Annotated in this window: 51 protein-coding genes (2 of these 51 cut by a window edge); 22 read left to right on the plus strand and 29 right to left on the minus strand. The window is 71.6% G+C overall.

Going from position 1 to position 57147, the window contains the following annotated elements; all coding sequences use genetic code 11:
* The 7 genes in view from ACFUPX_RS09635 to ACFUPX_RS09665 are tightly spaced (at most 56 nt apart) and all read right to left on the minus strand, a layout consistent with a single transcriptional unit that may run on beyond the window.
* Positions 1 to 241 carry the 5' end (the start) of an NUDIX hydrolase family protein gene (locus tag ACFUPX_RS09635; RefSeq protein ID WP_383318752.1) on the minus strand. The gene continues 296 nt to the left of window position 1, outside the view, so 241 of the gene's 537 nt are visible here — the first part of the coding sequence; the start codon lies at positions 239 to 241; its stop codon lies beyond the left edge, outside the window.
* 15 nt (positions 242 to 256) lie between these two features.
* Positions 257 to 1321 (minus strand): iron-siderophore ABC transporter substrate-binding protein, encoded by a 1065-nt coding sequence (locus ACFUPX_RS09640; RefSeq protein ID WP_383318755.1) that lies wholly within the window; start codon positions 1319 to 1321, stop codon positions 257 to 259.
* Complete coding sequence (locus ACFUPX_RS09645; RefSeq protein WP_383318758.1) at positions 1321 to 3189, minus strand: ABC transporter ATP-binding protein; 1869 nt, start codon at positions 3187 to 3189, stop codon at positions 1321 to 1323. Before ACFUPX_RS09645 ends, ACFUPX_RS09640 begins: the two co-directional genes overlap by 1 nt.
* A complete protein-coding gene (locus tag ACFUPX_RS09650) occupies positions 3186 to 4880 on the minus strand; it encodes an ABC transporter ATP-binding protein (RefSeq protein ID WP_383318761.1) in 1695 nt (564 codons plus the stop codon). Before ACFUPX_RS09650 ends, ACFUPX_RS09645 begins: the two co-directional genes overlap by 4 nt.
* A 56-nt stretch (positions 4881 to 4936) precedes the next feature.
* Complete coding sequence (locus ACFUPX_RS09655; RefSeq protein ID WP_383318764.1) at positions 4937 to 5803, minus strand: ABC transporter ATP-binding protein; 867 nt, start codon at positions 5801 to 5803, stop codon at positions 4937 to 4939.
* 4 nt (positions 5804 to 5807) lie between these two features.
* On the minus strand, positions 5808 to 6884 hold the full coding sequence (locus ACFUPX_RS09660) for a FecCD family ABC transporter permease (RefSeq protein ID WP_383318767.1): 1077 nt from the start codon (positions 6882 to 6884) through the stop codon (positions 5808 to 5810).
* A 2-nt stretch (positions 6885 to 6886) separates the two neighbouring features.
* Positions 6887 to 7912: a FecCD family ABC transporter permease gene (locus ACFUPX_RS09665; protein ID WP_383318770.1), complete on the minus strand. Its 1026-nt coding sequence runs from the start codon at positions 7910 to 7912 to the stop codon at positions 6887 to 6889.
* A 217-nt stretch (positions 7913 to 8129) separates the two neighbouring features.
* On the opposite strand from ACFUPX_RS09665, the gene ACFUPX_RS09670 reads away from it, so the two are divergent.
* The 4 genes from ACFUPX_RS09670 to ACFUPX_RS09685 all read left to right on the plus strand — a co-directional run bounded on the left by ACFUPX_RS09670 (position 8130) and on the right by ACFUPX_RS09685 (position 10987).
* Positions 8130 to 8672 carry an FABP family protein gene (locus tag ACFUPX_RS09670; protein WP_383318773.1) on the plus strand — a complete coding sequence of 181 codons (543 nt, stop codon included), beginning with the start codon at positions 8130 to 8132 and terminating at the stop codon, positions 8670 to 8672.
* A 149-nt stretch (positions 8673 to 8821) separates the two neighbouring features.
* Entirely contained in the window at positions 8822 to 9337 is a 516-nt protein-coding gene (locus ACFUPX_RS09675; RefSeq protein WP_383318776.1) for a lytic polysaccharide monooxygenase auxiliary activity family 9 protein, read from the plus strand.
* An 85-nt stretch (positions 9338 to 9422) separates the two neighbouring features.
* Positions 9423 to 10502, plus strand: coding sequence for a dihydrodipicolinate reductase (locus ACFUPX_RS09680; RefSeq protein ID WP_383318778.1), 1080 nt, complete (start codon positions 9423 to 9425; stop codon positions 10500 to 10502).
* 5 nt (positions 10503 to 10507) lie between these two features.
* Positions 10508 to 10987 (plus strand): carboxymuconolactone decarboxylase family protein, encoded by a 480-nt coding sequence (locus ACFUPX_RS09685; RefSeq protein WP_383319041.1) that lies wholly within the window; start codon positions 10508 to 10510, stop codon positions 10985 to 10987.
* A 31-nt stretch (positions 10988 to 11018) separates the two neighbouring features.
* On the opposite strand, the gene ACFUPX_RS09690 is transcribed toward ACFUPX_RS09685, so the two are convergent.
* Positions 11019 to 12668 (minus strand): GMC oxidoreductase, encoded by a 1650-nt coding sequence (locus ACFUPX_RS09690; protein ID WP_383318781.1) that lies wholly within the window; start codon positions 12666 to 12668, stop codon positions 11019 to 11021.
* A gap of 98 nt (positions 12669 to 12766) precedes the next feature.
* Entirely contained in the window at positions 12767 to 13690 is a 924-nt protein-coding gene (locus ACFUPX_RS09695) for a polyphosphate kinase 2 family protein (RefSeq protein WP_383318784.1), read from the minus strand.
* Between the two features lie 129 nt (positions 13691 to 13819).
* Between ACFUPX_RS09695 and ACFUPX_RS09700 the strand changes: the two genes are divergently transcribed.
* The 9 genes from ACFUPX_RS09700 to ACFUPX_RS09740 all read left to right on the plus strand — a co-directional run bounded on the left by ACFUPX_RS09700 (position 13820) and on the right by ACFUPX_RS09740 (position 25942).
* Positions 13820 to 14512, plus strand: coding sequence for a winged helix-turn-helix domain-containing protein (locus ACFUPX_RS09700; protein ID WP_383318787.1), 693 nt, complete (start codon positions 13820 to 13822; stop codon positions 14510 to 14512).
* Positions 14509 to 15771 (plus strand): MFS transporter, encoded by a 1263-nt coding sequence (locus tag ACFUPX_RS09705; RefSeq protein ID WP_383318790.1) that lies wholly within the window; start codon positions 14509 to 14511, stop codon positions 15769 to 15771. Before ACFUPX_RS09700 ends, ACFUPX_RS09705 begins: the two co-directional genes overlap by 4 nt.
* Positions 15772 to 15900: 129 nt before the next feature.
* Positions 15901 to 17208 (plus strand): ABC transporter substrate-binding protein, encoded by a 1308-nt coding sequence (locus tag ACFUPX_RS09710; protein ID WP_383318793.1) that lies wholly within the window; start codon positions 15901 to 15903, stop codon positions 17206 to 17208.
* A complete protein-coding gene (locus ACFUPX_RS09715) occupies positions 17205 to 18209 on the plus strand; it encodes a carbohydrate ABC transporter permease (protein ID WP_383318796.1) in 1005 nt (334 codons plus the stop codon). Before ACFUPX_RS09710 ends, ACFUPX_RS09715 begins: the two co-directional genes overlap by 4 nt.
* Before the next feature lie 10 nt (positions 18210 to 18219).
* Positions 18220 to 19032 carry a carbohydrate ABC transporter permease gene (locus tag ACFUPX_RS09720; RefSeq protein WP_383318799.1) on the plus strand — a complete coding sequence of 271 codons (813 nt, stop codon included), beginning with the start codon at positions 18220 to 18222 and terminating at the stop codon, positions 19030 to 19032.
* Between the two features lie 37 nt (positions 19033 to 19069).
* The gene (locus ACFUPX_RS09725; RefSeq protein WP_383318803.1) at positions 19070 to 22237 is read left to right on the plus strand and encodes an alpha-mannosidase; all 3168 of its coding nucleotides are present in this window, start codon (positions 19070 to 19072) and stop codon (positions 22235 to 22237) included.
* 49 nt (positions 22238 to 22286) lie between these two features.
* Positions 22287 to 23996, plus strand: coding sequence for a class I mannose-6-phosphate isomerase (locus ACFUPX_RS09730; RefSeq protein ID WP_383318806.1), 1710 nt, complete (start codon positions 22287 to 22289; stop codon positions 23994 to 23996).
* Entirely contained in the window at positions 23993 to 24850 is an 858-nt protein-coding gene (locus ACFUPX_RS09735; RefSeq protein WP_383318809.1) for an ROK family protein, read from the plus strand. The genes ACFUPX_RS09730 and ACFUPX_RS09735 overlap by 4 nt, the downstream gene beginning before the upstream one ends.
* 57 nt (positions 24851 to 24907) lie before the next feature.
* The gene (locus tag ACFUPX_RS09740; protein WP_383318812.1) at positions 24908 to 25942 is read left to right on the plus strand and encodes a LacI family DNA-binding transcriptional regulator; all 1035 of its coding nucleotides are present in this window, start codon (positions 24908 to 24910) and stop codon (positions 25940 to 25942) included.
* A gap of 17 nt (positions 25943 to 25959) precedes the next feature.
* On the opposite strand, the gene ACFUPX_RS09745 is transcribed toward ACFUPX_RS09740, so the two are convergent.
* From ACFUPX_RS09745 to ACFUPX_RS09755, 3 genes are all read right to left on the minus strand, one after another.
* Complete coding sequence (locus tag ACFUPX_RS09745) at positions 25960 to 26790, minus strand: transglutaminase domain-containing protein (RefSeq protein WP_383318815.1); 831 nt, start codon at positions 26788 to 26790, stop codon at positions 25960 to 25962.
* A complete protein-coding gene (locus tag ACFUPX_RS09750) occupies positions 26787 to 27431 on the minus strand; it encodes a CGNR zinc finger domain-containing protein (RefSeq protein WP_383318818.1) in 645 nt (214 codons plus the stop codon). The genes ACFUPX_RS09745 and ACFUPX_RS09750 overlap by 4 nt, the downstream gene beginning before the upstream one ends.
* Before the next feature lie 130 nt (positions 27432 to 27561).
* Positions 27562 to 28686, minus strand: a complete 1125-nt coding sequence (locus ACFUPX_RS09755) for an NADH:flavin oxidoreductase (protein WP_383318821.1) — start codon at positions 28684 to 28686, stop codon at positions 27562 to 27564.
* Between the two features lie 216 nt (positions 28687 to 28902).
* On the opposite strand from ACFUPX_RS09755, the gene ACFUPX_RS09760 reads away from it, so the two are divergent.
* From ACFUPX_RS09760 to ACFUPX_RS09780, 5 genes are all read left to right on the plus strand, one after another.
* Positions 28903 to 30024 (plus strand): diaminopropionate ammonia-lyase, encoded by a 1122-nt coding sequence (locus ACFUPX_RS09760; protein WP_383318824.1) that lies wholly within the window; start codon positions 28903 to 28905, stop codon positions 30022 to 30024.
* A 100-nt stretch (positions 30025 to 30124) separates the two neighbouring features.
* Positions 30125 to 30718, plus strand: coding sequence for a hypothetical protein (locus ACFUPX_RS09765; RefSeq protein WP_383318827.1), 594 nt, complete (start codon positions 30125 to 30127; stop codon positions 30716 to 30718).
* A gap of 54 nt (positions 30719 to 30772) precedes the next feature.
* Positions 30773 to 33376: an ATP-binding protein gene (locus ACFUPX_RS09770; RefSeq protein WP_383318830.1), complete on the plus strand. Its 2604-nt coding sequence runs from the start codon at positions 30773 to 30775 to the stop codon at positions 33374 to 33376.
* Between the two features lie 101 nt (positions 33377 to 33477).
* Positions 33478 to 34881, plus strand: a complete 1404-nt coding sequence (locus tag ACFUPX_RS09775; RefSeq protein ID WP_383318833.1) for an FAD-binding oxidoreductase — start codon at positions 33478 to 33480, stop codon at positions 34879 to 34881.
* A gap of 56 nt (positions 34882 to 34937) precedes the next feature.
* A complete protein-coding gene (locus ACFUPX_RS09780; protein WP_383319043.1) occupies positions 34938 to 35597 on the plus strand; it encodes a DUF6629 family protein in 660 nt (219 codons plus the stop codon).
* Here the strand turns inward: ACFUPX_RS09780 and ACFUPX_RS09785 are convergent.
* From ACFUPX_RS09785 to ACFUPX_RS09865, 17 genes are all read right to left on the minus strand, one after another.
* Complete coding sequence (locus ACFUPX_RS09785) at positions 35539 to 37335, minus strand: acyl-CoA dehydrogenase (protein WP_383318836.1); 1797 nt, start codon at positions 37333 to 37335, stop codon at positions 35539 to 35541. The two genes, ACFUPX_RS09780 and ACFUPX_RS09785, sit on opposite strands and share 59 nt — an antisense overlap.
* 135 nt (positions 37336 to 37470) lie before the next feature.
* The gene (locus ACFUPX_RS09790) at positions 37471 to 37875 is read right to left on the minus strand and encodes a GntR family transcriptional regulator (RefSeq protein ID WP_383319046.1); all 405 of its coding nucleotides are present in this window, start codon (positions 37873 to 37875) and stop codon (positions 37471 to 37473) included.
* Between the two features lie 48 nt (positions 37876 to 37923).
* Complete coding sequence (locus ACFUPX_RS09795) at positions 37924 to 38904, minus strand: ABC transporter permease (protein WP_383318839.1); 981 nt, start codon at positions 38902 to 38904, stop codon at positions 37924 to 37926.
* Positions 38901 to 39851: an ABC transporter ATP-binding protein gene (locus ACFUPX_RS09800; protein ID WP_383319049.1), complete on the minus strand. Its 951-nt coding sequence runs from the start codon at positions 39849 to 39851 to the stop codon at positions 38901 to 38903. The genes ACFUPX_RS09795 and ACFUPX_RS09800 overlap by 4 nt, the downstream gene beginning before the upstream one ends.
* A 127-nt stretch (positions 39852 to 39978) precedes the next feature.
* On the minus strand, positions 39979 to 41070 hold the full coding sequence (locus ACFUPX_RS09805) for a mechanosensitive ion channel family protein (protein ID WP_383318842.1): 1092 nt from the start codon (positions 41068 to 41070) through the stop codon (positions 39979 to 39981).
* 210 nt (positions 41071 to 41280) lie between these two features.
* Positions 41281 to 42093 carry an SAM-dependent methyltransferase gene (locus ACFUPX_RS09810; RefSeq protein ID WP_383318845.1) on the minus strand — a complete coding sequence of 271 codons (813 nt, stop codon included), beginning with the start codon at positions 42091 to 42093 and terminating at the stop codon, positions 41281 to 41283.
* A gap of 81 nt (positions 42094 to 42174) precedes the next feature.
* On the minus strand, positions 42175 to 42912 hold the full coding sequence (locus ACFUPX_RS09815) for an Asp/Glu racemase (protein WP_383319052.1): 738 nt from the start codon (positions 42910 to 42912) through the stop codon (positions 42175 to 42177).
* Positions 42913 to 42992: 80 nt separating this feature from the next.
* Positions 42993 to 43484, minus strand: a complete 492-nt coding sequence (locus ACFUPX_RS09820; RefSeq protein WP_383318848.1) for a MarR family winged helix-turn-helix transcriptional regulator — start codon at positions 43482 to 43484, stop codon at positions 42993 to 42995.
* A 39-nt stretch (positions 43485 to 43523) separates the two neighbouring features.
* The gene (locus ACFUPX_RS09825; protein WP_383318851.1) at positions 43524 to 44372 is read right to left on the minus strand and encodes an alpha/beta fold hydrolase; all 849 of its coding nucleotides are present in this window, start codon (positions 44370 to 44372) and stop codon (positions 43524 to 43526) included.
* The gene (locus tag ACFUPX_RS09830; RefSeq protein ID WP_383318854.1) at positions 44369 to 45022 is read right to left on the minus strand and encodes an isochorismatase family protein; all 654 of its coding nucleotides are present in this window, start codon (positions 45020 to 45022) and stop codon (positions 44369 to 44371) included. The genes ACFUPX_RS09825 and ACFUPX_RS09830 overlap by 4 nt, the downstream gene beginning before the upstream one ends.
* A complete protein-coding gene (locus ACFUPX_RS09835; protein ID WP_383318857.1) occupies positions 45019 to 45702 on the minus strand; it encodes an SRPBCC family protein in 684 nt (227 codons plus the stop codon). The genes ACFUPX_RS09830 and ACFUPX_RS09835 overlap by 4 nt, the downstream gene beginning before the upstream one ends.
* Positions 45702 to 46226: a (2Fe-2S)-binding protein gene (locus tag ACFUPX_RS09840; protein WP_383318860.1), complete on the minus strand. Its 525-nt coding sequence runs from the start codon at positions 46224 to 46226 to the stop codon at positions 45702 to 45704. Before ACFUPX_RS09840 ends, ACFUPX_RS09835 begins: the two co-directional genes overlap by 1 nt.
* Positions 46223 to 48583: a xanthine dehydrogenase family protein molybdopterin-binding subunit gene (locus ACFUPX_RS09845; protein ID WP_383318863.1), complete on the minus strand. Its 2361-nt coding sequence runs from the start codon at positions 48581 to 48583 to the stop codon at positions 46223 to 46225. Before ACFUPX_RS09845 ends, ACFUPX_RS09840 begins: the two co-directional genes overlap by 4 nt.
* Positions 48580 to 49428, minus strand: a complete 849-nt coding sequence (locus ACFUPX_RS09850) for an FAD binding domain-containing protein (RefSeq protein ID WP_383318866.1) — start codon at positions 49426 to 49428, stop codon at positions 48580 to 48582. The genes ACFUPX_RS09845 and ACFUPX_RS09850 overlap by 4 nt, the downstream gene beginning before the upstream one ends.
* A gap of 71 nt (positions 49429 to 49499) precedes the next feature.
* Positions 49500 to 50897: an MFS transporter gene (locus tag ACFUPX_RS09855; RefSeq protein ID WP_383318869.1), complete on the minus strand. Its 1398-nt coding sequence runs from the start codon at positions 50895 to 50897 to the stop codon at positions 49500 to 49502.
* 30 nt (positions 50898 to 50927) lie between these two features.
* Positions 50928 to 52199: an FAD-dependent monooxygenase gene (locus tag ACFUPX_RS09860; RefSeq protein ID WP_383318872.1), complete on the minus strand. Its 1272-nt coding sequence runs from the start codon at positions 52197 to 52199 to the stop codon at positions 50928 to 50930.
* 44 nt (positions 52200 to 52243) lie between these two features.
* Entirely contained in the window at positions 52244 to 53275 is a 1032-nt protein-coding gene (locus ACFUPX_RS09865) for a hypothetical protein (RefSeq protein ID WP_383318875.1), read from the minus strand.
* 375 nt (positions 53276 to 53650) lie between these two features.
* Here ACFUPX_RS09865 and ACFUPX_RS09870 point away from each other — a divergent pair, with 375 nt between their 5' ends.
* The 4 genes in view from ACFUPX_RS09870 to ACFUPX_RS09885 are tightly spaced (at most 22 nt apart) and all read left to right on the plus strand, a layout consistent with a single transcriptional unit that may run on beyond the window.
* Positions 53651 to 54787 (plus strand): ROK family protein, encoded by a 1137-nt coding sequence (locus ACFUPX_RS09870; RefSeq protein WP_383318878.1) that lies wholly within the window; start codon positions 53651 to 53653, stop codon positions 54785 to 54787.
* A gap of 22 nt (positions 54788 to 54809) precedes the next feature.
* Positions 54810 to 56066: an ABC transporter substrate-binding protein gene (locus ACFUPX_RS09875; protein ID WP_383318881.1), complete on the plus strand. Its 1257-nt coding sequence runs from the start codon at positions 54810 to 54812 to the stop codon at positions 56064 to 56066.
* Entirely contained in the window at positions 56063 to 57010 is a 948-nt protein-coding gene (locus ACFUPX_RS09880) for a carbohydrate ABC transporter permease (RefSeq protein ID WP_383318884.1), read from the plus strand. The genes ACFUPX_RS09875 and ACFUPX_RS09880 overlap by 4 nt, the downstream gene beginning before the upstream one ends.
* Positions 57003 to 57147: the 5' end (the start) of a carbohydrate ABC transporter permease gene (locus ACFUPX_RS09885; RefSeq protein WP_383318887.1), read on the plus strand. 698 nt of this gene lie beyond the right edge of the window; only the first 145 of its 843 coding nucleotides appear in the window; the start codon lies at positions 57003 to 57005; the stop codon falls past the right edge of the window. The genes ACFUPX_RS09880 and ACFUPX_RS09885 overlap by 8 nt, the downstream gene beginning before the upstream one ends.

Genomic DNA, 57147 nt, shown 5'->3' on the forward strand with positions numbered 1-57147 from the left:
CCAGGTGGCGCAGCAGGGCGTCCCGGACCCGCTCGTGGTGCAGGACCCGGCCGGAGACCAGGGAGCGGCTGACCGCCCCGTCCCGGCCCATGCCCAACAGGAGTCCGATGCTGGTGACTTCTCCGTTGTCGTCGACGCGCACCGGCACGGCCTCGACGTACAGGATCGGCATGCGTGAACGGGCCTGCTCGAGCTCGTCGGAGGTCAGCCAGCCGGGCGTGGTTTCGGTCGTGTCAGACATCGGCTGATCATACGTTCACTGGCTCCCGGCGTGCTGCTTCACCTTCGTCGCGGTGTCGCCGTCGACGGCCGAGGCCAGCTGCGGCACCAGGCGTTCCAGCATGTACGGCAGGCTCAGGACCGACACGAACGAGACGGAGTTGCCGTAGTCGCTCGCCTCCGCGACATAGACCTCACGGTCCTCCTTGGCCACGTCCAGGTCGCCGTAGAGGGGGTTCTTGTCGAGCTTGGCCTCGTCCTTCGCCGGGTCCGTCGCGATCCACACGATCGCGTCGGTGTCCAGGAGATCGGTGCGCTCCTTGCTGATGTTGGCGCCGAACTCGTCGCCGATGACCTTGTCCAGGTCGCCCGGGAGCGTGAAGCCGAGGCCGGCGAGCACCCGGGAGCGGGGGTCCTGGCTGCCGAAGGCGAAGATTCCCTCGTACGGGGTGGCCATCACGGCGCTGGACCCGGCGAAGTCCGGGTTCTCCTCGGCCGCGGTCTTGAAGTCGGCCTCGACGCCCGTCACCAGCTTCTTCGCCTTGGCCTCCTGGCCGAGCGCCTTGCCGATCGTCTTGGTCTGCTGCTGCCACGGGACCCCGAAGTCGTTGTACTCCTTCGGCTGCGCCACCACCGGCGCGAACTTCGACAGGGTCGTGTACTGCTCCTTGGTCAGGCCTCCGTAGACGGCCAGGATCAAGTCCGGGCGCAGGGCGGCGATCTTCTCCGTCTGCGGTCCCGTGCCGGTGTCCTTCAGGACGGTCGGCGCCTTGGCGCCGCCGAGCTCGTCGGTGGCCCAGGGGCCGATGGCGCCCTTGTAGCCGCCGAGCCACTCGGTCGTGCCGACGGGCACCTTGCCCAGGGCGAGCACGGCGTCCTGGTCGGTGAGGCCGACCGTGACGATCCGCTTGGGTTCCGCCTTGACGGTGGTGCTGCCGTACTTGTGCGCGATGGACACCGGGAAGGCGCCGTTCGCGGACCCGGCGTCGTCCGAGCCCGTGTCGGAACCGTCCCCGGAGCCACAGGCCGTGGCGGTGCCGAGAAGGAGGAGAGCGGCGGCGAACGCCGTGGCGAGGCGGGTGCGTCTGGCAGAGACGGGCATCAGTCGTCGTCCTTCACGGTGGTGGTGTCGGGTCCAGCACGGTGCGTGGGGGTCTTCGGGGCGTCCTTGCCGGTCGCGGTGCGGGTGCCGGACCACGCCTGCCACAGGGAGGCGTAGGGCCCGGAGCCTTCGCGCAGTTCATCGTGGGTGCCGCTCTCCACGATCCGGCCGCCCTCCATGACGACGATCCGGTCCGCCGTCGCGGCCTGGATCAGGCGGTGCGCGACGACGAGCGCGGTGCGTCCCTCGACCGCGCGGCCCGCGGCCTTCTCCAGGAGCCGCGCGCCGGTGCTTCCGGCCTCGGCCGTCGCCTCGTCGAGCACGGCCACCGGCGGATCGGCCAGCATCAGCCGGGCCAGGGCGAGTTGCTGGACCTGGGCGGAGGTGAGGCGGTGGCCTCCGTCGCCCACGACGGTGTCCAGGCCGCCGGGCAGCGCCTCGACCCACTCCAGCGCGTCGACGTCGGTCAGCGCGGTGCGCAGCTCGTCGTCCGTGGCATCGGGGTGGGCCAGGCGCAGATCGTCCGCGAGGGGCCCGGCGAAGACGTGCGTCTCCTGGGTGACGAGGGCCACCGGCAGCCCGCTGCCCCGGCCGGGCGTCCCGGTCAGGTGAATCGAGCCGGAGGTCGGCCGGTGCACCCCCGCGATGAGCTTGGCGAGGGTGGTCTTGCCCGCACCGCTCGGGCCGACGAGGGCCACCCGCTCCCCGGCCCGGAGCGTGAGGTCCACGTTCCGCAGGACGGGACGGCCGGGTACGTACGCGTGGTCGATGCCGGTCACGGTGACGGTGCCGTCGGGCGCCGCGCCGGGCTCCCGCCGCCGCGTCGCCGTGTCCTGGGCGCGCGCGGGCTGCGGGGTCGGCTCGTCGGCGACCCCGACGAGGCGGGCGAGCGAGGCCGTCGCGGACTGGGCGTCGTCCAGGAGTACGAGTGCGGAGTTGACCGGCGTGAACAGGCTGTGGAAGTAGAGCGCGGCGGCGGTCGCGGTGCCGATGGAGACCGAGTCCGAGCGGACCAGGAGGAAACCGGTGACGAGGACCGCGGCGAGGCCGGTGTACTCGGCGACGTGCAGCCGGTTGTAGAAGTCCAGGACCAGCCGGATGCCGCGCATCTTCAGCGCGACCGCGGTCGACGAACGCCGGGTCACCCGCGCGGTGTGCTCCTCCTCGATCCGAAAGCCCCGCACGGTGCCCGCCCCGGCGATGGTGTCGAGCAGCTGCTGCTGCTGGGCCCCGGTGGCGATGCGCTGCTGGGCGTAGAGGGGGACGGCATGGCGGACGTACCAACGGGCGGTGGACGCCTGGACGGGCACCGCGAGGAGGGCCGCGAGAAGGAAACGCCAGTCGAGCGCCGCCATCGCGGCCAGCGTGAGGAAGATGGCGAGCAGCGAACGGGCCAGTTCGGGCAGGGCACTGCGCACCGCCTCGCCCACCACCGAGACGTCCCGGGTCACCCGCGCGGTGAGGTCTCCCGCGCCGGCCTTCTCCACCTGTTCGAGGGGCAGCCGCAGGGCCTTCTCCACGAACCGCTCGCGCAGCTGCGCGAGCACGGTCTCGCCGAGCCGGGAGACGAGCGAGAGGCCGAGCGAAGTGGTCCCGCCGTGTGCGAGGGCGATCAGGACCAGCAGGACGACCGGCAGCGTGAGGTCTCCCGCCGGGCGGTGGTCGGCGACCAGGTCGACGATGCGGCCGAGTACCGGCTGGACGAGCAGTCCCACAGCGGTCGCCGCGATCATCACCGCGAAGCCGCCGAGGGCCAGGCCCCGGTGCGGGCGCACCAGCTCGCGGACCGCGGCGCGGGTGCGGACTGCGGTGGCGGTGGGGAGCAGCTCGCGGGTGTCCGTCTGCTGCTCTGCCGAGGAATCGTTCATGCCAACACCGCCGTGCGATAGGCCTCATGACGCTGGATCAGGTCGGCGTGCGGGGCCGTGTCGGTGACCCGTCCGCCGTCCAGGAGCACCACCCGGTCGGTGACCGAGAGGAGCGCGGGGCTCGTGGTCACCAGGACCGTGGTGCGGCCCTTGCGGATCTCGCGCAGCCCCGCGGCGATGCGGGCCTCGGTCACGGCGTCGACCGCGGTGGTCGGATCGTGGACCACCAGGACGGGCCGTTCGGCCGCGAGGGCACGGGCCAGGGCGACCCGTTGGCGCTGCCCGCCCGAGAGCGAGTGGCCGCGCTCGCCGACCGGCGTGTGCTCGCCGTCCGGCAGTGTCTGGGCGACCTGCGTCACTCCGGCCGCCGCCATCGCCTGTTCCGGGGCCGCGCCGTCGGGCGCCGCCGCCGTGACGTTCTCGCGGACGGTGCCGGCGAAGAGGTCCGCGTCGTGATCGGCGACGAGCATCGCCGTGCGCAGTTCGGCCGGGTCGAGGTCGCGCAGGGGTATGCCGTCCAGTTCCACAGTCCCGGTGTCGGGATCGGACCGCCGGGCCAGGCAGCGCAGCAGGTCGTTGGCGTGCGCGGGGTCGGTGGCGACCACGCCGAGCAGTTCGCCGGGCGCGATGTCCAGATCCACCCCGCGCAGCCCGCCGTGCCGTACGCCGTCGAGCCGGACGGCGCCGCGCACCGGCTGGGGCAGGCTCCGGTCCCCGGCGGTGACGGTGGGCGCGGTGGCGACGACCTCCGCGATCCGGGTGGCCGAGGCCCGGCCCTGGGCGAGCTCGGCGTTGACCCAGGCGAGCGTCTCCAGGGGGCCGATCAGGAAGAGCGCGAGGCCGACCGCCGAGACCAACTCGCCCAGGCTGATGCTGCCCTGGGCGGCGAGCCTGCCGCCGACGAGCGCGACGGCGGCGATCAGGCACCCGGTCAGGGCGAGGACCACACCGCTCTGGAAGGCCTGGGCGCGGGCCGCCTTCAGGGTGGCCCCGAGGGAGTCGCGGCTGGTGGTGCGGTAGCGGGCGATGGCGGCCGACTCGCCGCCGATGCCCTTGAGTATGCGCAGGCCCGTCACGAGGTCGGCGGCGACGGCCGACGCGTGGGCGGCGCGCTCCTGCTCGGCCTCGCTGCGGCTCTCCAGGGGCTTGCTCAGGAGGTGCCCGAGCCAGAGCAGGACCGGCGTGCCGAGCAGGACGACGAGGCCGAGCGTCAGCGACATGCGCAGCAGGACGACGGCGCAGGTGAGGATGCCGGTGAGTGCCGAGATCCCGGACATCAGGGCCATGTTGACGGCGCCGACCCGCTTGGCGTCCTCGGTCGCGATGTTGGCCAGGGCGCCGGGAAGGCGGCCTTCCTCGGCGCCGCCGCCGGGGTCGAGTATGCGGCGTACGAGGGATATGCGAAGAGTGTGCTCGGCGCGGGCGGCGGCACGCTCACCGGCCATGGCGCCGAAGCGGAAGCTCAGCGCGAGCGCCACGTAGCCGACGGCGAGTACGCCGAGGCAGACGAGCAGGGCGCCGGTGTCGGAGTCGGTGACGGCCTGGTCGATCGCGACGCCGATCAGGACGGGGACAAGGGCCTCGCCGATCTGGTGGCCGGAACCCAGCAGGGAGCCGACGGCGACATCGCGCCGCTGCCCCCGTACCGAATCTCTCAGGACGTCCCGGCCCGACGGACTTGAAGTACTCACCCGCCACCTCTCCAGGGCTGGTCAACGACAGTGCGGAAAATCTAGGTGAGGCTACCCTAAGTTGATTCCCCGTGGTGACGGCCCATGGGAATGACCAGTGGCGTACCACTGACCGGGTCCGGCGTGATGCGGCACTTCAGGTCGAAGACGTCCCGCACGAGGTCTGCGGTGACGACCTCGGCCGGGGTGCCCTCGGCGGCGATCCGCCCCGCCTTCATGGCGACGACGTGATCGGCGTAGCGGCAGGCCTGATTGAGGTCGTGCAGCACCATCACGACGGTGCGGTTCTCGCGGCGGTTGAGGTCGGTGATCAGGTCGAGTACGTCGATCTGGTGGGCCAGGTCGAGATAGGTGGTCGGCTCGTCGAGGAGCAGTACGGGGGTGCCCTGGGCGACCGCCATGGCGATCCAGGCGCGTTGGCGCTGCCCGCCGGAGAGCTCGTCCACGGGACGGTCCGCGAGATCGGTCATGCCGGTCGCGGCCAGCGCCTCGTGGACGGCGTGCTCGTCGGACTTCGACCACTGGCGCCACCAGGTCTGATGCGGTGAACGGCCGCGGTTGACCAGGTCGATGACGGTGAGGCCCTCAGGCGCGACCGGGCTCTGCGGCAGGATGCCCAGGCGCTGGGCCAGCTCGCGGCTCGGCAGGGAGTGCAGGGCGCGGCCGTCCAGGTGGATGCTGCCGTCGAGGGGCGCGAGCAGCCGGGCCATGGCGCGCAGGAGGGTGGACTTGCCGCACGCGTTGGCGCCCACGATGGCCGTGATGCGGCCCGGCGGGACGGACAGGTCGAGGCCGTCCACCACCAGGCGGTTGCCGTAGGCCAGGCGCAGGCCGCCGGCCCGCAGCCCCACGTCGGCGGCCGGAGCGGGTCCGGCGGGGGCGGGGTCGGTCGACAGCGAGTCAGCCGGAGTGTCAGCCGACATGGGATCAACCTCCTGAGCCCGCGCGGTTGGCGCGGGCGAGCAGCCAGAGCAGGATCGGCGCGCCGAGCACGCCGGTGACGATTCCGACCGGCAGTTCCGTGCCGGAGACGAGGGTGCGGGCGATGAGGTCACTGCCGAGGACCACCACGGCCCCGGTCAGCCCCGACGCGAGGGTGGGGGGCCACGCGGTGCGGGCCAGGCGCTGGATGATCTGCGGCGCGGCGAGCGCCACGAAGGCCACCGGTCCTGCGGAGGCGGTGGCGAAGGCGACGAGCCCGACACCGCAGAGCAGTACGGCCAGGCGCACCGGCTGCACCCGCGTGCCGAGCCCGGTGGCCACGTCGTCGCCCAGCTGGAGGGTGCGGACAAGACGCCCGAGCAGCAGCGCCGACGGCAGCAGCACCGCGAGCGCGAGGGCGAGCGGCCCGACCTGGCCCCACGTACGCCCGTTGAGATTGCCGACCAGCCAGCCCAGTGCGGCCTGCGCCTGGAACCGCCCGCCCTTGGCCACGAGATAGTCGGTCGCGCTGGTGCAGATCCAGGCCACTCCGATGCCGACCAGGATGATCCGGTAGCCGGTGGCGCCGCGGCGCCAGGCCAGGGCGTACACGATGAGCGCCGTCGCGAGGGCGCCGAGCAGCCCGAGCGCCTGGGTGCCCAGGCCGCCGTCCCAGCCGAGGATGATCCCCGCGACGACGGCGGTGCCCGCGCCCTGCGTCAGGCCGATCATGTCGGGGCTGGCCAGCGGATTGCGGGTCATGGTCTGGAACAGCGCGCCGGACATGCCGAAGGCGACCCCGGCGAGCAGCCCGACCAGGGCGCGGGGCAGCCGCAGTTCCTGGACCACGAGTACGGTGCCCGGATCGCCGGAGCCGGCCAGCGCGCGCACGACGTCGGCGAAGGCGATCGGGTAGTCGCCGATCGTCAGGCCCCAGCAGAACAGCAGGAAGCAGCTGACGGCGAGCACCGCTCCCAGCGCCACGAGCCGGGGACGGATGATCCCGGAGACGGGCGGCACGGCCAGCCGATAGGTCCGATAGGTCCGATAGGACTGGTGGGTCCGGTGGGTCGAACCACTCATCGTCACACCTCCGACAGATGGCGCCGGCGGACCATGGCGATGAAGAACGGGCCCCCGATGAAGGCGACGACGACACCCGCCTGGATCTCGGTGGGCCGTGCGACGAGGCGTCCGACGATGTCGGCGGCGAGCAGCAGGCACGGGGCGAGCACCGCCGAGAGCGGAAGCAGCCAGCGGTGGTCCGGGCCGATCCCCGCCGACCGGGCGAGCACCCGGGCGACATGGGGAACGATCAGCCCGATGAAGACCACGGGTCCGATCACCGCGACCGCCGCCCCGGTGAGGAGCGTGACCGCGGTGACCCCCTGGAGCCGGACGAGGCCGAGCCGCCGGCCGAGCGAGGCCGCCACGTCGTCGCCGAGCGCCAGGCTGTTGAGGGCCGGGGCGCAGGCCAGGGCGAGGGCCGTGCCCACGGCGATGAAGGGCAGGATCCGCAGGACCGTGGCGCCGTCCTGGTCGGCCATCGAACCGGCGGAGAAGAAGCGGTAGCGGTCGAGCGCGTCGGGGTCGGTGAGCGCGATCGCGCTGGTGAGGGAGGAGAGCAGCGAGGTCACCGCGACACCGGCGAGCGCCAGTTTGACCGGCGTCAGGCCGGAGCGGCCCAGCCTGCCGAGGAGATAGACCAGGACGCTCGCCACGAGGGCGCCCGCGAAGGCGAACCAGACGTACCCGTGGAACGAGCCGACGCCGAGCACCCCGACGGCCAGGACGATGGCGAAGGAGGCACCGGCGCTGACGCCGAGGATGCCCGGGTCCGCGAGTGGATTGCGGGTCAGGGCCTGCATGAGCGCGCCGGAGAGACCGAGGGCGGCGCCCGCCGCGAGGCCGAGCGTGGTGCGCGGCACGCGGGCCGACCAGACGATGTTCTCCACGAGCCTGCTCGGCGCGTGGCCGAAGAGCGCGCGCACGACCTGGTCCGGCGGAACATTGGCCGCGCCGAGGCCGATCGACAGCACGCAGAGCGCGGCCAGAACGGCGCAGAGCAGCGCCACGAGAAGGGCTGGACGGAGCCTTCCGCTGCGCGTCACCTTGCGGTCTCCAACAGCCAACTCCCTTGGGGGAAACGGAACTTGGGCGTGGTGTGCGGGTGCGCGGACCGCCGAAGCCGGGACGGTCGATTAGGTTACCCTAACTTTTCGGCCACCGCCGGTGCGGGCTCCCGTCGCTGCCGCTGCCCCGCTGCCCATGACTCTGTGGGCCCCTAGGCTGCTTCCGGCACCGACCCCTGACCCTGGAGCGCACACCGTGTTCGACCCCGCACCGGAGCACCCGTACCCCGACGGCCACCGACCGGACGAGGCGCCGACGCCACACGCGCTGCTGGCGCCCGTGCTCGGCCTGCTGGGTACCTGGCACGGCCGGGGCCGCGGCGAGTACCCGACCCTCGACGCGGACTTCACGTACGCCCAGGAGGTCACCTTCAGCCACGACGGCCGCCCCTTCCTGCGCTACGAGGCCAGGGCCTGGCTGCTCGACGCCGACGAGGCGCCGCTGCGGCCGTCCGCCCGGGAGAGCGGCTGGTGGCGGCTCCAGCCCGACGGCCGGGTGGAGGCGCTGATCACCCAGCCCACCGGCATCGCGGAGATCGCGGTGGGCCGGGCGAGCGGCGGCACGATCGACCTCTCCACCAGCGAAGTCGCCGGCACCCCCACCGCCAAGGAGGTCAAGGCCACCCGCCGCCGCTACACGCTCACCGACGACGGCGCACTCACCTTCGTCCACGACCTCGAAGCGGTCGGCCAGCCGCTGCAGCACCACCTGTCGGCACAGCTGCGCCACCGGGCCTAGAACGCCGCCTCCGCTTCCCGCACGTGGCCCAAAAGCAGCCTTGACCGAGGCCCGCCAAAGTCTATGGTCTGGACTAATCGGCCATCGCGAACATCTGGCCCCAGCTCTTCACGCACACCCCCACTCAGCAGCGCCGTGAAGGAGTACGCATGCACAGGAAGCGGAAGTTGGCCGCCATGATCGGTGCGGGTCTCGCACCGGTCCTCGCCCTCACCCTGCCGACCGGTTCGGCCAGCGCGCACGGATACGTCAACGCACCGGCCAGCCGGCAGGCACAGTGCGCCTCGGGCACGGTCTCGTGCGGAGAGATCAAGTGGGAACCCCAGAGCGTCGAGGGCCCCAAGGGCCTGCGCAGTTGCAGCGGCGGCAACGCGAGGTTCGCGGAGCTGAACGACGACAGCAAGGGGTGGAAGGTCAGCAACGTCAGCAGGACGCAGACCTTCACCTGGACGTTCACCGCACGGCACCGCACCGCGAACTACGAGTACTTCGTCGACGGCACGAAGGTCGCGACGATCGACGGCGGCAACCAGCAGCCGCCCGCCACCGTCTCGCACCAGGTCAACCTCGGCAGCGCCACCGGCAGGCACAAGGTGCTCGCCGTCTGGAACATAGGCGACACGTCGAACGCCTTCTACGCGTGCATCGACGTGAACATCCGCTGAGGCCCGCGTCCTCCAGCGTCCCCGGCGGAAATCTCTCCGGTCATGGCCCTATGAACTGATACGCCCTCTGGTTACCCTCCGCCGCATGATTTCCACGGTTGTCTGGGGTACCGGAAATGTCGGCCGCGCGGCCATCCGTGCCGTCGAGGCCCACCCGGCGCTGAAGCTCACGGCCGTGCTCGTCCACAGTCCCGACAAGGTCGGCCGCGACGCGGCCGACCTCGCCGGGCTCGACGGGCAGTTGGGCGTCGCCGCCACCGACGACATCGACGCGGTCCTTGCGGCCTCGCCCCAGGCGGTGGTGTACGCGGCCTCCGGCGACATCCGCCCCGACGAGGCCCTCGACGACGTCGGCCGGGCGATCCGGGCCGGAGCCGTCGTCGTCACCCCCGCGCTCTACGCGCTCTACGACCAGCGCAACGCCCCGCCGGAGCTGCGCGATCCGATCGTCGCCGCCGTCGCGGACGGCGGCGGTTCGCTCTTCGTCTCCGGTGTCGACCCCGGCTGGGGCAACGACGTACTGCCCCTACTGATCAGCGGACTCGGCAGCACCGTCGACGCGATCCGCTGCCAGGAGATCTTCGACTACTCCACGTACGACCAGGAGGACTCCGTACGCCACCTGATCGGCATGGGGCATCCGATGGACTACGAGCCCCTGATGCTCGCCGAGACCGTCCCGACCATGGTGTGGGGCGGCCAGATACGGCTGATGGCCAGGGCGCTGGGCGTCGAACTCGACGACATCCGCGAGACGTTGGAGCGACGCGCGCTCGACACCTCGGTGAGCACCCGGACGATGGGCGACTTCGAGGCGGGCACCCAGGGCGCGGTGCGGTTCGAGGTGCAGGGCATCGTCGGGGGAGAGCCCCGCATCGTCATCGAGCACGTCACCCGCATCCACCCCTCCTGCGCACCGGACTGGCCCGCGCCACCGGACGGCGCGGGCGCGCACCGGGTCATCATCGAGGGCCGCCCGCACATCGAGGTGACGGTCGAGGCCACCGACGAGGGCGAGAACCGCTCGGCGGGCGGCAACGCCACCGCGGTCGGCCGCCTGGTCGGCGCCATCGACTGGCTGGTGGCCGCGGAACCCGGACTCTACGACGCGCTCGACGTCCCGCTGCGCCCCGTGACAGGCAAGCTCGGAAGGAGTCAGAAATGAGCGCGATGAACATAGACATTCCCGAGGGGCAGGAACCTATCGGGTACGTGTGGGGCGAGATGGTCCCCGGGATCGGCATGGCCGCCGCGAACTTCTCCCTGTCGGTGTACGAGCACACGACCCTGGGGCTGCGGGAGTTCGAGGCCGCGCGGCTGCGTGTCGCGCAGATCAACGGGTGCCTGTTCTGCCTCGACTGGCGCACCGAGCGCGAGGGTCGGAAGGTCGAGGAGGAGTTCCCCGAAGCGGTGACCCAGTGGCGTACCACCGACGCCTTCGACGACCGGACCCGCCTTGCCGCCGAGTACGCCGAGCGGTACGCCCTGGATCACCATGGCCTCGACGAGGAGTTCTGGACGCGGATGACCGCGCACTACAGCCAGCACGAGATCGTGGAGCTGAGCATGAGCATCGGCTCCTGGCTGGCGTTCGGCCGACTCAACCATGTGCTCGGCCTCGACGCGGTGTGCGTCCTGCCGGGACACTGACGCGCCGTGCCCCGGCACCGAGGAGTCGTGGCTACAGATCGGAAGCGATGATCTTCTCGATGTTCCGTTCGGCGAGCGCTGTGATGGTGACGAACGGGTTGACGCTCGTGTTGCCGGGGATCAGCGAGCCGTCGATGACGTACAGGCCCGAATAGCCGTGCAGACGGCCGTAGTTGTCGGTGGCCTTGTTCAGGACGGCGCCGCCGAGCGGGTGGTAGGTGAGGTGGTCGCCCCAGATCTTGTACGTGCCGAACAGATCGGTGCGGTAGATCGTCCCCTCCTTCGAGTTGATCTTGTCGAAGATGGTCTTGGCGGCGTCGATGGACGGCTGCTTCCAGGCCGTCTGCCAGTTCAGCTCCGCCTTGCCCGCCGAGGCGTTCCAGGAGAAGGAGGCGCGGTTCGGGTTCTTGGTGATCGAGAGGTAGAACGACGCGTACGTCTCGATCCCGGTGGGCAGCGGCGCGACCTCGGCGAACGCGCCCCCGGCCGCCCAGTTGTCGATGCCGCCCGTGGGGATGGACGACTGGACCTTGCCCGTCGGGTCCCACAGGTGGTTGGCGCGCCCGCACATGACGTTGCCGTTGTCGCCCCAGCCCTTGCCGACCTCCCCGTTCAGCTGGGGCAGTGCGCCGGTGGCTTTCAGTTTGACCAGTAGTTTGCTGGTGCCGACGCTGCCTGCCGCGAAGAACACCCTGGTCGCGTTCACGCTCTTGGTGGCGGTGGTGGCGCCGCTGGTGTTGAGCTGCTCGATGACGACGGTGTAGCCGCCGCCGGACGCGGGGGAGACCGTGGTGACCCTGTGCAGCGGGGAGATGGTGACCTTGCCGGTCGCTTTGGCCTTGGCGATGTAGGTCTTCTGGAGCGACTTCTTCCCGTAGTTGTTGCCGTAGAGGATCTCTCCGGCGACCGCCGACTTGGGGACCGTCCCCGCCGCCTCCTGCTTCATGTAGTCCCAGTCGTAGACGCCGGGCACGAAGACGAACGGGAAGCCGGAACGCTGGGCGTGCTTACGGCCGACGCGCGAGTACTGGTAGCAGTCGACGCTGTCGAACCAGGCCGGGTCGATGGTGCTGACGCCGAGACCGGCGTTGGCGCGCGGGTAGTAGGTGGAGTACATCTCGTCGGCGTTGACCGAGGGGAGGATCGCGCCGAAGTTCTCGCGCTTGGGCGTGACCGCCATGCCGCCGTTGACCAGTGAGCCGCCGCCGACCCCGCGGCCCTGATAGACGATGATCCCGCCCATCTCCTCGGCGTCGAGGATCCCGGTGTAGCGGGGGATGTCCTTGTCGATGGGGAAGCCGAGGAAGTTGCTCAGGGGCTGTTTGGTCCTGGTGCGCAGCCAGTAGGAGCGGCCGTCGGGCGAGGTCGTGTGGGCGAAGATCTTGCCGTCGGAGCCGGGGGTGTCCCAGGCCATGCCCATCTCGATCATGTTGACGTCGACGCCCGCCTGGGCGAGACGCAGGGCGGCGACGGAGCCGCCGTACCCGGTGCCGATCACCAGGACGGGGACGCGGGCTCCGTCGACGATGGGGCCGGCCGCCGCTGTGGCGTCTGTCTGAGCGGCGGCGGGGATGGCCTGAGCGGAGAGGGTTACGGCACCCAGAATAGAACCAGTTCCAGCTATGAATCTTCGCCGTGTGACGCCCTCTGAAGCGGTAATGCGCGTGGTAGTGCCACTCATGTGACGTTCCTCACTCTCGTAGGAATGGGAACGAGTTCTACTGCTACTAGCGTGTTAAGTCACGGCATACCTAGAGGTAACTTCTGTCCGATCTTGTACTAAGATCCACCGTTGCTCAGGAGCTGCTTCCTGGCGAGGCCGACATCGAAGTTCGCCTTCGGGTACTGCGGATCGAGCTCGGTCAGGTGCTCCAGGAGCAGGCTGCTGATCGCCCAGTTGCGGTACCACTTGCGGTCCGCCGGGATGACGTACCAGGGGGCGTGCGCCGTCGAGCAGCGTTCCAGTGCGATCTCGTACGCCTCCTGGTAGGCGGGCCACAGGGCGCGCTCGGCGATGTCGCCGGGGTTGAACTTCCAGTGCTTGTCCGGGTTGTCGAGGCGTTCGAGCAGACGGCGCCGCTGCTGTTCGTAACTGATGTGCAGGAAGCACTTGATGACGGTGACGCCGTCGTCGGCGAGGCTCTGCTCGAAGTTGTTGATCCGGCCGTAGCGGCGGCCGAGGTCGCTGGGCGGGACCAGTTCACGGACCCGCGCGATCAGGACGTCCTCGTACTGCGAGCGGTCGAAGATGCCGATCTCGCCGGGCACGGGAAGCGCCTGCGTGATGCGCCAGAGGAAGGGGTGGCTCAGCTCCTCGGCGGTGGGCGCCTTGAACGCCCTGATGCGGCAGCCGGAGGGGTTGAACTGGCCGATGACGTGCTTGACCGTGCCGCCCTTGCCGCTGGTGTCCATGCCCTGGAGCACGAGCAGGACGCGGCGCCGGTCGCCCGCGGTGCTCGCCGCGTGCAGCCGCTCCTGGAGGTCGGCGAGATGTTCGCCCATCCGTGCGGTGGCCAGGACGCCGGCGGCCTTGTTCGCCGGTCCCGCGGGGGTGGCGTCGGCCGCGTACGAGGTGAGGTCCACGCGCTCGCCCTCGGGGACGCGGAGCAGTTCGCGGAGGGGGGTGCCGCCCTTGGGGGCCTTACTGCCTTTGGGGTCCTTGTCCTGCTTCTTCTTGCCTTGCTTCTTCTTGTCCTTGGCCACCGGGTGAACCCTTCGCTGGATTCCCTCGATGCTCTCCGCGGGGGCCGGGCCCCGCCACTCAGCTCGTGACGGTGGCGAAGCCTGGTGGGCAGCCTTGTAAAGGAACCTTTCTAAAGATAGCTTTACATCATGCCGGAGACTCCTGGACCCGCCTCGCCTCCCTCCCCGGACGGCGCCCCGCCCCGCAGCATCCGCCTCACCGACCCCCGGGCCCTGCGGGCCTACGCCCACCCCACGCGCATGGCCCTGGTCGGCCTGCTGCGGCGGACCGGACCGTTCACGGCCACCCGTGCCGCCGAGCTGACCGGCGAGTCCGTGGCCAGCTGCTCCTATCACCTGCGGATGCTCGCGAAGTACGGGCTCGTCGAGGAGGCGCAGGGCGGCCGGGGGCGCGAGAAGCCGTGGCGGGCGACGGCCCAGTTCACCGACTGGCCCGGATACAGCGAGGACCCGTCCGTCGCCGAGGCGTCCGACGCCCTGGAGGCCGCGGTCGCCGAGCGGTACTTCGAGCGCGTGATGCGGGCCAAGGAGCAGCGCCACCTCCTGCCGCGCGCCTGGCGTGAGGCGGAGCAGTTCGGCGACACCTTCCTCTACCTCACCCCGGAGGAACTGACCGCCGTCGGCGAGCGGATGAGCGACCTGCTGCGTCCGTACGAGGGCCGGGGCGTCGACCCGTCGCGGCGCCCCGAAGGGGCACGGCGTGTCAGCGTGCTGCGGATCGCCTTCCTGGACCAGGAGATTCCCGAAGAGGCCCCCGAAGTCCCTGAAGCCTCCGAAGCCCCCGAAGTCGCGGGCGGCGACGACGCGCAGGCCGAGCGGTGAAGCTCGCGGAGCGCATACCCGCCCTGCTCCGTGAGCGGACCTTCCGGCGCTACTGGACCGGACAGACCGTCTCCCTCATCGGCGGCGAGATCTCGCTGATCGCCATCCCGCTCGCCGCCGTGCTCGTCCTCGGCGCCGACGCCGCCGAGATGGGCTGGCTCAAGGCGGCCGAACTGCTGCCCGCGCTGCTCCTCAACCTCCCGCTGGGCGCCTGGGCCGACCGGCAGGCCCGGCGGCGGCGCGCCATGATCGCCGCCGACCTGGCCCGTGCGGCGCTGCTCGTGACGCTGCCGGTCGCGTATCTGCTCGACGTACTCACCCTCGGGCAGCTCTCCGCGACGGCGTTCGCGATCGGTGCGCTGACCGTGCTCTTCGACGCCTGCAACAACACGCTGTTCGTGGTGCTGGTGCCCGCCGAGCGCTATGTGCAGGCCAACTCCCTGGTCAGCGGCAGCCGTTCGATGTCCTGGCTGGCGGGCCCCGGGGCCGGCGGGCTGCTCGTGCAGTTCCTCACCGCTCCGTTCGCGCTGCTCGCCGACGCCTTCACCTATCTCGTCTCGGCCCGCTTCCTCGCGCGCATCGACCCGGTCGAGCCCGTGCCCGAACCCGTCGGCAAGGGACACTTCACGGCGGGCCTGCGCTGGGTGGTCAAGGAGCCGTCGATGCGGGCGCTGTTCGCCTGGTCGGGGACCATCCAGTTCTTCAACTACATGTTCCACACGCTCTTCGTGCTGTACGTGACGGTCGAACTCGGCTTGGGAGCAGGCGTGTTGGGAGCGATACTGAGCGCCGGAGCCGTCGGCGGTCTCATCGGCGCCGCGTACAGCGGCAGCATCGTGCGCCGCTTCGGCATAGGGCCTTCGATCCTCTGCGGCTCCGTGGGATTCACCCTCCCCCTGCTGCTCGTACCGCTCGCCGACGGCCCCTTGCCGTTGATCGTCGTCATGCTCTTCGCCGCCGAATTCCTCAGCTGCGTCGGCGTGATGGTCATCGACATCGCCGCCGGGTCGCTCCAGATGGTGCTGATCCCGCCGACCATCCGCTCCCGGGTGATGGGCGCCTACCGCACCCTGAACCACGGCTTCCGCCCGCTGGGCGCCCTGCTCGGCGGCTTCCTCGGCACGGCCGTCGGGCTGCGCCCGACGCTCTGGATCGGCACGGCAGGAGCGGTCCTCGCGGTGCTGTGGCTGCTGCCGTCGCCCGTTCCGGGCACGCGCGAACTCCCCGAGCCCGCCGACAAGGACGCCGTGCCCGCCTAGCCCCGAGGGGTTGCCCGCCGCGTCCTGGCCGCTGCGCGAACCATTGACATCCCAACCCGGCGTAGAGAAGCTCCATCACGCCCGTGTTAACGCTAACACCGGGCTGACACACACCTGGGGGAGCCGCCCATGTCAGGTAGTCGTCACCGCCTTCATCCCGCGCCGGTCGCCTCGCTCGACCGCCGCGCCCTCCTCGCCGCGGCCGCCGCGGGAGCGCTCGCCACGGCCTGCGGAACCGCGAGCGGGCAGCCTCCCGGCAAGGTCGCCGTGCTCGGCGACAGTGCCGCATGGGAGAAGCCGATGGCCGCCGCGGGGGCGGCGATGAAGTCCGTGGCGGGCCTGCGGCTCGTTCCCGAGGTCAATCCGTCCCTCGAGTCGTTCGAGCAGGTCGTCAAGTCCTCGCTGCGCACCAGCAAGACGCCGGACATGCTCAAGTACTGGTCGGGCTACCGCCTGCAGGACCTCGCCCGCACCGGCGGCATCGTCGACCTGACCCGGCAGTGGGACAGGGCCGTCGGCAAAGGGTGGGTCGACGCCTCGTTACGGGACGCGTTCACCTACCGGGGGCGGGTCTACGCCCTGCCGATGAACCTCGCGTACTGGGTGTTCTTCTACAACACCGAGGTCTTCGAGGAACACGGCCTCCAAGTCCCCGAGACCTGGGACGACTTCCTCGCCACCTGCGAGCGGCTCAAGAAGAGCGGGATCACCCCGCTGCACGGCTCGGCGGCCGACCGCTGGCCCTCCTTCATCTGGTTCCAGGAGATCCTCAGCCGTCAGGACCCGCAGTTCTACGAGGACTTGATGAACGGCCGCGAGCGGTACAGCGACCCCCGCGCCGAACGCGCCCTGCGCACCCTGGAGTCCTTCTTCGGCAAGGACTGGTTCACCTCCATGGACATGAGCCACGCCGACGCCGCCGCGGCCCTCGTCCACGGCAAGGTCGGCATGGTGCCCTGCGGTACCTGGCTCGGCTCGACCCTGGTGGGGGCGGGCGGAAAACCCGGCAAGAACTTAGGTGCCTTCGTGCTGCCCATGGCCGACCCGAAGGCCCGCCCCTGCGTCGTCTTCGAGTCCAGCGCCCTCGTCTCCACCGTCAAGGGGCCCGACAGAAAAGAGGCGTTGGAGGCGGCAGGCCACTGGCTGGAGCCCGCCGTCATGAAGGCCTTCTCGCACAGCCTCCAGGACGGCTGCCCCAACCCGCAGGTCGAGCCGCCGAACCCGATGATCGCCGGCCTCGCCAGGAAGGTCCGCGGCGACAAGCTCTGGCTGCTCAACCGCTTCTGGGAACAGGGCCCGCCCGAACTGGTCGAGGCGACCGTCGACGACCTCGCCGGGTTCCTCCTGGACCCGTCCTCGGCCCGCACGACCCTGCGGACCATGCAGGACCGCGCGGACGAGGCATGGCAGGTGTGGCGGGAGGCGGAGGAGACATGACCGAGATCGTGACCCCCGCCCAGCAGCCGGCTCCCGCCCGCCGACGTGGCGCGAGGGCCGTGCGCGTACGCCGCCGCGTCCCGACCCGCACCCCGCACCAGGCCGCCCGGGGCAACGGCAGGCTCGGCGGGCCGCTCGCCGCACTGCCCTGGGCACTGCCCGCCTTCGCCTTCGTCGGCGTACTCCTCGTCTATCCGTTCTTCCGCAGCGTCTACGACAGCTTCTTCGAGGACAACGGCTTCACCAGCAGCTTCACCGGCTTCGACAACTACGCGCGACTCGCCGACGACCCGATCTTCGGCCGGTCCCTGCTCAACACCCTGATGTGGGTGGCCGGGACCTTGCTGCTGCCCGTACTCGCCGGACTGCTCATCGCCGTCGCCACGCACCGGATGCGGTTCGGCGGGATCGCGCAGCTCGTCATCGTGCTGCCGTACGCGATCTCGGCCGCCGCCACCGCCGTCCTGTGGAACTTCATGCTGACCTCCGACGGCGCGGTCAACCAGGTGCTTCGCGGGATCGGCCTCGACTCGTGGGCGCAGACCTGGCTCCTGGAGTGGCCGCAGAACACGCTCTCGATGATCGTCGCCAGTACGTGGCAGGCCACCGGTCTCAACGTCGTCCTCTTCGCGATCGGACTTCGCGCCATCCCCCAGGACACCGTCGAGGCAGCCCAGTTGGACGGGGCGAGCGGCTGGCGGATGTTCCGGTACGTCACGCTGCCCCAGCTGCGGGCCGTGACGGTCGTCGTGGTCGGGATGGCCATCGTGAACAGCCTCAAGGCGTTCGACATGATCTGGATCCTCACCAAGGGCGGCCCGTCCCGCTCCTCCGAGACCCTCGCCCTGAGCATGTACCGCGAGGCGTTCCGGCTCTTCCACATCGGCTACGGCTCCGCGATCGCCCTGGTCCTCTCGGTGATCGTCGTCGCCTCCTCCTGGATGTACCTGCGCCGCCAGATGCCCGAGGCCGACACCCGCGCCGCCACCGCCAAGGCCTGAGGAGGCACCCATGGGCCGCACCGCGCGCCAACTCTTCGTCGCCGGATGCGTGCTGCTCTGGCTGATCCCGCTCTACCTCCTCGTGGTCAACGCGATGACGCCCGCCGCCGAGTACACCGGCAAACCCGACTGGACCTTCCAGGGCTTCGACCTCGCCGAGAACCTCAGTACCGCCTGGAACGTGGCGGGCATCGGCGACAGCTTCCAGGCCTCGCTGCTCTACGCCGTCGTGTGCGGCCTGGCCGCGGTGCTCATCGCGGCCATGGCGGCGTTCGCCGTCGTCGTCCTGCCGATCCCCAGGCCAGCCTTCTGGTTCTGGCTGATCTACTCCGGCACGCTCTTCCCGCTCCAGATGTTCCTCGCGCCCCTCTTCGGCCTGTACGCGGACGCCAATCTCTACGACACGAGGCTCGGGCTCATGCTGATCTACTCCGCGTGGGCCGTGCCGTTCGCCTTCTTCCTGATTCGCAATCAGATGACCACCATGCCACCCGAGTTGACGGAGGCGGCGCTCATCGACGGTGCCTCCTTCCGGCGGATCTTCTGGCGCATCCACGTACCGCTGATGAAGGCGGGTCTCGGCGCGGCCTTCATCTTCCAGTTCACCGCCGTCTGGAACGACCTGCTCCTGGGCATCACGCTCAGCCGCAGCCCCGACGTGCAGCCGGTGATGGCAGCCCTGACCACCCTCAACAACGCCTACTCCTCGACGGGACCGCCCGTCATCCTGGCCGGCGCGCTGATCGTCTCCGCGCCCACGCTCCTCCTCTTCCTGGTGTTCCGCGGCCTGTTCCTGCGCGGCGTCACCGCATCCGCCCGCTGAGACCACCGACCGACCGCTCCCACCAGGAGAGAACCGCATGACGACACGGGCCCTCGTCCGCACCACCGACTGGGACAACGACCGCATACGCGACAGCCTGCGCTCCTCCGTCGTCACGGCGGAGGGAAGCCTCGGCGACAGCGCCCTGAGGCTGACGGAGGAGCCGTTGCTGCGCAAAGCCGCCGACGGCGACGGTCTCACGCAGTCGCTGCGGATCGAAGCGGTCAACGGGTCCGTCCTGCCGGTTGAGTTCACCGTCCGCACCGAGTCCGGGACCGCGCTGCCCGTCGAGCGGCTCCCGGGGCCCGGCGGCTCCGTACGCCTGATGGTGCCCGCCGTCGACACCGGGACCCGCCTCACCGTCTGCCTTCCCGACACCGCCGAGGGCATCGACGTCCGGCTCACCCCGCAGCGCCGCTGGACCCTCCACCTGGTCCACCACTCCCACCTCGACATCGGCTACACCGACCCGCAGGGCCTCGTACTCGCCGAGCACCTCTCCTTCCTCGACTCCTGCCTGGAGCTGACACGGGCCACCGACGACTGGCCCGCCGAGTCCCAATTCCGCTGGTGCGTCGAGTCGTTGTGGTCCTTCAGGCAGTGGGCGGACGCCCGGCCCGCAGAGCAGGTAGAGGAGTTCGTACGCCGGGTGCGCGAGGGACGCATCGAGCTGACCGCGCTGCCGTTCAACCTGCACACCGAGACCTGCTCCACGGACGAGCTGCACGAACTGCTCCGCCTCGCCCACGACGTGCGCGAGCGGCACGGCGTCACGTTCACCTCCGCCATGCAGACCGACGTGCCGGGGGCGGTCGTCGGCCTGGTCGACGCCCTGTCGTCCGCCGGTATCAAGTACCTCTCCGTAGCGCACAACTGGGCCGGACGGTCCGTGCCCCACCTGGTCGGCGGCGAGAAACTGCCCCGGCTCTTCCGCTGGCGCGCCCCCAGCGGCAACAGCGTCCTCGTCTGGGTCACCGACACCCCGCACGGCCTCGCCTACATGGAAGGCCCGCTCCTCGGCTTCGACACGGCCTACGCGGACGTCGACGACCTGCTGCCCGCCTATCTGACCTCGCTGGCCACCAACCCCTACCCCTATCGCGGCGGCATCTTCGGCTGGGCCATGGACCAGACCGAGGTCAAGCGCGAGCCCTACCCCTGGGACGTGCTCCACCTGCGCGTCCAGGGCAAGTTCGGCGACAACGCCCCGCCGCGGCGCATCATCGCCGACACCGTCCGCCGCTGGAACGAGACCTGGGCCCACCCCCAGCTGCGGCTCTCCCGCAACGAGGACTTCTTCGCCGACGCCGAGGCCAGGCTCGGCGACACCATCCAGACCTTCGACGGCGACTGGACCGACTGGTGGGTCGACGGAGTCGGCTCCGGAGCGCGGCCGATGGCCCTGGCCCGCACCGCCCAGTCCGTGGTCGCCGACGCCCAGACCATCGGCACGTTCGCAGGCATCCTCGACGCCACGGGGGCCGAGGAGGACAGCGCGGACGCGGCCGGGGTCTACGAGGCGGTGTCGCTCTTCGACGAGCACACCTGGGGCGCCGGCGACCCGTGGACCCACGGCGACGAGGGCGGCCACTCCGGTGAGCACCAGTGGCACTGGAAGTACGGCCAGGCGATGCGCGCGCACGACGACGGGAACGCGCTCCTGGGCAGGGCGAGCGCCCGGCTCGGCCAGCGGCTCGCGGTGTCACCGGGCGCGGCGGCGACCTACCACGTGATCAACACCTGCTCCTGGCCGCGCACGGACGTCGTACGGATCTTCCTGCCGGAGAGCAGCGTGCCGCTGGAGCAGGCGGTGGCCGTGCACGACGGCCGTAGCGGACGCCGGATCGTCCACGAGGAGGAGCCGCAGACCAACGACGACCACCGGGACGCCGGACGGTTCCTGCTGGTGCGCGTGGAGCAGGTGCCGCCCGCGGGATCGGTGCGCCTGGACATCACCGCCGACGCGGCGCGGACCGGTGAGCGGTCGGCTGCCACGGCCGTGAAGGCGGCCACCGGCTGGAACCCCACCGGCGGCACCGAACGGGAGGACCCGGCGCGGACCGCCGCCGCGGCGCTCGCCCGCCCCGGATCCACGCTCCTGGAGAACGAACACCTCGCCGTCCTGGTGGATCTCGCGCACGCCTGCATCGCCTCGGTCGTCGACAAGGCGACAGGGCGTGAACTCGTCCGCCCCGACGCGACCGTCGGCTTCAACGGATACATCCACGACAGCTACACCACCGCCGGGGCCTTCAACCACAACTCCAGCCGCACGACGGCGTCCGACCGCCTCGAACACCTCGGCGACCGCGCCGTCGCCCCGCCCGCCGCGCTCATCGCCCGCACCTCCACCGTGACGGCCGAATCGATCACGTACGAGACCCGCCCGGCCGGGGCCAACCGGCTGCGCACCACGCTCACCCTGCCCGTGGGCGTGCCCCGGCTCGACATCGAGAACCGCCTCGACAAGGACGCCACACCGCGCAAGGAGAGCGCCTACTTCGCGTTCCCCTTCGCCTTCGACGAGCCGGTCGTCCGGATGGAGGCATCCGGCGGGCTCACGGGCAACACCCTTCCCGTGGTGCCGGGTTCGGCGCTGCACATGCGGGCGGTACGCCGCTGGGTGACCCTGGCCGACGACGGATGCGCGGTGGCCTGGTCCACGCAGGACGCGCCGCTGGTGCAGTTCGGCAACATCGCGCTGCCGTACGCGCCCTTCCCGAAGACGATGGGGCACGACGAGCCCGCCACCGTCTTCTCCTGGATCCACAACAACCTGTGGGACACCAACTTCCCCAGTGAGCAGGGCTTCGAGTTCACCTACCGCTACAGCCTGGCCTGCGGCCCCACCGCCGACGAGCTCGGCCCCCGCACGGCCGCGGCCTGGAGCCGCCCGCTGCGGGCCGTGCGGGCCAGGGGAACGGTGGGCGACGGGCAGCCCTCGCTCGTCTTCGCCGACCTCGGGGACGCGAGGGTCCGCCTGGTCGGGGCCACGACGCCCCGGCCGGGCCAGGTCCTGTTGCGCCTCCAGTCCTTCGCGGAGGAGGCGGTGGACTGCCCGGTGCGGGTCCACTTCCCGGCCGTGTCCGCTCGCCGCGCGGACTACCTGGGAACGCCGGGCGGTGAACTACCGCTCGTGGACCGTGCGTTGACCGTCGATGTTCCCGCCCTCGGCACTACCGCGGTGCTGTTCGTACGTCCCTGAGGCCCCGCCCCTGAAACCCAGTGAAGAACCACCGCAAGAAGGAGCACGCGTGTACCGGCTCGACCCGCGTTACCCCCCGGCGCCGGGGACCGTACTGGTCGGCGGCTGGGAGGCCGTCGCCGCCGAACTGCCCGACGAGCCCGCGATCGTGGCCGTCGAAGGGCCACCGGCCGCCGACTGGGAGACCATCGCCGCACGGCTCGCCGCCGGATGCTCCCTCCCCGTACGCACCCTCGACATCCGCACCCGCTACGCACCCCCCGCCGTGGTGCGGCGCCGCACCATGAGCGCGCCGGACGCCGACGACCCCTACTACTGCAAGCTCGCGGACAACCACCTGTCCGACCTGTTCGACGAACTGCCGGGTGACGACGGCGAGCTGGAGGGGCTGTTGATCGTCTACGGCCCCGGCGCCTCCCTGGTCCTGCACGACGTGCTCTGGTACGCCGACCTGCCCAAGCGGTACGCGGAGGCCGCGGTGGTGGCCGGAGAGGGGAGCAACCTCGGACTGCCGGGTGACCGCGCCGAGTTGAAGCGCCTCTTCTACGTGGACTGGCCGATGCTCGACCGCCACCGTGACGCGGTCGTCCGGCAGCTGGACGGCTGGATGGACGTGCAGGATCCCGGGCGGCCGGTGTTCCTCGACGGCGACGGGCTCCGGGCGAGCTACGCCGACCTCGCGCGGGCCCCCGTCCGCACCCGGCCCTTCTTCAACTCCACGCCCTGGGGCGGGCATTGGGGCCAGCGCGCGCTCGGCTTCGACCCGGCGGCGCGCAACACCGCCCTCGGCTACGAACTCATCGCCCCCGAAGCGGGCATCCTGATCGGACACGGCCCCGAGGCCCAGGCGGAGATCCCCTTCCAGCTCCTGTGCGTCCTGCACCCCGACGAGGTGCTCGGAGCGGAGTCGCACGCCCGCTTCGGCACGTCCTTCCCGATCCGCTTCGACTACCTGGACACCGTGGGCGGCGGCAACCTGTCGGTGCACTGCCACCCCAAGGAGCCGTACATGCGCGAGCGGTTCGGCTGGCACTACACCCAGCACGAGACGTACTACATGACGCTCGGCAGCCCGGACACGCGCGTCTACCTCGGTCTGCGCGAGGACGCCGATCCCGCGCTCTTCCGCAAGGAGATCGAGGAGGCGGCGAGCGACGGGGTGCCGATGGAGCCCGGCGACCACGTCATGACGTTCCCGGCCGAACAGGGCAGGCTCTTCATGATCCCGGCGGGCACCCCGCACGCCAGCGGCGCCGGAAACCTCGTACTGGAGATCAGCGCGACCCCGTACCTCTACAGCCTGCGCTTCTACGACTGGCTGCGACCGGACGCCGACGGCAACCCGCGGCCCCTGCCCTTCGAGCACGGCCTCGCCAACCTGGACACCGAGCGGCGCGGTGAGGCGGTGACCCGCGATCTGGTCCAGGAGCCGTACGTCCTGCGGCGCGGCGACGGCTGGTGCGAGGAACTGCTCGGCGCGCTCGACGAGATGTTCTACGAGGTGCGGCGCTACGCGCTCGACGCGGGCGCCGTCGCCGCCGACGACACGGCGGGACGTTTCCACGTGCTGAACGTGGTGGAGGGCGAAGGAGTCACCGTGCTGACCGCGGCCGGGGAGCGGCACACGCTGTCGTACGCGGAGACACTGACGGTGCCCGCGGCGGTCGGCGGCTACCGCCTACAGGCGTGGGGCGGCCCGGCGAAGGTGGTGAAGGCGCTCGTGCGCGACCGCCGCGCGACGGACACGGCCCCCTCGTGAGGGCCGTACTGGAGATCGGGGGCACCCATGTCACCGCGGCCCTGGTGGACCCCCTGCGCACCCGCGTGAGGCGCCGCGTCCGGCGCCCGCTCGACGCGCGGGGCGACGCCGAGCACGTACTCGGCGCGATCGTGCGCTGCGCCGGAGAGCTCCAGGTGCCCGCGGGTCAGGTGTGGGCCGTCGCCGTGCCGGGGCCCTTCGACCACGAGAAGGGCATCGCCCGCTTCGAGGGCGTCGGGAAGTTCGACGACCTGTACGGGATCGACGTGCGCGCGGTGCTCCTGGACGGCGTGTGGCCCAGGCCCGCGGACGTGGTGTTCCTGAACGACGCGCACGCCTTCTCGCTCGGGGAATGGCGCGCGGGGGCCTCGGCGGGCCATCGCCGCTGTGTGGGGATCACCCTGGGCACGGGGGTGGGGTCGGCGTTCCTCGCGGACGGCGTCGCGTGCCGCGACGGCCCCGGGGTGCCGCCCGAGGGCCGCGTCGACCTGCTGCGCCGGTGCGGCGCGCCGCTGGAGCACTCCGTGTCCCGGCGGGCGATCCTCGCGCGCTACGGCGACCGTGACGCGGACGTGCGGGACATCGCCGTGCGGGCGCGGGAGGGCGAGCGGTGGGCCGGGCAGGTCCTTGCCGAGGCCCTTGCCGCCCTTGGTACCGTCCTCGCCCCGTGCGTACGCGACTTCGGTGCCTCGGCGGTCGTCGTCGGCGGCGCCATGGCACTGTCGTGGGACCTGGTCGGCCCGGCCCTGCGCGTGGGCCTCGGGGATACTCCGGTGAGACCGCGGCCCGGCACGCTGGGCGCGACCGCGGCGCTGATCGGGGCGGCGGAGTACGCGATGGCTGCCGGGCGGTGAGAGCAACCTCTGGGACCCCAGAACCTCCGGGCCTCCTGGGAAAGGACACATGTGACGATGCCCGAACCGCGTACCCCCGCGGACGGCCCGCCCACCCTGCGGGACGTCGCCGAGCGGGTGGGAGTCAGCGCGATGACCGCCTCCAGGGCCCTGCGTGACGACGCGCGCGTGCTCCCGGCCACCCGGGAACGCATCCGCGCCGCCGCCGCGGAGCTCGGCTACCGGCCCAACGAAGTGGCCCGCAGCCTCCGCCTCGGCAGAGGCACCGGTCTGGTCGGGCTCGTCGTCACGAACCTGGCCAACCCCTTCTACTCGCGCCTCGCCCTCGGAGTGGACTCCGTCATCGCGGACGACGGCTTCAAGACCGTCATCGGGAACACCGGCCAGGACCTGGACAGCGAGCGCGAACTCGTCGCCGACCTGGTGGCCCGCCGCGTCGACGGCATCATCGCCGTCCCCGCCGCGGCCGATCAGCGCCATCTCGCCGCCGCGGCGGCCGACGGCGCCCCCGTGGTCCTCGCCAGCCGGCCGCCCGAGGGGTTCGACGCCGACTGCGTCCTGGTCGACGACTTCGGCGGGGCCCTTGCCGCCACCACCCGGCTCATCACCCGCGGCCACCGGCGGATCGGCTTCCTCGGCTCACCGCCCGCCGTCTACACGGGCACCGAGCGCCTGCGCGGGTACGCGGCGGCCCTCGCCGCCCATGGCCTGCCCTTCGACGAACGCTACGTACGGCAGGGCCAGACCGAACCGAGCGAAGCCCGCCGCGCCACCGCCGGGCTCCTCGCGCTGCCCGAGCCGCCCACCGCGCTCTTCTGCTCCAACAACCGCAACACGATCGGGGCGTTCCGTGCCCTGCGCGCGTCGGGCACCGACACCGCGCTCGCGGGCTTCGACGACTTCGAACTCGCCGACGCGCTCGGCCTGCCGATCACCCTCGTCGCGTACGACAGCGACGAGCTGGGCCGGGCCGCGGGCAGGCTCCTTGCCGAGCGGATGCGGGGGAGGGGTTCCGACACCGCCGGAAAGCCGGAACCGGGCCCGGCGCGGCGCATCGTGACGCCCACCAGCCTGGTGGAGTACGGAAGGTGAGGTTCGCGGGGCCGTTCTCAGCCGGCCGGCGTGAGGGGCGGGGCCGGGAGCCGGGCGCCAGCCGAGCGGCGGCCGAGCACGGGCTCGGCCACCCAGCGCGCGGGACCGCACAGGGTCTGGCCGTGCCGGGCGAAGAGGTCGTCGCGCGAGTCGAAGTGCCCGAGATCCGCGAGGACATGGGTCGACAGGTCGCAGCCGCAGGAGTCGGCGTCGGTGTCGGCGTCGGCCGCGCAGGCCGTCGCGCCGTCCCAGTCGACCGCGGTACGGGACAGGGCCTCGAAGAGCGTCTCCGCGCCCTCGTTGGTGAAGCCGCCGGTGCGGCGCCCGCTCAACTCGACCAGCGGGCCGAAGAGTTCGGACACCGGAAGCCACGGGCTCGTGCCCGCCCCGCCGTGCGCCGGCTCCTCGAAGCGGAACTCCGGCCACGCGAGCAGGACCTGCTCCGGGACGAGGCGCCGAAGGTGCGGGAAGCGCGGGTGCCAGAACGCGCCGGCCACGCGCAGGCCGCGGACCCGGGTGGGCACGCCGGACGCCCGCGCCACGGCCTCCAGGACCGCCAGCCGCTGACTGCACGAGCCCCGGCCGCGCCGCAGCACCTCCGACACCGGCCGCTCGTCGTGCACCGAGTACACCGGCCGTACGGTCGCGGCGATCCGCCCGTGCGCACGGCGCAGGGCGGCCAACTGGTCGGAGCGACGGGCGAGGCCGGTGGAGTCGGGGGAGCTGGTGGATCCGGGCGGCGGGACGGCTGCGACGCTCCGGATGAGTTCGGCGACGCGAGGGTGGCGCCAGTCGAGTATCCGCGTCGGCGCGGTGCTGCCCGCCGCGTCCGGCACCGGTGGCTTCATTCCTGACCGCCGGGCGCCGGCTCCGCTTCGGCGCCCTCGCGGCGACGGCGGCGCGAGGCCCGCAGGTTCGCGGCGTTCCCGCAGTCGCGGGTGGAGTGCCAGACGCCGCTGTTGTTGCGGGAGCGGTCGTAGAACGCCGTGGCACAGCGTTCGTTGCGGCAGATCTTCAGGCGCCGCCACTCGCCGGTGGTCTGGGCGAGCAGCGCCTCGCACAGCACGGCGGACGTCAGCCAGCGCCAGCCCTCGCCCTCGGGCTCGGTGGTCAGGGCCGCGTCGCCGTGCAGGTTGACCTGGAGGGCGCACGAGGTGAAGCGCGCGGTCCCGCTCTCGTCGTGGGCGGTACCGCTCTCGCCGTCGGCGGTGCCGCATCGCGAGTGCAGGGCCCGGCGCAGCTGCTCGCGCAGCTGGCGCAGCTTGGGCAGATCCTCTTCGGTGAGCGTGAGCCGCACCGCCGTGCGGCCCGTCTTCGCTGCCCAGGTGGGCAGCGCCACGGCGACCCACTCCTGCGCGGCGGCCAGGTCCCCGAGGAGATCGGCATCGGGTGCGACCCTGGAGGGCGCGGTGTTCAGGATGTCCTGCACGAGCCCCAGGCCGCCGGGGACGGCGGTGGGGAAGTAGCGCTCGGTGGCAGGCCAGGTCATGCGCATATCGTACGCGACCGCCGCCGACAGCAGCGTATGGCCTTAGCTGCCGTCGCTGCGCCCGCGCCGCCGGACCACCGCCGCGGGTACGGTCCCGGCGCCGCCGGGACCGTACGCGGCTGGCTGTGCCTCAGGCCAGGCTCCCCAGCTGCGACTTGTCGAAGGGCAGGGCGTCACCGAGGCGGTTCTCCAGGGCCTTGGCAGCCCACTCCGGGTCGGCGATGAGGGCGCGGCCCACGGCCACCAGGTCGAACTCGTCCCGCTCCATGCGGTCCAGGAGCGGCTCGATGCCGGTGGAGGCGGACGGCGCGGCCCAGCCCTTGGGGCCGATGAACTCCTGGTCGAGCCCGACCGAGCCCACGGTGATCACCGGCTTCCCGGACACCTTCTTGACCCAGCCCGCGAGGTTGAGGTCGCTGCCCTCGAACTCGGGCAGCCAGTAGCGGCGGGTGGAGGCGTGCAGTACGTCGACGCCCGCGTCCACCAGCGGCGTGAGCAGGCGCTCCAGCTCCTCGGGGGACTCGGCGAGCTGCGCGTCGTAGCTGCCGGCCTTCCACTGCGAGAGCCGGAAGACGACGGGGAAGTCGGGCGAGACGGCGGCGCGCACGGCCGCGACGATCTCGGCGGCGAAGCGGGTGCGGGACTCGATGTCGCCGCCGTAGCCGTCGGTGCGCTGGTTCGTGCGCTCCCAGAGGAACTGGTCGATCAGGTAGCCGTGCGCGCCGTGCAGCTCGACGCCGTCGAAGCCGATCCGCTCGGCGGCCGCCGCGGCGTCCGCGAACGCCCGGATCACGTCGTCGAGGTCGTCGGAGGTCAGGGCGCTGCCCTTGGGCTGCCCGTCGAGGCCGATCGCGGAGGGACCGGCCGGGGGAGCGGAGGGCACCGGGCCCGCGCCCTCGTCGCGGGTGATGCCGACGTGCCACAGCTGCGGAATGATCTTCCCGCCCGCCGCGTGCACGGCGTCGGCCACCTTGCGCCAGCCTTCGAGGGCGTCGTCACCGTGGAAGCGCGGGACGCGGTCGCTCGTACCGGCCGATGCGTGACCGACGTAGGTCCCCTCGGTGATGATCAGGCCGACCCCGGCGGCGGCCCGCCGGGCGTAGTACTCCGCCACGTCCGCGCCCGGCACGCCGCCCGGCGAGAACTCCCTGGTCATGGGCGCCATCACGATGCGGTTGGGCAGGGTGAGGCTGCCGACGCCAAAGGGGCGGTCGAGGGTCTGGGTGGTGCGCGCGGTCTGCGACGCCGAGGTCATGCGTCCTCCTGGCGGGAACGAGGGGTGCGACAGGTGCGATCATCTTGCGATCGATGACGTAAGCGTACGCGCTTTACTCATGTCGCCTTGCCTGGGGGCCTCGGGCGTGTGATGGATCACGATCAATCGGAATGCATGAAGAATCGGGACGTATCGGCTGGAACTACTGGAACTACTCGCTGGACCGCGAGGTAGAGGTGGCCGCAGGCTGGCCGCATGCCTGAGAACACCGATCAGCCGGGAGCCTGGTTCGCCCGGCCCGCCGCCCGCACCTGGACCTGCCCGCCCGCCCCCGCGCAGGCCCAGGCCTTCCACGCCTCGCTTCCTGGCTACGCCATCACGCCTCTCCATGAACTTCCCTCCCTGGCAGTTGAGTTGGGCGTCGGGCGGGTCTTCGTCAAGGACGAGTCCGCGCGCCTTGGACTGCCCGCGTTCAAAGCGCTCGGCGCGTCCTGGGCGGTGCACCGGGTTCTCGAGGAGCGGGCCGCGAGCGGCGGGGCCGCGGCGGAGCCGGTCACGCTGGTCACCGCCACCGACGGGAACCACGGCCGTGCGGTGGCCAGGACGGCCCGGCTGCTCGGCCGGCGTGCCCACGTCTTCGTGTCCGGGGGAGTGCATCCGGCCGCGTCGGCGGCGATCGCCGCCGAGGGCGCCGAGGTCACCCAGGTCGCCGGGCCCTACGACGAGGCCGTGCGCCGGGCAGCCGCCGCCGCGGCGGTAGGGACCGCCGCCGTGCTCGTCCAGGACTCCGCCTGGCCCGGCTACGAGCGCGTTCCCCGCTGGATCGTCGAGGGGTACTCGACCTTGTTCACCGAGATCGACTCCCAGCTGGCAGCGGCCGGTGCGCGGTTGCCCGACCTGGTGGCCGTGCCCGTGGGCGTGGGCTCGCTCGCCCAGGCCGCCGTCACCCACTACCGCAGCCGCCCCACCGCAGGTGAGCCCGCCCCCGCGCTGCTCTCCGTGGAGCCGGAAGCGGCGGCCTGCGTCATCGAGAGCCTCATCCGCGGGGAGCTGACCAGCGTCGTCACCGGCGACACGGCCATGGCGGGCCTGAACTGCGGCACCCCCTCCAGCCTCGCCTGGCCCTACCTGCGCGACGGCCTCGACGCCGCCGTCGCCGTCACGGACGCCGGCAGCGCACGGGCGGCCCGCGAGCTCGCCGCCCTCGGCGTATCGTCCGGCCCCTGCGGAGCCGCGTCCCTTGCGGGCGTCCGCGCCGCACTGACCGGCGAGGGCGCCGAGGGCCGCCGGGCGGACCTGGGCCTTGGCCCCGCGGCGACCCTCGTACTGCTCAGCACGGAAGGCGCGGAAGCCAACCCGCACCACCAGGAGCCCTGATCCCGACGTGCCCCGCACGGCCCGGCGGGGCGAGAATGCAGGGGGCGCCGGAGCCCGAGGCCGAGACCGCGCCCCCAGACCCCCAGGATCGGAGTCGGCGTTGCTCTTCAAGCGCGACGTGCTCACCGCCATCGCCTCCGGTGAGGTCGACCTGGCCTTCCGGCGCTGGCGCAGACCGGCGGTGCGCCCCGGTACCGAGCTGCGCACCGAGGTCGGTGTGCTGCTGATCGGCGAGGTGCAGGCCGTGCCGGAGGCCGCGGTCACCGACCGCGACGCGCGCCGGGCGGGGTTCGCCGACCGGGACCGCCTCCTCGCCGACCAGCGGCCGGGCGAGGACCGGCGGCTCTACCGGATCGGCGTGCGCGTCACCGGTGACGATCCGCGGATCCGGCTGCGACAGGACACGGATGTGCCCACCGCCGAACTCGACGAGATCGTCGCGGAGCTCGGCCGCATGGACACCCGGAGCCGACGCGGACCGTGGACCGCGCGGACGCTGGAACTGATCGACGGTCAACCGGGCGTTCGCGCGGCCGAGTTGGCCGCTCAGGTCGGCAGGGAGACGCAGCCCTTCAAGGCGGACGTACGCAAGCTCAAGGAGCGCGGCCTCACCGAGTCCCTGGAGACGGGATACCGGCTCTCCCCGCGAGGGCGGCTGGTGCTCGGCCGGCTGAGAGAGCGCGGCCCGCACTGACCGAACTCCTTTGCGGACGACGGAATGACGCGGTCGCGTGGGAGAATCACCGGCGTGGACGGGGGGATCCTCGAGCGGGATCTTGAGCTGGCTCGACTGACCGCCGCCGCGCGGGAAGCGGCCGACGGGGCGGGTTCGGTGGCGCTCGTCTTCGGTGAGGCGGGCATCGGCAAGTCCAGCCTCGTGAACGCCCTGCCGGGAGCGCTGTCCGCGCAGGCCAGGGTGCTTGTCGGGCAGTGCGACGACCTCGCCACGCGGCGTCCGCTCGGCCCCTTCCGTGACCTCGTCGGCAGTGTGCGGGCCGAGCTGGCGAAGGCGGTCACCGAGGGCGGCGACCGGCATCGGGTGTACGACGCGCTGCGGGGCGAGCTGGGCGACCCGCCCCATCCGACGGTCCTCGTCGTAGAGGACGTGCACTGGGCGGACGAGGCCTCACTCGACGCACTGCGGTTCCTGGTACGCCGTGTGGACCGGATGCCCGCGGTGCTCGTGCTGACCTACCGCGACGACGAGCTGGGCCGCGAGCATCCCCTGCGCCACCTCCTGGGCCAGGTGTCGAGGGCGGCGCGCGTGCACCGCGTCCCCCTGCCCCGCCTGTCGCGGAGCGCGGTGCGCACCCTGAGCGCGGCCAGCCGCCTCGACCCGGCGCAGGTGTACGCCGTGACATCGGGCAACCCCTTCTACGTCACGGAGGTCGTCGCGGCGGGCGGCACGGGGGACGTGCCGCCGACCGTGGTCGACGCCGTGCTCGCCCGGCTGCGCGGCCTCGACGACACCGCACGTGACGCCCTCGAACAGCTCGCGGTGCTGCCCGCGGCGGTCGAGCGCTCCCTGGCCGACGCGCTGCTGCCGGACGGCGTATGCCAGTTGACGGCGGCGGAGCGGCGCGGGCTGCTCGTCGTGACCCCCGAGCGGGTGGTGTTCCGGCACGAGATCATCCGGCGGGCCATCGCCGACTCGCTGCCCGCAGCGCGGCGCATCGAGCTCAACCGCAAGGTGCTCGCCGTCCTGGTGGCGCAGCCCGGCGCCGACGCCTCGCGCATCGTCCACCACGCGGCCCAGGCGGGCGACCAGGACGCCATCGCCCGCTTCGGACCCGACGCCGCCAGGGACGCCGCCCGCACCGGCGCGCACCGGGAGGCCGCCGCCCAGCTCCGCCTCGTCCTGCGCCGGCGCGGGCGTTACGGCCCGGCCGAACTCGCCGACCTCCTGGAGCGGTTCGCGGTGGAGAGCTACACCATCGCCGACTCCCCGGCCGCCGTCGGCGCCCAGCGGGAGGCCGTCGCCCTGCGCCGTTCGCTCGGCGACCTGCGGGCGCTCGGCGCCGATCTGCGCTGGCTGTCCCGCATCCACTGGTGGGCGGGCGACGCGGACGCGGCGCAGGAGGCCGCCAGGGAAGCCATCGACGTACTCGAACAGGTCGGTGACGAGCGGCTGCTGGCGCTCGCCCTCAGCAACACCTCTCAGCTGCGCATGCTCTCCGACCGGTACGCCGAGGCCATCGGGTACGGCGAGCGCGCCATCACGCTGGCCCGGCGTACGGGTGACGCGGCGATTCTCTCGCACGCGCTGAACAACGTGGGCACCGCACGCTGGCGCGGCGGAGACCCGCTGGGACGCCCGCAGTTGGAGGAGAGCCTGGCGGTCGCCCTGAAGGCGGACGAGGCCGAGCACGCCTGCCGTGCCTACGCCAACGTCATCTGGACGCTGCTGGAGAACCTCCGGTTCAAGGAGGCGGACCACTTCCTGGCGCCCGCCATGGAGTTCGCGGACCGCACGGAACACCTGGGATTCCTCCGATACCTCCAAGTCGAGCTGGCGCTGCGGCAGTTCGCCGCGGCCAAGTGGGACGAAGCGGAGAAGCACGCCGAGTCCGGCGACGCGCAGGAGTTCCCGCCCGCCCGCTGCCCCGCCCTGACCGTCCTGGCGCGCGTGCGGATCCGGCGCGGCGCCGACGGCGGCGACGAACTCCTCGCGCGGGCCTGGGAGGTCGCCGCGCGGACCCGGGAACTCCAGCGCACGGCCCCGGTGGCCGCGGCACGGGCGGAGGCCGCCTGGCTGCGCGGTGACCACGCGGCCATGATCGACGCCGTCGGCCCCCTGTACGGGCAGGCACGGAGCCTGGCCGCGACGCCGTACCGCGCGGAGCTCGGCCACTGGCTCGCCAAGGCGGGGCATCCCGTCCCCGCCGACGGCTCGGACCACCCGTACGCCTTGCAGGCCGCCGGGCGGTGGCGCCCGGCCGCCGAAGCCTGGCGGGCGGCGGGCTGCCCCTATGAACACGCCGCCGCCCTCGCCGAGAGCCCGGACCCGGCGGACAAGCTCACCGCGCTCGCCTGCCTCGACGCCCTCGGCGCCGAACCCCTGGCCCGCAACGTCCGCGCCGAACTGCGCGCCCTCGGCGTCGCCCGGATCCCGCGCGGTCCGCACGCGGCGACCCGCCGCAACCCCGCGGGACTCACCGGCCGCCAGCTCCAGGTGGTACGGCTCCTCGCGGAGGGTCTCACCAACATCGAGATCGCGGGACGGCTCTTCCTGTCCGTGCGCACGGTCGACAACCACGTCCGAGCGGTCCTGGAGAAGCTCGGCGCACGCAGCCGGCGCGAGGTCGCCGCCCGCGCCGCGCGACTGGGCGTCGAGATCGGCCGCGAAAACTAGGCAATCGCCGGGCCCGAGCTGGGTGGTGGGCACGGATATCGATGCACCGCGGACGGCACTAGAACGGGCTGACCGGACGCACCGATCCATCGGGGGAGTACATGTCCATCACGCCCGCACAGGCAGCACGCAGCGAACTCGCAGGGTTCAAAGGGGAATTGAAGGGACCGGACGACGCAGGGTACGACGAGGCGCGCGCCGTCTACAACGCGATGGCCGACAAGCGCCCCGCGCTCGTCGCCCGCTGCACCGACGCCGACGACGTGTCCCGCGTCATCGGCTTCGCCCGCGCGCACGGCCTGCCGCTAGCCGTCCGCGGCGGCGGCCACCACGGAGCGGGCCTGGGCACCGTCGAGGGCGGCGTGGTCGCCGACCTGTCGCCGCTCAAGGAGATCGAGGTCGACGCCCGGGCCCGCACGGTGCGGGTAGGCGGCGGCTGCGTCTGGGGTGAGGTGGACCGCGCCACGCACGAGCACGGCCTCGCCACGCCGAGCGGCATCATCTCCACGACCGGCGTCGGCGGCCTCACCCTCGGCGGCGGCCTCGGCCATCTCACCCGGCGGTTCGGGCTGAGCGTCGACAACGTCCTGGAGGCCGACCTCGTCCTGTCCGACGGCCGTCAGGTGCGGGCCAGCGCCGACGAGAACGCCGACCTCTACTGGGCGATCCGCGGGGGCGGCGGCAACTTCGGCGTCGTCACCTCCTTCCTCTTCCGGCTCCACGAGCTGAGCACGGTCATCGCGGGCCCCACCTTCTGGCCCGCCGAGCAGGGCGCCGAAGTCCTCGCCGCCTACCGCGACTTCCTGCCGGGGACACCCCGCGAGGTGAACGGCTTCTTCATGTTCGGCACCGTGCCGCCCGCCCCGCCCTTCCCCGAGCACCTCCACCTGCGCAAAATCTGCGGCGTCGTGTGGTGCCACACCACCACGGACGCCGATGCGGCGGCCCACGCCATGGCGCCCCTGCTCGACGCCACGCCCGAACCGCTCCTGCACGCCGTGGGGGAGATGCCGCACCCCGTGCTCCAGTCCATGTTCGACGGGCTCTACCCGCCCGGCGACCAGTGGTACTGGCGCGCGGACTTCGTGGACGCGATCCCGGACGACGCCGTCGCCCTGCACGCCAAGTTCGGCCCCGAGGTGCCGACCATGAAGTCGACGATGCACCTGTACCCCATCGACGGCGCCGCCCACGACCACAGCTCCTCGGACACCCCATGGAGCTACCGCGGCGCCCGCTGGGCCTGCGTCTACGCGGGAGTGGACACAGATCCGGCCAACGCCGACCTCATCAAGCGCTGGACCGTCGACTACTTCGACGCCCTGCACCCGTTCTCGGCGGGCGGCGCCTACGTGAACATGATGATGGACGAGGGGCAGGAGCGGGTCCGGGCGAGCTACCGCGACAATTACGCGCGCCTGGCGCGCGTCAAGGCCGCGTACGACCCCGACAACGTCTTCCGGCTGAACCAGAACATCGAGCCCGACCCGGGCGGCGCCGGATAACCCGGGCGGCCCTTCCCGCCGCGCCCCGGCGCGGCGGGAGCCGTAGCGTGAACGCCATGTGCTGGAGCGCGACGGCTGATCTCGTGGCGGGCGCGGGAGTCGCCGCGGTGGGGGTCGCGTGTGTCGTCCGGGCGGCCACGGGTGGCCGCCCGCGCGACCTTCCGCTCGCGGCGATCCCGCTGCTGCTCGGCGCCCACCAGATCATCGAGTCGCAGGTGTGGCGCGACGACGGCGGCACGGGCCCCGCCACCATGGCCTGGGCCGTGATCGCGCTGCCGCTGCTCGCGCTGTGGCTGCCCGCGGCCGTGCTGTGCGCCGCGCCGCCGAGCGCGCGCCGGCGCCTGCTGATCCCGCTCGCCGCGGGCCTGGCGACGGCGGCCGCGCTCTCCTACCACCTGGTCACCGGCACCGTGACGGCCGAGATCCGCGGCCACACGGTCGGCTACGCGCTCGGGCTGCCCCACGCCGAGCTGGTCATCGCCGGGTACCTCATCGCCACCGTCGGCTCGCTGCTCCTCTCCGGCGACCGGGGCCTGGTCCTCTTCGGCGTCCTGGTCGCCGTCGGGGCGGCGGTGTGCGTGGCGCTGTGGCGGCGGGAGTACATCTCCACGTGGTGCGCGTTCGCCGCGGTGTGCTCGGTGGTCCTGTACTTCTGGGTCAGAAGGCGTTCTCGGCCAGCTCGACCGCCGTCCGGTCCAAGCTCTCCAGGAGCGTGAACTGGGCCTCGGTCTTGGGCAGTTCGTGGCGGAAGAAGTACTGGCAGGCGCCGCGCTTGCCCGCGTGGAAGTCCTCGGTGCCCGCCTCGGCCGCGAGCAGCTGCTCCAGCCACATCCAGGCGACGACCACATGCCCGACCGCTTCGAGATAGACGCTCGCGTTGGCGAGCGCCGTGCGCGGGTCACCGGTCGACCAGAGCCGCTGGGTCACGTCGACCGCACGCGCCATGGACGCGTCGAGCGCACGCCCGTACCCGGCCGCGGAGCCACCCGCCGCGGCAGCGCGGGCGGCCGTCCGCTTGACGCGCTCACCGAGGAGCCGCAGCCCGGCGCCGCCGCCCATGACGACCTTGCGGCCGAGCAGATCGAGGCCGTGGATGCCGTGCGTGCCCTCGTGGATGGGGTTGAGGCGGTTGTCGCGGTAGAACTGCTCGACGTTGTACTCGCGCGTGTAGCCGTAGCCGCCGTGCACCTGGATCGCCAGGTTGTTGGCCTCCAGGCACCACTGCGAGGGCCAGCTCTTGGCGATGGGCGTGAGCACGTCGAGCAGCAGCTTGGCCTCGTCGCGCTCCTGCGGCGAGGCGCCGGTGTTCTGCTCGTCGAGCAGCCGCCCGCAGTACAGATTGAGCGCCAGAGCGCCCTCCACGTACGCCTTCTGGGCGAGGAGCATCCTGCGTACGTCGGCGTGCTCGATGATCGGGACCTGCGCGGACTGCGGGTCCTTCGCGGTGACGGGACGCCCCTGCGGGCGGGTGCGCGCGTAGTCCAGGGCGTGCAGATAGCCGGTGTAGCCGAGCGCGGTCGCGCCGAGGCCCACGCCGATCCTGGCCTCGTTCATCATGTGGAACATGTACGCGAGGCCGTGGTTCGCCTCGCCGACGAGGTGGCCGACCGCGCCGGGCGCACCGCCGGGCAGGTGGGCGCCCTCGCCGAAGTTCAGCAGGGTGTTCGTGGTGCCCCGGTAGCCCATCTTGTGGTTGAGGCCCGCGAGCACGACGTCGTTGCGCTCGCCGAGCGAGCCGTCGTCGCCGACCAGGACCTTGGGCACGATGAACAGCGAGAGGCCCTTCACGCCGGGCGGGCCGCCGGGGACGCGCGCCAGCACCAGATGCACGATGTTCTCCGACAGTTCGTGCTCGCCGCCGGAGATCCACATCTTGTTCCCGAAGAGGCGGTACGTCCCGTCCGCCTGCTCCTCGGCCCGCGTCGTCACGTCGGCGAGCGACGAACCGGCCTGCGGCTCCGACAGACACATCGTCCCCAGGAAGCGGCCCTCCACCATGGGGCGTACGAAGGTCTCGATCTGCTCCTTGGAGGCGTGCGCGAGGAGCAGATTGGCGTTGCCCATGGTCAGGAAGGGATACGCGGCCGTGCCGACGTTGGCCGCCTGGAACCACGCGAAGCAGGCCTGCGCCACCACGGCCGGCAGCTGACCGCCGCCGATCTCGTGGTCCATGGCGCTCGCCAGGAGCCCCGAGTCCCCGAAGACCCGCAGGGCCTCCTTGACCTCGGGGATGATGTGCACCCGCTCACCGTCGAAGGTGGGCTCCTCGGCGTCGTTCTTCTTGTTGTGCGGGGCGAAGTGCCGGGTGGCGATCTGCTCGCTCAGCTCCAGGGCGGCGTCGAAGGTCTCGCGGGAGTGGTCCGCGTACCGTTCCCGGCCGGTGAGCGCGGGCACGTCGAGCCACTCGTACAGCAGGAACTCGAGATCGCGGCGGGACAGGAGCAGGGATGCCATGCGGATTCTCCATGCGGTGACGGCGGGACCGATCCCGGGGCAGGGAGCCCCGCACACCCGATACTAAGCGGTCGCTTATGGGTTTTGTCGAGCATGGCCCCCAGGGGACTCCCGACTGGAGTCCCCACCTGCGGATCAGTCCTGCGCGGCGGCCTCGAACGTCGCCGCGTGGACCGCCTCGAACAGCGCCGTCACGTCCTGCCCGCTGAGCCCCGCCGAGCGCGCCTCGCCCATCCACTCGGTCAGCGCGCTCTGCAGCGGCGAGTCCGGCCCCGCCTGGGGGCGTGCGAGGGAGCGGGTGATGAACGTGCCCGCTCCCTGGCGGACTTCGGCCAGGCCCGCGCGCTCCAGCTCGCGGTAGGCCTTGAGCGTCGTGTTCGGGTTGACCTTGGTGGCCGCCGCGACCTGGGCCGCGGTCGGCAGCCGGTCGCCCTCCACCAGGGCGCCCATGCGCAGGGCCTGTTCCACCTGGCGCACGATCTGGAGGTAGGTGGCCACGCCGCTGCGCCGGTCGATACGGAATTCGACCACTGTCCCCACTCTCTGTTTGTCTGCGGACACCTTACGTACCTGCGGTCTCCGCTCGTCCTAGAGGGGCCGCCGCGACGCCCACCACAGGACGAAGACGGCCACGGCGGCGGTGGCCCCGAGCAGCAGGGCGGCGCCGGTCCACTGCATGCCCGGCATCTGGTCGTAGCCGAAGTACTCGACCACGTTGTTGACGATGCCGTGGTCCTTGATGCAGGCGTTGGTGGCCTTCTCGGTCGGCTCGGCGCAGATGCCCCAGCCGTAGAGCTGCCCGTCCGCGGTGCCGACCCAGCGGTCCGTCTCCACGACGCTGCTGCTGTTGACGATGCCCGGCGTGTCGGCGTTCAGCGGCCAGGTGATCAGGCGGGGGGTGGCGAGGCTCGGCCGGAACTCGGTCCAGGCCACCTGGACGACCAGGGCGAAGACGAACGTGGCGAGCATGGCGGGCAGCACCCTGCGCAGCAGCATGCCGATCGCGATGCCGCTCATGGTGAGGAAGAGGGAGAGCGCCGCCAGCATGGGGCCCGTGTTGTCGAACACCGAGCCCGAGAGCCACTCCGAGAGGAGGAGGTCGCGGTAGGGCTCCCACCACCAGAAGAACAGCGTGGAGAGTACGAGGGTGGCCAACACGACCAGCGAGAGGCACCAGCCCAGCTTGGCCGCGAGCCAGCGGCGGCGCGGCATCGACTGTGTGGTGACCAACTGCGCGGTGCCGTGTTCCTGGTCGCTCGCGATGAGCGGGGCGCCGAGGAAGACGCCGAGGACGACGGGCAGGGCGCCCAGCGCCTCGGTGACGTAGTTGTAGCTCTGCGGGGCCGAGTCCAGGCTGACGTCCTTGTCGGGCCAGCCCATCCCGGCGAGCATGTCGGCCATGTCGTTGCGCGCGTAGACGATCGTGGCCGCGCCGAGCACGACCAAAGCGACGACGAGCCAGGTCGTGGTGCGGTGCTGGCGCAGGACGAGCCAGGTGAGCCCGTGCACCAGGCCCGGCTTCTTGGCGGACTGGCCGGTGCGCGGCTTCTCGGTGAGGGTGGTGCTCATGCGGCGGTCATTCCTTCGGCCTCGACGCGGGCTTCCTGGGTGAACAGCGGCTCCGCGTCCGGTGAGCGGAGGTGGGCGAGGAGTACTTCCTCCAGGCTCGGCTCGGAGACCTCCCAGTCCGGGGCCAGCGGGCCGCCGGGGCGCAGGAGGGCACGGAACTGGCGTCCCTGGACCCGGAATTCGACCACCTGGTGCGGAGTGAGGTCCGCGGGCGGCATCCCGTCGGGGGCGAGCCCGGTCACCAGGGCGTGGGCGCCGACCAGCTCGTCCGTGTCGCCGGCCATCCGGAGCCTGCCGTCCGCGACCACCAGCAGGTAGTCGCACATGTCCTCGAGCTCGGCGAGCATGTGGGAGGACATCACGACGGTCGTGCCGCGCTCGACGGCCTCGGACATCAGCAGGGAGCCCATCTCGTCCCGGGCCAGCGGGTCGAGGTCGGCCATCGGCTCGTCGAGCAGCAGCAGGTCGGGCCGCTTGCCGAAGGCGAGCGCGAAGGCGACGCGGGTGCGCTGACCGCCGGAGAGCGTGCCGACCTTGGCGTGCAGCGGGACGTTGCCGGAGCGCACGATCCGCTCGGCGGCCGCCATGTCCCAGCCCGGGTTGAGTTCGAGGCCCATGCGCAGCGTCTCGGCCACGGTGAACCGCTTGAACAGCGGCTTGTCCTGCGAGAGGAACGCGAAGCGGGGCATCGCCGCCGCGTCGTCCACGGGCACACCGAAGACGCGCAGTTCACCGTCGGTCGGGGTCACCAGGCGGGTCGCGAGCCCCAGCAGGGTGCTCTTTCCGGCTCCGTTGGGGCCGACGAGACCGCAGATCCGTCCGGCGGGCAGCCGGAAGGAGCAGTCACGCAGCGCCCAGCCGCGGCGATAGCGCTTGCCCAGGCCGCGGGCCTCGAGCGCGGTGGCGCTCAGAGGTCCGGCGGCCTCGGTGGGGTCGGCAAGGGTCATGTCCACGCGCGCCTCTCTCGATTCCATTAAACAATTAATGGAATCATGATCTGCACGGCAGGGCCCTGTCAAACGACTGCTGCCCGCCGGTTCTCCGGCGGGCAGCAGATGGTGCGGGCAGGGCTTGCTATGACACCGACTTCGTGGGCGCGGTGGCCTCACGCTGGTGCGGGATCAGAACCGGCGGCAGCTCGCCCTGCTGCACGTTCACCGTCCTGACGGGGGCGGGCACCCGGATGCCCTCGGCGCGGTAGCGCTGGTGGAGCTGCTTGATGAACTCGTGCTTGATGCGGTACTGGTCGCTGAACTCGCCGACGCCCAGGATCACCGTGAAGCTGATCCTGGAGTCGCCGAACGTGTGGAAGCGCACGGCCGGTTCATGCTCGGGCAGGGCGCCCTCGACGTCCTTCATGACGTTCTCCACGACCTCGGTCGTGACGCGCTCGACCTGCTCCAGGTCGCTGTCGTAGCTGACGCCGACCTGGACCATGATCGACAGGTCCTGCTCGGGACGGCTGAAGTTGGTCATGTTCGTGCCCGCGAGCTGGGCGTTGGGGATGATGACGAGGTTGTTCGACAGCTGACGCACCACCGTGTTGCGCCAGTTGATGTCGACGACATAGCCCTCCTCGCCGCTGCTGAGCCGGATGTAGTCGCCCGGCTGCACCGTCTTCGCGGCAAGGATGTGGACGCCGGCGAAGAGGTTGGCCAGGGTGTCCTGCAGCGCGAGGGCCACCGCGAGGCCGCCGACGCCGAGCGCCGTGAGCAGCGGGGCTATCGAGACGCCGAGCGTCTGCAGGACGACGAGGAAGCCCATCGCGAGCACGACGACGCGGGTGATGTTGACGAAGATCGTCGCCGAGCCGGCGACGCCGGACCGGGACTGTGCCAGGGACTTCACCAGGGTGGTGACCACGCGGGCCGCCGTCAGGGTCCCGGCCAGGACGAGCAGGGCGGTCAGCGTCATCGAGACGTTGCGCCCGGTCCTCGCCGTGAGCGGCAGGGCGGCGGCGGCCACGGCCGCGCCCGCCGTTATCGCCGCGCAGGGGACCAGCGTGCGTACGGCGTCGACGATGACGTCATCGCCGCTCCACCGGGTCCTGCTGGCCCGCTCGCCGAGCCACCGCAGGATCATGCGCAGCACCAGACCCGCCGCGATGCCGACGGCCACCGCGATACCGGCGGTGATCAGGTCGTGCCATGTGAGGGCTCGCTCCATCAGTTCATTCTCCAGGTTGTGCGGGCGCGCCGGACGTATGTTCGGGGTCCGGCGCGAGCGTCATCCTGCCCCATGGGTGCGGCGCCGTCGCCGGGGGCCCGCACCAAGCCTGCCGTCAACTCGGCGGGCACAGGGCGATATGAGACATCCCCCGCCGGACCGGCTGACCCCGGGTCAGCTCCCTGGCGTAGCTCTCCCCTCCGTCTCCGGCTACGGCTTGCGCGCCACCCCCGCGTACAGCGGCACGGGCGTCCCGTTCCGCACCTCGTCGACGCCGAGCTCCGGACGCCAGTCGGGCAGCCACGTGATGCCGGGGCCGACCGGCTCAAGGCCCTCGAAGAACCGCTCCATCCCGGCCCGCGCACGCGGTACGAGCGTGACGCCGCCCGCCTTGTACATCTCCACCGCCTGCCGCGTCCGCTCCGGATCGACGTCGGCGGCCATCTGCGAGACGACCAGATGGCTGCCGGGGGCGAGGGCGGCCACGAGCCGCTCCACGACGTCGTACGCACCGTCCTCGTCGCTGATGAAATGCAACAGCGCGATCAGGGAGAGGGCGATCGGCTGCGTGAAGTCCAGTACGCCCTCGGCCTGTTCAAGGATCTTGTCCGGCTCACGGGCATCCACCTGGAGGTACTCCGTCGCCCCCTCGGGCGTCCCCCGCAGCAGCGCCTCCGCGTGCGCGAGGACGATCGGGTCGTTGTCCACGTACACGACCCGTGCCTCCGCGGCGGCCGACTGCGCGATGCGGTGGAGGTTCGGCTCGGTGGGGATCCCGGTGCCGATGTCCAGGAACTGGCGTATCCCCTCCTCGCCCGCAAGGTGACGCGTGGCGCGCTGCATGAACCAACGGTTGTGCTGGGCGCAGTACTTGGTCTGCGGTTCGAGCGACACGATCTGGAGCCCGAGCTCCTCGTCCACCGGGTAGTTGTCCTTGCCGCCGAGGAACCAGTCGTAGACCCGGGCGGGATGCGGCTTGCTGGTGTCGATCGGGTGGGGGACCAGTGGCTCGATCGCAGTCATGCGGCAACTCCCAAGCGAATGGCGGACGTTCAGGCGTACATGGCGTACGTCCGGTCATCGTGCCCGCTCGGCCCGGCCGGCTCAAGCGCCACTTGGATCCCGCAGCAGAGCGCCCGCACCCGGCACGTGCGGAGGAAGCCCCAGCTCGGTCAGGACGCGGTACGCGGTCGCGGTGGCCGCCGACAGGACGGGCAGGCCCGCCGCGTCCTCCACCGCCTGGATCGACGCGAGCGAAGGCATCTGCACGCACGCGGAGAGGACGAGCGCGTCGGCGCGGGAGAGGTCCACCCGGCGCCAGTGCTCGCGCAGGTCGGCGGGGTCGAGCCGGGCGACCGCCAGATTGTCGGGCACCTCCAGGCTGAGCGCGTCCACGACCTCGATCCCGGTGTCCTCGATGTAGTCGGCGACCATCCGCGTGAGGGGCTTCATGTACGGGGTGATGATCGCGACCCGCGCCGCGCCGAGCGCCTTGATGCCGTCGAGCAGGGCGCCCGCGCTGGAGATCACCGGCGCCCGCGCGCCCTCGGAGCGCAGGGCGGCGGTGATCTCGTCCTCCGCCGTGCAGTGGTGTCCTGGCCCCTGCGCCATGATCGCGACCAGGCAGGCCGTGGCGACCACGTCGGGCCGCGCGTCGGCGAGTTCGAGCGCGGCACGCTCGGTCTGCGCGTTCATCGCCTTCAGCTGTTCGGGCGTCACGTGCTTCATGCGCATCCGGCTGCTGTGGAAGACGAACCGATCCTGCGGCGCCACGGCCTCGCGGTCGCGCAGCATGCGCGGCAGCTCCGTCTCCATCGTCAGGTTCGAGCTGGGCACGATCATGCCGATGTGGTGGTCGGTCGCTGTCGTCGCGGTCACTGCCACGGGATCCTCCGGATGTTCTCGTACGGCGGTGCGTACGGCTATGAGTCCTCGGTCAGCCCCTCCCAGTGATCGGCGAGGGACGTGAGGAGATGCATGACTTCTTCGCGCCGCTCGCCGCCGAACGGCTCCAGGAGCCGCTCGTCGAGCTCGCGGGCGCGACGGTTGGAGTCGTGGAGGGTGCGCTCACCCTCCTCGGTCAGATAGAGCAGCTTGCGGCGGCCGTCGTCCGCGGCGGTCCTGCGCAGGAGTAGTCCCCGGTTCTCCAGGCGTCGCGCCACGTCCGCCATCGTCGACGTGTCCAGGGCCACCGCGGACGCCATCGACCGCTGGTCGCGGCCCGGCGACGCGTCCACGGCCTGCAGTACGGCGAACTGCGGTCCGGTGAGCGTCGGGTCCACCGCGCGGATCCAGACCGCGAGGTAGGCCTGGTACAGGCGCCGGACCTGGTAGCCGGGCGCCGCGGTGAGGGCGGCGGGCGGACCGGGCTGCCCGGCCGGCGCAGACGTCGTGGTGGAGGTTTCGTCAGCCATGGAGCCCACTTAAGCACGGGGGTTGATCGGTTCGGGCGCTCAGGTCAGCATCGGGCGCAGGGCCTCGCGCAGCGCGCGCACGGCGGCGTCGGTGCTGTCCCAGAACAGCATGTGACCCGCGTCGGGCACGCTCCTGATGACGGCCGCCGGGTGCAGCCGCGCGGCCTCAGCGGCGCCCGCCGCGGTGACGACCGGGCTGTCCGCGCCGTACAGGAGCGCGGTGGGCCCCGGCACGGACGGCCACCAGGAGAAGAAGTCCTCGGTCTCGAAGCCGCGGTGCGTGGCCGTGATCGCCTCCGCCTCGCAGCTCGCGAGCCAGCGGGCCCGCAGCTCCTGCTCGCGGCGGGGCCAGCGCGGCCAGGACAGGGCCACCTCGTCCGCGTCGGTGCCGCGCAGGGCCTGCGCCAACTGGCCGAGGAAGGCATCCAGGGGAGTCGGATAGGGCGCACGCCCCGGCCCGCTCATCGGCGGGTCCCCGAGCACCGTCCCGCGCGGCGCCACCTTGCCGCGGACCGCGGTGACCGCGGCGATGCGCGCGCCCATGGAGTGCCCGAACAGGATGGGCCGGTCGAGGCCGAGACCGGTGACGACGGCTTCGACGTCCTCGGCGTACTCCTCCAGGGAGTAGGAGCCGCCGCCGTCGGAGAGCCCGCGCCCCCGGACGTCGAGCACCAACGGGCGTACGAGATCGGTCAGTTCACGCGCCACGAAGTCCATCGTGACGGCGGGGCTGGTGATGCCGGGCAGGACGAGGAGCGGGGTGCCGGTCCCCCCGTAGTCGAGGACGTGGAGCCGGGCGGCGCCCGAGCGCACCCAGCGGCCGGTGGCGGGGACGTCGGCCAGATCGGCGAGGGCGGACTGCGGCAGGCAGCGTTCGGGCGGGGTCATGCGTTCCTCCCGGGGAGGGCTCGGAGGTAGTCGGTCGCTTCCTTGAGGCCGATGACGTCGCCGTATTTGGCCTGGATGTCGAAGAGGCTCGCCTCGTGCGGTCCCGCGGCCCGGTCCCCGACGCAGGCACGCGGCACGAGCACCGAGAACCCGCTCTGCACGGCGTCGACCGCCGTCGCCCGCACGCAGCCGCTCGTCGTGGCCCCGCACACCAGGACGGTGTCGCGGCCCAGGCCGGTGAGCAGGGCGGCGAGCGAGGTCCCGAAGAAGGCGGAAGCGCCCTTCTTCACCACCAGCAAGTCCTGCGGTTCGCGGGGGAGTCGGGGGTCGAGTGCGACCTCCTCGCCGCCTTCGACCAGAGACCGCATGCCCTGCGCCTTGTGCAGCCAGGTGACGGCGTCGCCGGTGGCCTCGGCGGGGGTGTAGGAGATCGCGGTGAAGATGACGGGCACGTCGGCAGGGCGCCCACTCTCGATCAACTCACCTACGGCACCGACCACTTCACCGAGGTCCGCACCCGAGGGGAAGCCTTCCTCGGTGAAGCCGCGGGTGAGGTCGACGACCAGGATCGCGGGGCGGCTGCCCCTGCGCACGGGAGCGCCGAATCCCGCCCGCTCGTAGGTACGTTCCGTCTCCTGGCCGTAGTTCACGAGGTCCTCCCCGGCGCGCGCAGGGCCCGCAGCTCCCGCGCCTGCGCGCCGAGCCTGCCGAGCAGCCAGCCCTCGAAGAGGCCGAAGGCGAAGGCGCCGGCGACCACGCCGTACTTGGCGACGGCAGGTCCCAGGAGCATGGAGAGGCCGTCGAGCTCGGCTTCCGCGGGGGCCACGGGGTGGGCGGCGCCGCGCGGAGCCGTGGAGGGAAGGGCGGCCGAAGCCGCCGGTGAGCGGTCCTGGTCGAGCAGGCTCCCCAGATTCTGGGCGAACTGCTGCAGGATCCGGTCGGACACCGTCGCGATGGCACCCTTGCCGAACTGCGCGATCTTGCCCCGTATCACCAGGTCCGTGGAGAGCTGGAGCAGTGCGCCCTCCGGCGCCGCGAGCACTTCGAGCGCCACCTCGGCCTCCGCGTCACCGCTCCCGTGGGTGTCGGCGCCGCGTGCCTGGACCCGCAGCCGCCGCCCCTGCGGATCGACCTCCAGGAAGCGGACCGTACCCGCGTACGCGGCGCTGATCGGGCCGACCTTGATCTTCACGGAGCCCTGCCAGGAGTCCCCGTCACGGCCCTCCAGCGCCGCGCCCGGCATGCACGAGGCGACCCGCTCGACGTCGTTCATCAGGGCGAAGACCTCGTCCGGCGAGGCCTTGACCGGGACCGAGTTGGTGAGCTGCATCAGAACTCCTTGGGGCAGCGCCGGGCGGCGGCGCACCCGTCGATCGCCTCGACGATGGTCTGGTAGCCGGTGCACCGGCAGAGGTTGGAGGCGACGACCTCGCGGATCTCGTCCTTGGTCGCCTCGGGCCGCTCGTCGAGGAAACCCTCGGCGAGCATCAGGAAGCCGGGGGTGCAGAAGCCGCACTGCAGGCCGTGATGGTCGCTGAACGCCCTTTGCAGATCGCTCAGTTCAGACCCGTCCGACAGTGACTCGACGGTCCGGACCCGGACGCCCTCGGCCTGCGCGGCGAACATCAGACACGCGCGGACGGGCCGGTCGTCGACCAGCACCGTGCACGCGCCGCAGATGCCGTGCTCGCAGCCGACGTGGGTGCCGGTCAGGCGCAGATCGTGCCGGAGCACGTCGACGAGGGTGCGCCGCGGTTCGGTGATCACTTCGTGCCGCTCGCCGTTGACGTCGAGGGTGAGCAGCAGGACATCGGTGGTGTGGCCGGTAGGGGTCATGGGGCCGGTGTCGGTCATGAGGAGAGCTCCAGGTTCAGGGCGCGGTGCACCGTCTCCGGGGTGATGGGGGTGTGGTCGAGCTCGACGCCCGTGGGGCGCAGGGCGTCGTTGACGGCGTTGAGCACGGCGGCCGGCGCCCCGATGGTGCCGCCCTCGCCCGCACCCTTCGCGCCGGTCCCGGTGAAAGCGCACGGCGTCTCCAGGTGGTGGATCAGCACGTCGGGGATCTCGTGGGCGGTGGGCACCTTGTAGTCCATGAAGCTGGTCGCCGACGGTTCGCCCTGGGCGTCGTACGTCACCTGCTCGAAGAGCGCGCCCGCGATGCCCTGCGCGATGCCGCCCCGGCACTGGCCCTCCACGACCTGCGGGTTGATCGCCACGCCGCAGTCCTCGACGCAGACGTACCGCAGGATCTCCACCTGCCCGGTGCCTTCGTGGAGTTCGACGACCACACCGTGGGTGGCGTTGGAGAACGTGCCGTCGTTGAGGACGTCGAAGGCGGCGGTGGCACTCAGCCCCGGCTCGATATCTTTGGGCAGCAAGTGGGCCTGGAGATAGGCGATGTCGGCCAGTTCCTCGTAGGTCAGGCTCGCGCCGTCGCGGCGCCGTACGGCCCCCGACGCGAGCTCCACGTCGTCAGGGCCGACCTCCCAGCGCGCCGCCGCGATCCGGCACAGCTTCTCGCCGAGCTTCGCCGCCGCGAGCCGTACCGCGCTGCCGCCCACCGTGATGGAGCGGCTCGCGAAGGTGCCCCAGCCGTAGGTGATGCGCTCGGTGTCGCCCTGGTGGAGCTTCACCTTGCCGATGTCCAGGCCCAGTTGGTCGGCGACGATCTGCGCCATCGTCGTCTCGTGGCTCTGCCCGTGGCTCATCGTGCCGGTGGTGACGGTCACCGCGCCGCTGGTGTCCATCCGGACCTCGGAGATGTCGAAGCCGGGCACGACCCGCATCTTGCGCTGGGCGAAGGCCTTGGAGCCGTAGCCGGTGCGCTCGCTGAAGCAGGAGTAGCCGATGCCGATGTGCCGCCCCTGTGCTGCCGCCGCCGAACGCTTCTCGTACCACCCCTCGTCCTTGACGAGCCGCTCGCACAGGTTCAGCGATTCCAGATAGGAGCCCGGGTCGTACGTGATGTCGTTGACGCCCGTGTACGGGAACTCGGTGATCACGTTGCGGCGGCGGATCTCGACCGCGTCCAGGCCCAGTTCACGTGCGGCCCGCTCGAAGAGCCGCTCCACCACCATCACGTACTGCGGACGGCTCACCCCCCGATAGGGCGCGGTGGGCGCCTTGTTGGTGGTGACCGCCCGGCCGCGTACACGATAGGCGGGCACCTTGTAGACACCGGGCATCTCCGCCGACGCCATCAGCGGCTCGATGCCCGCCGTGAACGGATAGCAGGAGTAGGCGCCCATGTCGCACACCACATCGGCGTCCAGGCCGAGGATCCTGCCTTCCTCGTCGAAGGCCGCGCGCACGTCGTAGTGCTGTTCGCGGGCGAGGAAGGAGGCGGACAGGGCGTCCTTGCGGTCCTCGATCCACTTCACCGGACGGCGCAGGCGCAGCGCGGCGGCCGCCGCGGCGATCTCCTCGCGCCCCACGACGCACTTCTGGCCGAATCCGCCCCCCATGTCGGGCACCACGACCCGCACCGCCCGCTCGTCCAAGCGCAGACAGCGAGAAGCCACCGTCCTCACCTGGTGCGGGACTTGGGTACAGGTCTGAAGAACCAACTGCTCCTCGCGGTCGTCCCAGTGGGCGACCACACCACGCGTCTCCAGCGGGAGGGCGTTCTGCCGTCCGGTCCGCGACGCGACATGGACGACGCAGGCGGCGGCGTCGAAGACGTCGTCGATGCCGTCCGTGGCGAAGAGTGAGACGTCCACGAGGGTGTTGCGCTCGGCCTCCTCATGGAGGAGTGGCGCACCCGGCGCGAGGGCCGCCTCCTCGGAGGTGACCGGCGGCAGCGGCGCGTAGCTGACCTTGGCCGCTTCCAGGCCGTCCTCCACGGCGTACGCGTTCCTCGCGACGACGATCGCGACGGGCTCCCCGACATAGCGGACCCGGTCGCGCGCCAGGACGGGCATCGCGGTCGGCACGAACTCCGAGAGCGGGCGCCCGAGTTGCGCCGTGATGTCGGTCAGTTCGAGGTCGTCGGCGGTGAACGCCGCGACGACGCCCGGCACGTCACGTACCGCCGTCAGGTCGATCGACGTGATCTCGCCGTGCGCGACCGTGCTGCGCACGAACTGGGCGTGCAGCATGCCCGGCAGCGCGATGTCGTCGACGAACCGGCCACGGCCGGTGAGCAGCCGGGGATCCTCGCGCCGGGACACCGACCGGCCGACCAACTGGTCCTTCTTGCGTGCCTCGTTCATCGGGTCATTGCCTCCTCACAGGCACGCAGGACCAGCGTGCGGACGAGCTGCTTGCGGTAGTGCGTGCTGCCCGAGGCGTCGGCCGGAGGATCGACGGCAGCCGCCGCGGCGGTCGCGCACTCGGCGAACGAGCCGCCGCCCGCCAGGACGGCCTCCGCCTCCGGCACCCGCACCACGGCGGCGGCGACCCCGCCCAGCGCGACGCGCCCACCGCGTACCGAGCCGCCCCCGACGTCGAGGTCGACGACGGCGGACACGAGCGCGAAGTCCCCCTGCCGTTCGGCGAATTCGGCCAGGGCGGCGTGCGGCGCCGGACGCGGGAAGACGATCTCGACGAGGATCTCGTCGAAGTCGAGGGCGGTGGTGTAATAGCCCAGGAAGAAGTCCCCGGCCGCGATCCTGCGCTCGCCGCGCGGCCCGCGGGCCACGAACTCGGCGTCCAGCGCCAGGGCGAGCAGGCACCACTCGGCGGTGGCGTCGGCGTGCGCGATGCTGCCGCCGACCGTGCCGCGGGTGCGGATCGGCAGATGCCCGATCCACGGCATGGCCCGGCGCAGCACGGCGAAGTCCGGCCCGAGCCGCCCCGCCGGGTCACGCTCCACGGTGTGATGCGTGGTGAGCGCCCCTATGCGCAGCCCGCCCGCCGGGTCGGTGTGCAGCCGGTCCAGCTCCCGCAGGCCGCCTATGTCGACCAGGTGCCGGGGCCGGGCGAGGCGGAAGCTCATCATCGCGACCAGGCTCTGGCCGCCGGCGACGACCTTGGCGTCGTCACCGAGCTCGGCGAGCAGCCGCGTGGCGCCGTCGAGGTCGCGGGCCCGGTGATAGGCGAAGGGGGCGGGCTTCATGGTCCTCCTGTCGTACGGAGTTGTCGTGCCGTCGTGCCGTCGTGCGTCGAGCCGCTGTCGTACGGGTGTGCTCAGAGCGCGGCCTGTCCTGCGACCGGCAGGGGCGGTGCGGGCGCCGGGGGTTCCTCGTCGCCGTCCAGCGCGCGCCCCTTGGTCTCCGGCGCCGCCACCGCCATCCACGCCACGGCCACCAGGACCGTCGCGCCGAGCACGGCGAACGTCAGCGGGAGACCGAGCACCGGCCACATCACCGAGCCGAAGAGCAGCGGCGCGAATCCGGTGAGCGCCCGGCTGACCGAGGAGGCCCAGCCGAAGCCGCTGGCCCGCAGGGGAGTGGGGTAGAGCTCGGAGACGTACGCGTACAGGGCGGGGATGGCGAGCTGGGCCAGGAAGCCGAAGACGCCGATGGCCACCACCGAGCCGGTGGGCAGGTCCCGCACCAGGGCGAACACCACCAGGGCGAGCGAGGCGACCGGGGCCGAGACGCCGATCAGCCACTTGCGGCCGACGAGGTCGACCAGGGCGGTGGAGACCAGGACGCCGATGATGCCGACGCCGCTCATCAGGGTGGTGCTCATGAACGCGGCCGTGTCGCCCTGGCCCTCCTCCTTGAGGATCGAGGGCATCCAGCTCAGCGCCGCGTAGTAGACGAGCATGATCGTGGAGAAGAGCAGCCAGGCGGCCGATGTGATGCGCGGGCTGAAGGCCCAGATGCGGCGCAGCTGGTCGACGGCGGCGGCCACGCCGCGCGGGCCGTCGTCCACCGGCGGTTCGGGGATGACGTAAGGCTCCACGGGGGCGCCCGTCCGCGCCACCAGATCGTCGATGACCTCGCGCGCCTCGGCCTCGCGGCCCTTCTTCGTCAGATAGATCGGCGACTCGGGGATGCCGCGCCTGGCCCAGAAGAGCAGCAGCGCGGGCAGCACCATCGTCGCCAGCATCCACCGCCAGTTGCCGTCGAGGGTCAGCATCGCCGTCGAGACGAGCCCGCACAGGGTCACGCCCACCGGCCACCACGCGTCCAGCGCCGTCAGGATCCTGCCCCGGTACTTGCGCGGCGAGAACTCACCCACCAGCGCGTAGTCCACGGGGATACAGCCGCCGAGCCCCACACCCGCGAGGAACCGCAGCGCGAGGAAGACCGGATACGTCGGCGCCAGCGCGCCGAGCACCGAGAACATGGCGAAGATCAGCAGGGTGACGCTGAACGCCTTCTTGCGGCCGATCCGGTCGGCGACCGCGCCCCAGGCGACGGCGCCCACGGCCATCCCCACGAGGTTCGCGGTGGCCACGAGCCCGCGCTCGCTGAGCGAGAGGTCGAAGTGTTTGCCGAGGAGCGGCATGAGGAAGCCGTTCAGGGCGATGTCGTACGCGTCGAAGAGGTAGCCGAGGCCGCCGATGATGAAGATCTTGCCCTGGACCGACCACCTCCAGGGGAGTTCCTGAACGATCTGATCGCCTGTTTTCACGTTCGCTCCAAGGGGGATCAGCGAGGGGGATCAGCGGGTGAACCGGTAGGAGAACGCGCCCAGATCGGGGTCGTTGAGAGGGCTGCCGCCCCAGAGCCAGTCGTAGGAGAGGTCGGACTCGCCGTCGAAGTCCCGCCGGAGCTTCTCGTCCCTGGCCCGCTGCTCGGGGCCGTCGGGGAAGTGGTAGAAGGTCTTGTTCTGCAGTGAAGCGTCCTGGACCATCCCGGCGTGCTTGGCGCGCCGGTCGACGTAGCGGCGCAGCGCACTTTCGATGCCGTCCGTCGTGACCGCGCCCAGTTCCTCCGCGAGCACGGCGGCGTCCTCCATGGCCTGCGACGCGCCCTGTGCCTGGTAGGGGAGCATCGCGTGGCAGGCGTCGCCGAGCAGGGCGACCCGTCCGTCCTGCCACACGGGGTCGCGGCGCCGGTGGTAGAGCGCGAAGCAGGAGACGTCCTCCTTCGCCTTGGAGAGCATCGCGGGGACGCGGTCGTCCCAGCCGGGGAAGGCGTCGACGAGGTCCTGCGCGGTGGCGGCGACGGACCACTTCTCGGCGACCTCGTCCGTGCAGGGCACGCAGGCCACGATGTTGAGGTACTCGCCGCCCCGGATCATGTAGTGCACCAGATGGCGGTCGGGGCCGTACCAGATCGTGGACTGGTAGCGGTCCACCAGCCAGCGCGTCGCCGGGTCGGCCGCGATCAGATCGCCCGGTATGAGCGCCCGGTAGGCCATCTCGCCGGAGAACAGCAGGGTGTCGGGGGCGCCCATCAGGTCACGCACCTGGGAGCGGATGCCGTCGGCGCCGATGACGACGTCCGACACGTACCGCCGCCCGTCGTCCGTGACCGCCACCGGGCGCGCCGGGTCCGTGCGGTCCAGTTCGGCGACCTTGCTCGCGGTGTGCAGCGCGACGACGGGGCCGGGGCCCGCCGGGTCGACGCAGGCGTCCATGAGGACGCGGTGCAGATCGGCCCGGTGGTAGTGCCAGTACGGCGCGTTGAACTGCTCCTTGCACCGCCGGCCGAGCGAGGTCAGGCCGACGACGCTGCCGTCCTTCCAGCGCCGCCGCACCTGGTCGAGCGGCTCGGTGTGGATGGCTTCCAGCTGCCTGCGCAGCCCCAGGCCGAGCAGGACGCGGCTGGCGTTCGGCGCCGTCTGGATGCCCGCGCCCACCTCGCCGAGCCGCGGTGCCTGTTCGAGCACGGTGACCCGCAGACCGCGGTGCCGCAGCGCGAGGGCGGCGGTCAGACCACCGAGACCGCCTCCGACGACGGTGACTTCGTACGACTGGCTGGACGCCACGCTTCCTCCATCTTCCTGGTACGTACGGGCAGTTGGCGCGCGGTTCAGCGCTCGGTGAGACGGCCGCCCGTCACGACCTCGGTGTCGTCGACCCTGACGGTGCAGCCGCGCATGGCGATGTCCAGATGCGCGTACGACTCGCGGCCGAGGACGGGGTGCGGTCCGGTGGACCACAGGAAGTTCCCGGCGAAGGCGCGGGCGTCCATGCCCATCAGGTCGTCCTTGCCGTACATCGCGGTGGCGAACCAGTCGGCCGTGCGCATCAGACCCCAGCCCATGTGGGAGAGGCTGCGCGCCCACCGGTCGTCGGCGTCATCGAAGAACGTGTTCAGGAGCTCGGCCTCGGCGCCGCCCGACACCTTCTCGATCTGCCCGCCCGCGATCTGCAGGGTCACCGGATGGCGCACGTACTCCTTGAAGGGCAGCAGGATGTCGCCCTCGGCCAGCACGATCTGCCCGTCGGAGATCTCCGGCCAGGCGAGCACCATCGTGCTGGGCCAGTGGTCCCAGCGGCCCGGGTCGTCGGCGAAGCCGCACTGGAACTCTGGCTTGGAGCCCGCGAGTTGGACGGTGAGATCCGTGCCCGCGTCCGAGGTGACCCGCATGACGGCCGACCGCTTGAGCAGCTGGACGCCTTCGAGCACCTCGTCCTTGTCGGACTCCTTGGGCAGATTGCGGATGAGCACGTCGGGTGCGTCGCAGACGAAGATGATGCGGGTGCCCGCGCGCAGGATCTCCTGCTGCACCGGCGCGTGGATGAAGCCCTCGCGGGTGAGGTCGACGACCAGGTCGGCGGACTTCAGCAGGTCCTGCGCGGTGGAGTCGCCCAGCACCGACACCAGGCCGGGGCCCGCGCCCGTGTGGGTGCTCGGCATCGGCGCGGGGCTGCCGCCGGGGACGGTCGCGGCGATGACGTGGGCGCCGCAGGTCTTCGCGGCGCCGAACGCCGCCGCCACGTAGTCGCCGCGGCTGCCGGGCTCGGAGAGGACGACGACGTGCTCGCCCTCGCGGAGCTTGCACAGCCGCAGTTCTCGGGTGAACGCGTCGAGCAGATCGACGGACGAAAGATCGAACACGGGGGATCCCTTCTTTCGGGCTGCCGCGGACATGCGGGCAGCACGACTCCGGACACATCGTGCGAGGGAAATGGCGGGGAGCCAGGATGCGCTCAGGCAGGCTTGACCGGCCCGCCGTACAGGCTCTGAGCTGCGGATACGAGGCGGTGGGTGACCGCCCGACTGAGATAATCCGAACACGTACTATCTCCCTTGGCAAGGGGTCGCGCACGGAGTTAACCCGGCTGTTTCCTGACGGGCCATCAGCAAGATGGGGCGGTGCGAAGGGGGTTCCCCGTCGGCCATGGATATGCAAGTCTCCTCCTTAAATCTTCGGAAGCAGCCGTCGGCCCACTGGTCAACAGGGCTGCCCTGGCCTCGACATGAGGTGGAGAAGTGTTGCGTAACGGAACACGGGGACACGATCTCGCCTCGCTGCGCCGGCTGAACACCACCGTCGTGCTGCGTGCCCTGCACCACCGCAGCCCGCAGACACTCGCGGAGCTCGCCGCCGGTACGGGACTCTCCCGGCCCACCGTGGAAGCCGCCGTCGAGGAGCTGGCCGCGCACGGCTGGGCGGGCGAGGCCGAGCGCGACGAGGGGGAGCGCACCCCCGGGCGCCCGGCCCGCCGATTCCGGTTCCGCGTGGAGGCGGGCCGGGTCGTGGGCGCCGACATCGGACTGCACAAGATGGTGCTGCTCCTGGCCGACCTCGGCGGTACGGTCCTCGCGGTGCGACGCGACGACATCGACCCTCAGCTGGGCGGCGCCCAGCGGCTCGACCTGCTCCGCAGGGGCCTCGAAGACTTCCTGGACGCGCATTCCGTACGGCGCGACGACATCCTCGCCCGCTGCGTGGGCGTCCCGGGCGTCGTCGACGCGAGCGGCACCATCACCTCCCACGTCGTCCCCGAATGGTCCGGCGTCGACCTCGCCCGGCTCCTGGCCGACGGGGAGCCGGGCCACACCCTCGTCGAGAACGACGTGAACCTCGCCGTGCTCGCCGAGCGCTGGCAGGGCGCGGCCACCCTCGCCGCCGACGTCGTCTGCGTCCTGACCGGACACCGCGTGGCATGCAGCCTCACCATCGGCGGACGGCTGCACCGGGGGCGGCGCGGCGGCGCGGGCGAGCTGGGTCTACTTCCGCTGCTCGGCATGAACACCGCGCAGGACGCCCTCAGTTGGCCGGGCCCCAGACGCACCGGCGAGTCCGAGGTGGCCGCACTCGCGCGCGCCGCGGACAGCGCGGACCCCCGCGCTCTCGCCGCCGTCGCCGACTTCGCCGACCGCATCGCGCCGGGCATCGCCGCCCTCGCGCTGGCCGTCGACCCGGAGCTCGTGGTGCTCACCGGCGGCGCGACCCCACTGGGCGGCCATCTCGTGCCGCTGATCGAGGACAGACTGCGCCCGCTGACCCTGCACGCCCCGCGCATCGCACTGAGCACGCTCGGCGAACAGGGCGTGGCGATCGGTGCCGTACGCAAGGCACTTGACCAGGTCGAATCCGATCTCCTGACGGATTCGGCGCCGTAGGACAACGAAGGCGGAGGCGCTCATGCGCAGGAGAACTCTGCTGTCCGGAGCGATGGCGGCGCCCCTGCTCGCCGCCTGCTCCGGCCGGAGTGACGACGGCAAGGCGAGCGGTGGCAGGACCACCCTCTCGTACGGGGTGTGGGACGTGGCCCATGTGCCGGGGCTGCAGAAGGTGATCGACGCCTTCGAGAAGGAGAACCCCGGCATATCCGTGCGCATAGAACTCACGCCGTGGTCCAGCTACTGGACCACCCTGAAGACCGCGATGCGCGGCGGCACCGCCCCCGACGTGTTCTGGATGAACGCGGTCAACCTCCAGCTGTACGCGTCCAGCGGCGTCCTCGAACCCCTGAGCGGCCACATCAAGAGCGACGCGACCCCCGTGGACCGCCACCCCGGCTCACTCGTCGAGATCTATGCCTACCAGGGCACGCAGTACGGCATTCCCAAGGACTTCGACACCATCGGCCTCTGGTACAACAAGGCGCTCTTCGACAAGGCGGGCATCAAGTACCCCGACAAGACGTGGACGTGGGACGACGTGCGCGACGCCGCCGCCGAGCTGACCGACCCGCGCGCGCGGGTGCACGGCATGGCCGCCGAGATGGACCGCCAGGCGCAGATCTACCCGGCCATCCACGGAGCGGGCGGCTACGTCCTCAAGGACGGGAAGTCGGGCTTCGGGGACGAGCGGTCCATCGAGGGCCTGCGCTACTGGACCGACATGATCGACCGCGGCTGGTCACCGCCGCAGAGCGCCATGGTCGAGTCCAAGGCCCGCAACCGCTTCTGGTCGGAGAAGGCCGCCATGGTCTACGAGATATCCGCGTTCTCCGGCCAGATGCACGCCACCCCCGCGATCAAGGACCACGGCGGCGTCACCGTCCTGCCCAAGGGCCGCGAGCGCGCCACCATCATCCACGGCCTCGCCAACGTCATCTCCGCCAAGAGCCGCAAGAAGGCGGCCGCCTGGAAGTTCGTCCACTTCATGGCAGGTCGTCGGGCCGCCGAGATCCAGGCGTCGGCGGGCGTCACCATCTCCTCGTACGAGGGGACGCAGGACGCCTGGTTCAAGTCGATGCCCGAGTTCGACCTGAAGTGCTTCGTCGAGATGCAGGAGTACGCCGTCCCCTACCCGAGCTCGAAGAACACCGCGGTGTGGGAGAACCTCCAGTACCCGCTCCTGGGCGCCGCGTTCAGCGGCAAGGGCGGCATCGAGAGCGCCGCCCGCACGCTGGGCGAGCAGATGGACCGGGCCCTGAAGGAGGAGCGCGCATGATGAGTGTCTTTCCCTCCACGGCGGCCGCGAAGGCGGCAGGGCGCAGCAGGCCGGCATCCGGATCCGCACCCAAGCCCCGCAGCCAGCGCGCCGCCTACCTCTTCGTCGCGCCGCTCGGCATCGGCTTCGCCGTCTTCTACTTCTGGCCGCTCCTCCAGACCTTCTTCTACAGCTTCACCGAGTTCGGTCCCTTCGGCGGCAACACCTGGGTCGGCACCGACAACTACGTGCGCGTCCTGAAGGACGTCACCGTCTGGCAGGCGCTCGGCAACACGCTGATCTACTGCGTCGTCGGACTGCTCGCCCTGCCGCTGGCGATCGGCGTCGCGGCGCTGCTCAACCGGCGTGGACTGCGGGGCGTCGCGGTCTACCGCGCCCTGTACTTCATCCCGTTCGTGACGCTGCCCGTCGCCGTCGGGCTCGTCTGGAACTGGCTCTACAACGGAGACTACGGACTGATCAACGAAGTCTTCGAGTGGTTCGGCGCGGACCGCCGCTACTGGGTCTCCGACCCCTCGACCGCCGTGTACGCGATCGGCACCGTCATGGTCTGGTCGACCACCGGCTACTACTTGATCATCTTCATGGCGGGCATCAAGGGCATCCCGCAGGACTACTACGAAGCCGCCGAGCTGGACGGCGCCGGGCCGCTGCGCCGCTTCTTCACGATCACGCTGCCGCTGCTCAGCCCGACGATCTTCTTCGCGTCCATCATCTGCATGATCAACTCACTCCAGACCTTCGACCTGATCTACATCATGATGGCCGAGAAGAACCCGGCCATCGGCGACACCCAGTCGGTGGTCAGCCTCTTCTACAAATGGGCCTTCATCGAGAACGCCCAGGGCGCCGCCGCCGCGCTGGCCTTCCTGCTCATGCTGATCATCGCGGCACTGACCGTGGTGCAGTTCAGGCTGCAGAAGAGGTGGGTGCACTATGCGTGACCGCATCAACGTCCGCCGCGTCAACGCCGGTTCGGTCGCCACGCACGCGGCGCTCTCGCTCGGCGCCCTGGTGATGGTCTTTCCCTTCCTGTGGCAGCTGCTCACCGCCGCCAAGTCCCTCGCGGAGACGGCGAAGG

Origin of the sequence: Streptomyces sp. NPDC057302 (assembly GCF_042667685.1) — a bacterium.
Taxonomy (GTDB): domain Bacteria; phylum Actinomycetota; class Actinomycetes; order Streptomycetales; family Streptomycetaceae; genus Streptomyces.

Bases quoted from the DNA above. Each gene is read 5' to 3' on its own strand.
- ACFUPX_RS09640 (WP_383318755.1), bottom strand. From the start codon at position 1,321: ATGCCCGTCTCTGCCAGACGCACCCGCCTCGCCACGGCGTTCGCCGCC.
- ACFUPX_RS09645 (WP_383318758.1), bottom strand. From the start codon at position 3,189: ATGAACGATTCCTCGGCAGAGCAGCAGACGGACACCCGCGAGCTGCTC.
- ACFUPX_RS09655 (WP_383318764.1), bottom strand. From the start codon at position 5,803: ATGTCGGCTGACACTCCGGCTGACTCGCTGTCGACCGACCCCGCCCCC.
- ACFUPX_RS09660 (WP_383318767.1), bottom strand. From the start codon at position 6,884: ATGAGTGGTTCGACCCACCGGACCCACCAGTCCTATCGGACCTATCGG.
- ACFUPX_RS09675 (WP_383318776.1), top strand. From the start codon at position 8,822: ATGCACAGGAAGCGGAAGTTGGCCGCCATGATCGGTGCGGGTCTCGCA.
- ACFUPX_RS09680 (WP_383318778.1), top strand. From the start codon at position 9,423: ATGATTTCCACGGTTGTCTGGGGTACCGGAAATGTCGGCCGCGCGGCC.
- ACFUPX_RS09685 (WP_383319041.1), top strand. From the start codon at position 10,508: ATGAACATAGACATTCCCGAGGGGCAGGAACCTATCGGGTACGTGTGG.
- ACFUPX_RS09690 (WP_383318781.1), bottom strand. From the start codon at position 12,668: ATGAGTGGCACTACCACGCGCATTACCGCTTCAGAGGGCGTCACACGG.
- ACFUPX_RS09700 (WP_383318787.1), top strand. From the start codon at position 13,820: ATGCCGGAGACTCCTGGACCCGCCTCGCCTCCCTCCCCGGACGGCGCC.
- ACFUPX_RS09710 (WP_383318793.1), top strand. From the start codon at position 15,901: ATGTCAGGTAGTCGTCACCGCCTTCATCCCGCGCCGGTCGCCTCGCTC.
- ACFUPX_RS09715 (WP_383318796.1), top strand. From the start codon at position 17,205: ATGACCGAGATCGTGACCCCCGCCCAGCAGCCGGCTCCCGCCCGCCGA.
- ACFUPX_RS09720 (WP_383318799.1), top strand. From the start codon at position 18,220: ATGGGCCGCACCGCGCGCCAACTCTTCGTCGCCGGATGCGTGCTGCTC.
- ACFUPX_RS09725 (WP_383318803.1), top strand. From the start codon at position 19,070: ATGACGACACGGGCCCTCGTCCGCACCACCGACTGGGACAACGACCGC.
- ACFUPX_RS09740 (WP_383318812.1), top strand. From the start codon at position 24,908: ATGCCCGAACCGCGTACCCCCGCGGACGGCCCGCCCACCCTGCGGGAC.
- ACFUPX_RS09745 (WP_383318815.1), bottom strand. From the start codon at position 26,790: ATGAAGCCACCGGTGCCGGACGCGGCGGGCAGCACCGCGCCGACGCGG.
- ACFUPX_RS09750 (WP_383318818.1), bottom strand. From the start codon at position 27,431: ATGACCTGGCCTGCCACCGAGCGCTACTTCCCCACCGCCGTCCCCGGC.
- ACFUPX_RS09755 (WP_383318821.1), bottom strand. From the start codon at position 28,686: ATGACCTCGGCGTCGCAGACCGCGCGCACCACCCAGACCCTCGACCGC.
- ACFUPX_RS09760 (WP_383318824.1), top strand. From the start codon at position 28,903: ATGCCTGAGAACACCGATCAGCCGGGAGCCTGGTTCGCCCGGCCCGCC.
- ACFUPX_RS09775 (WP_383318833.1), top strand. From the start codon at position 33,478: ATGTCCATCACGCCCGCACAGGCAGCACGCAGCGAACTCGCAGGGTTC.
- ACFUPX_RS09780 (WP_383319043.1), top strand. From the start codon at position 34,938: ATGTGCTGGAGCGCGACGGCTGATCTCGTGGCGGGCGCGGGAGTCGCC.
- ACFUPX_RS09785 (WP_383318836.1), bottom strand. From the start codon at position 37,335: ATGGCATCCCTGCTCCTGTCCCGCCGCGATCTCGAGTTCCTGCTGTAC.
- ACFUPX_RS09795 (WP_383318839.1), bottom strand. From the start codon at position 38,904: ATGAGCACCACCCTCACCGAGAAGCCGCGCACCGGCCAGTCCGCCAAG.
- ACFUPX_RS09800 (WP_383319049.1), bottom strand. From the start codon at position 39,851: ATGACCCTTGCCGACCCCACCGAGGCCGCCGGACCTCTGAGCGCCACC.
- ACFUPX_RS09805 (WP_383318842.1), bottom strand. From the start codon at position 41,070: ATGGAGCGAGCCCTCACATGGCACGACCTGATCACCGCCGGTATCGCG.
- ACFUPX_RS09810 (WP_383318845.1), bottom strand. From the start codon at position 42,093: ATGACTGCGATCGAGCCACTGGTCCCCCACCCGATCGACACCAGCAAG.
- ACFUPX_RS09815 (WP_383319052.1), bottom strand. From the start codon at position 42,912: ATGATCGTGCCCAGCTCGAACCTGACGATGGAGACGGAGCTGCCGCGC.
- ACFUPX_RS09820 (WP_383318848.1), bottom strand. From the start codon at position 43,484: ATGGCTGACGAAACCTCCACCACGACGTCTGCGCCGGCCGGGCAGCCC.
- ACFUPX_RS09825 (WP_383318851.1), bottom strand. From the start codon at position 44,372: ATGACCCCGCCCGAACGCTGCCTGCCGCAGTCCGCCCTCGCCGATCTG.
- ACFUPX_RS09835 (WP_383318857.1), bottom strand. From the start codon at position 45,702: ATGCAGCTCACCAACTCGGTCCCGGTCAAGGCCTCGCCGGACGAGGTC.
- ACFUPX_RS09840 (WP_383318860.1), bottom strand. From the start codon at position 46,226: ATGACCGACACCGGCCCCATGACCCCTACCGGCCACACCACCGATGTC.
- ACFUPX_RS09845 (WP_383318863.1), bottom strand. From the start codon at position 48,583: ATGAACGAGGCACGCAAGAAGGACCAGTTGGTCGGCCGGTCGGTGTCC.
- ACFUPX_RS09850 (WP_383318866.1), bottom strand. From the start codon at position 49,428: ATGAAGCCCGCCCCCTTCGCCTATCACCGGGCCCGCGACCTCGACGGC.
- ACFUPX_RS09875 (WP_383318881.1), top strand. From the start codon at position 54,810: ATGCGCAGGAGAACTCTGCTGTCCGGAGCGATGGCGGCGCCCCTGCTC.
- ACFUPX_RS09880 (WP_383318884.1), top strand. From the start codon at position 56,063: ATGATGAGTGTCTTTCCCTCCACGGCGGCCGCGAAGGCGGCAGGGCGC.